Consider the following 57671-nt stretch of genomic DNA (forward strand, 5'->3'; position numbering starts at 1 on the left):
AGAGCCCGTTGGCGGTGCCGGGGCTGGACAGATAGAAGCCGAAGACCGAGGTGAAATCGGTCAAACCGTTGAACCCGCCGGTCACGTCCTGGCGGCTGATGATCAGCGTCGAGAACGCCAGCGCCAGGGCCTGCGTGATGAGCGCGAAATACGTGCCGCCGACCCGGCGATGGAACACCGCCCAGGAAAACAGCCCGGCCACCAGCGCCGGCACGATCAGGATCGCGGCCAGCGTGAAGGGGGCGCTGGCGAAGGGCGCCCACCAGCCGGGCAGGGTCTCGCGGCCGCTCCAGACCATGAAGTCCGGCAGTTCGCCCGCAGGCAGGTCCGCCATCTTCATGTGCATGGCGATGGCATAGCCGCCGAGGCCGAAGAACACGCCCTGCCCCAGACTGAGGATGCCGCCGTGGCCCCAGATCAGCACCAGCCCGCAGGCGAGGATCGCCATCGCCATGAACCGCGCGAGCAGGTTCAGGTCATAGGCCGAGAGATAGAACGGGGCGGCAGCGCCAAGGACCAGCAGCACCCAGGGGAGTGCACGCCTCAGCGGCTCGGGAATGGCGATTTCAGGCATCGAGCTGGCGCGACTTTACTGCGACCACGCCTTGCGGGCGGATCTGGATGAACAGGATGACGAAGACCAGCAGCAGCATCTGCGAGACGCTGACGTCCACGTAGATCTGCGCCAGCGCCGAGAACACGCCGAGGATCAGCGCGGCCGCGGTGGTGCCGACGATACTGCCGAGCCCGCCCATGACGACCACGAGGAAAGCCGGGATGATGTAGCTCTGCCCCACGTTCGGCGTCACCGGGCCGAGCAGTGCCAGCATGACGCCCGCCAGACCCGCGATGCCGGAACCGAGGCAGAACACCATGAAATCCACCCGCTTCACGTCGATGCCGGTGGCAGACGCCATCATGCGGTCCTGGTTCACCGCGCGCGTCAAGAGGCCGATCTTCGACTTGAGCAGCAGCAGCGCCAGCCCCGCCAGCACCAGAACGGCCATGACGATGATGAAGAGCCGGGCCGAAGGGATGGTGACGCCCAGCAGCACGAAGCTGCCGTTCAGCCAGTCCGGCGCGCGCACTTCCACGCCGATGGCGCCGAACAGGTCGCGCGCGGCCTGCTGCAGGATCAGGCTGACGCCCCAGGTGGCGAGCAGGGTATCGAGCGGCCGCGCGGAAAGGCGGCGGATCACCGTGGACTGGATCACCCCGCCCATCGCCGCCGCGCCCACGAAGGCCACCGGCAGCGCCAGCAGGATGCCCGCGCCGCCCGGCACGACCATCAGGGTCAGCCAGGCAAGATAGCCGCCCAGCATCAGCATCTCGCCGTGAGCCATGTTGATGACCCGCATGATCCCGAAGGACAGCGCGAGCCCCAGCGAGGCCAGCAGGTAGAGCGAGGCCAGCGAGACGCCGTTGAACAGCTGGTTGGAAAAGAGTGCGAGGTCCATGGCGGGGCCGTCACCGGCGGCGATGGGGATCGCCGCCGGCGCCTTTCGTCAGTGCTTGCAGGACTTGCCGGGGAAGGCGAGCGCGTCGTACGGTTCGGGCTGGATATCGGCGCCGGAATCCGAGACGATCTCGAACTGGCCGTCCGCCTTCAGCTTGCCGATATAGGCCTTCTGCACCAGCGACTGGTTGCCCGCGAAGCTGACCTTGCCCATCGGCGTATCGAAAGCGCCCAGCGAAACCGCGGCCTTGCGTACAGCCTCGGGGTCGGTGCTTCCGGCCTTTTCCGCAGCCGCCTTCCAGGCGTAGACGTCGAGATAGGCGTGGACCATCGGATCGGTGATGGCGGCGTCAGCGCCGAACTTCTTCTGGTAGGCCTTGATGAACTTGCCGTTGGCATCGCCCGGCAGGCTCTGGAAGTAGTTCCAGGCCGCAAAGCTGCCCTCGACCAGCGCGGTGCCCATGGCTTTGGCTTCCTGCTCGCCGATGGAGAAGGACATGACCGGCATGGTCCTGGGGCTGAGGCCCGCCGCCTGCATCTGCTTGAAGAAGGCGACGTTGGAATCGCCGTTCAGCGTGTTGATGATGATCGCCGGCTTCGCTTTCTGGATCTTGCCGATCACGCCCGAGAAGTCCGTCCCGCCCAGCGGCACATAGCTTTCGCCGAGCACTTTCATCCCGGCTTTGTCGATGTGCTTCTTGAGGATCAGGTTCGCGGTGCGCGGGTAGACATAGTCGGAACCGACGAGGAAGTAGGACTTGTAGCCCTGCTTCGCGGCCCATTCGAGCGCGGGCAGTGCCTGCTGGTTGGGCTGCGCGCCGGAATACATGATATTGGCCGAGCATTCGTTGCCTTCGAACTGCACCGGATACCAGAGCAGGTTCTTCGTGCGCTCGAACACCGGCAGCATCGCCTTGCGGCTTGCAGACGTCCAGCCGCCGAACACGGTGACGACGTGGTCGCTCTCGATCAGCTTGGAGGCCTTCTGCGCGAAAGTGGAAGGATCGGAAGCGCCGTCCTCCACCATGGGCACGATCTTCTTGCCCAGCACGCCGCCGCCTGCGTTGATCTCCTCGATCGCCAGCATTTCGGCGTTCTTCACGGTGATTTCGCTGATCGCCATGGTGCCGGTCAGCGAATGCAGCACGCCCACGGCGATACCGTCGCCCACGGCGCTTTCGCCGCCCGTCCCGGAGCCCGAGCAGGACGCCAGCGCAAGGGCGAATGTCGAAACCACCAGCGTGCCCAGCCGGGATCGGATCATGAAAATCTCCAAGTGGAAGGCCCCTTTCGCGGCGGGGCTGTGAAGAAACCGGATGCTGCCAAGGCTATGGAAACCGGCCGTCCGGTCGAATGCGTCATTTGACGTAGGCTGCTTCCCCCGCCGCCGACCTAGGATCGGCTTCGCGGGTGCAGGCAGGCACCGCGCGTGAGGGACAAGGCAGACAGATGCAGGCGGCGCGTTCGTTGATTTCGAGAGCTTTGCCGAGCGGCACTGCCCTTCCGATACCGGGAAAGAGCGCCGCACTGACGCGGCAGGCTGTTCGCAAAGCCTGCCGCAAGGCCTTGCGCGATCCGCTGGTGCCGTTCCTCATGGCGGGAGCGGCCCTGTTCGCCGGTTATCTGGCCCTCGAATCCACCCGCCGCGAACCGATCCGCTACACGCCCGAAGCCGAAGCCGCCATGGTGGAGGACTTCCGCACGCTCACCGGCCGCCAGCCCACCGCCGAGGACCGCGCGCGGATGAAGAAGGACTTCATCACCCGCGAACTGCTGTTCCGCGACGCGCTGGACCGTAACCTGCACATGACCTCTCCCGAGGCGCGCGAGGTGCTGATCGACAAGGAGCGTTTCCTGATCGCAGGCGCCCCCGCCGAGCCGCGCGAGGCCGATCTGGTGGATTTCTACGCAGAGAACCTGGCCCGTTACCAGGGCGAACCGCGCACCACGTTCTCGCAGGTGTTCCTCTCGGAAAAACCGCAGGATCCCGCCGCGCTGCTGAAAACGCTCAACCTTGGCGGCACGATCCGTTCGGACGAGTTCTGGCTGGGCCGCAGCTTCCCCGGGTATGGTGACAGCATGGTGCGCGGCATCTTCGGGCAGGACTTCGTCACGGCACTGAAGGCCGCGCCGCAGGACCGCTGGATCGGCCCGCTGCAAAGCGCCCGAGGCTGGCATTTCGTGCGCGTGGAAAGCCGCGAGGCCGCCCGGCGCCGCTCTTACGCCATGGTCCGCGACCAGGTGCGGCAGGACTTCATGAACGCCCAGACGTCAACCGCGATCGACGGGGCGGTGGCGCGGCTCAAGGAGAAATACGATGTCGTGGAGGAATAGGTCCGCAGCGCTGCTGCTGGGCTGCGCGGCGCTGGCGCCGCAAACGGCCATGGCCGACATCTTCCTGTCCGGCGACTATGCCCTGACCCGCGGCGAGGAACCGGGCGAGTACGAATTCACCGCCGCCGTTCCCGAAACCGTGGCCTCTTCCAGCCCTCTCGTCTGGCCGGACGGATGCCGCCAGACCGGGATGACCCGCCACAGCGCGGGCGGTCGGGCGCAGTTCGGCTTCACCTTGCGCTGCAACCGCCAATTCCGGCCCTCCGACACCATCCGCACCCCGTGGAAAGTGGACGGCGGCCGCTTCGTCAGCAACGTGCTGGGCGTGCAGGTGGACCGCGCCCTCAGCCCGGAAAGCGGCGCCATCGTCGTGCCGGTCGGCGAAACCGCGGCCGGCCCGCGTTCGCTGGGCGCGCTGGCGGCGGAATTCCTCGATCAGGGCCTGTGGCACATCCTCATGGGGTGGGACCACCTTGCCTTCGTGCTCTGCCTCGCGCTGCTGGCGCGCGGGCGGCAGCTCGTCACGTTGGTAAGCTGCTTCACGCTGGGCCACTCGATCTCGCTGGGCCTGGCCTTCTTCGACGTGATCCGCGCCCCGGTGCCGCCGGTGGAGGCGGCAATCGCGCTCTCCATCGTGTTCATGGCCCGCGAAGCCCTGGTCCTGGCGCGCGGCGGACAGGTGTTTTCGTTTCCCCGGCAATTGACCGTGATCTCGCTGTTCGGCCTGCTCCACGGCCTCGGCTTCGCGACGGCGCTGGGCGAACTCGGTGTGCGCGAGGGGGAAAAGCTGGCCAGCCTCGCGTTCTTCAACCTGGGCGTGGAGATCGGGCAATTGCTGTTCGTCAGCGCGATCCTGGCCAGCCTGGCGCTGCTGCGCACGGTTTCGCTGGCAGCCCCGGCGCGAACCGCAGCGCTTTACGGCGTGGGCGCGGTGGGCAGTTTCTGGATGTTCGAACGGGTGGCCGGCTTCGTGACGGCCTAGGCGGCGCGGACGCACGAAAGGCCCCGTCCCGGATATCGTCCGGGACGGGGCCTTTCGTGTCTCTTTCTTACCCCTTGCCCTGCTTGCGCAGCGCGATGCCGGAAAGGCAGGCGTGGAGGATGTAGTTCGCGCTCAACCGGCTGACATATGTGGTATCGAGGATCGGCGCGGTATCCAGCAGGTCGAAGCCGACGACATTGCTCTTCGTGCAGATCTCCCGGACCATGGGAATCGCCTCGCGCATGGAGATCCCGCCCGGCACCGGGCGGCCCGCCGCCGAGACTTCACCCGGATCGAGCACGCTCATGTCGAACGAGACGAAGACGTTCTTCGGCCCCGTGGCAAGACCCGAGACGATCTCCTGCGTCACCGCCTGCCATCCGCGCGCGGCGATCTCGGCAGTGGGATTGATGCGCACGCCCGCCGCCTTGAGGCGCGCCTGCGTTTCCACGTCCGCATCGCGGCCGCGCATGCCGACGTGGATCACGTCGGTGCCCTTGATGACCTTGTCCTGCATCAGGCGCGAAAGCGTCTGCGTGTCGGAGATGAAGTGCGGATCGTCGAGCATGGCGTCGGGATGGGCATCGAACTGGACGACCGCGACATTGCCCGCGCCGTAGCTGTCGACCATTGCCGCCACATCCGGGTACATGAGCGTGTGGTCGCCGCCGACGATGAAGGGCTTCACGCCCGCAGCCGCCATTTCCGCGATCATCGAACGCACATGGTCCATGCTGCGATCGGGGGCCATGTAGTCGATCGCAAGGTCGCCATAGTCGGCCAGCGTCAGCACCAGTCCGGGATCGACCCCGCCATCGGCATCGGCGCCGACCAGACCGTCCATCCCGCGCAGCGCGACCGGCGCATGCTTGGCATCGCGCCAGCCGGACGAAAAGTCGAGCGGCACGCCGACGAAGGCGACCTCGACCTTGCCGGCCACCAGGTCTTCCTTGCGGATCGCCACCGGCGCATCCGCGAAAGTGGGCACGCCGGGCTTCTGGAACTGATAGCGCTTGAGGCTGAACGGGCCGGGCTCGCGCTGGACCTTGTCGAGGAAGGCGGGGCGAACGGTGGTGGTGGCATTCCAGCCGCGCGCCATGGGGTTGAGCGCGATTTCCGCCGGATCGACGCCGGGCTGGAACTTCGCCGCCTGCACCATGTCCATCAGCGCCTTCACATAGGCGGCGCGGTCTTCGGCCGAGCGCGGCGCCAGCGCGGTACGGAGCTTTTCAGGCGTGAGGCCGAGATGGGCGAGCGTCCTGCCGTCGGCCACGAAGGCGCGCTGGTCGGCAGGCAGCGTGGCGATCGGGTCGGCCGCCGGTGCGGCCATCTGTGCCTGTGCCTGTGCCTGCACCGGGGCAGCGGCGGAAAGCGCCAGAAGGCAGGTCCCCGCGAGCGCGGCGAAAAGGGTCTTGCGTGCCATGGTCAGATCTTCCTTACGAACGACCGCGCGCGTCCTGCACGGACACGGGGCTGAAATAGCCGGGCTTGAGGCCCTTGCGGCGCATGGCGATGCCGGAAAGACAGGCGTTCAGCAGGTAATTGCTGTTGAGCGCGGTCTTGTAGCTGGTGTCGAGATAGGGGGCGACTTCGACGATATCGATGCCGGCGATGTCGTTCTCGGCACAGAGGCGGCGCATGATCGGCTGCGCCTCGCGCACGGTGAGGCCGCCGGGAACGGGGGTGCCAGTGCCGGGCATGAAGGCCGGGTCCAGCACGTCGACGTCGAACGAGATCCACAGCTTCTTGGTGTTCTGGCGCGCTTCGGCGAGCGCGGCCTTCATCACCTTGTCCCAGCCGTCCCGCTCCACTTCGACCATCGTGTGATAGCGCATGCCCTTGTTGCGCATCCAGCCGAAGGTTTCGAGGTCCGGCCCGCGCGCGCGCAGGCCGACCTGGATATAGTCCTTCGCATTGACATGGCCTTCGCTCAGCACCCGGTAGACCGGCTGGCCGTGGTCCAGCAGGTGCACGCGCCCGCGCCCGATATCGTAGTGCGAATCGAAGTGGACGACGCCGACCTTGCCCTTGCCGTAGACATCGGCGGCGGCGGCGACATTGGGATATTCAAGGCTGTGATCGCCGCCGATCACGATCGGGATGGCGCCGGTCTTCGCGATTTCCGCCACGACCTCGCGGACGTGATCGACGCTGCGCTCGGTGGAGTTCTGGTCCACGGCGATGTCGCCGTAATCGACGATGTTCAGCTCCGCATTGGGGCTGATCATCGAATACATGTCATTGCCGCCGGCGCCGCCGGTCATGCGCAGGGCGCGCGGACCGTCGATGGCATTGCGCCAGCCCGAACCCATGTCGAGCGGGGCGCCGACGATGGCTACGTCCACCTTGCCGGCCTTGAGGTCCTCCGGCGTCCAGGCGACCGGGGCATTGGCGAATGTGGCGAATCCGCCCCCATAGCCGCCGATATAGCGCCCGAGGTCCACCGGCCCGGCTTCGCGCCTGGGATCGAGCGAGGTGGGGCGGCGCAGTTTCCAGGCGTTGAACCAGGGCGAACTGGTGTCCAGCGGGATCGCCAGCTTGTCCCGCCCGGCCTTGTATTCCACTTCGGCGGAAAGTGCGTAGATCGCATCGATATAGGCGACCAGTTCCTGCGCCGGCATCGCCCGCACGCGTTCGAACAGCTTGTCCTTCTCGACATAGCGGCCGGTCATGCCGCTTTTCACGAAGTCCAGCTTTTCGGGCGCGAGGACGGAAAGCTTCTGCGCCACGTCCTCCGGCAGTTCGAGCGGCTTGGGTTTCCCCATGTCGTCCTCGGCCGGCATGACCGGCGCGGGCGTGGCCGCGTTACGCGTGGGAATGTCTGCGGTCAGCGCTCCGGCTACCGCTGCCGCGGCTGCCAGGCTCCAACCTGTGACGGCGCTGATTGACGTCATGGCCCCAATGTCTCCGGGATCACTCCCGCCCCTTCGCGACCCGCGCCGGGCTGGTGAATGAATCTGAAAAGGAATGTCGGATCGACGCCGCGAAGAAGGCAGCAAATCGGCCGCCCGCCCAATGGGGCATTTGACGTAGATGGCGGAATTCCGCGCCTCTCGGGCCGGGTACGTCAAATGACCCATTACCGCTCCGCGAACGCACCCATAGGTTTCGGGCACATCGAAAAACAAGTCGCGTCCTCCGCAAGGACGCAGGGAACCGCGCAAGCGCCGGGTCCTCGGGTTGCAACACTTGCCAGGCTGCAAAGGCCGGCACGCTCACCGCCATCCATGTCCCGGAGAGGATGCCCGAAGCGGGAGGAAACAAAACCAACATAGGGGGTTCTGCATGTCGAACAGCGCCAAACTGAAGATCGGGCTGCTCTGCGCTACAATGATGTCCACGTCGCTGGCCGCCGCGCCGGCCCATGCCCAGTCCACCGCACCCGCCGCCGCGGAAGACACGGCGGATGACGGCGCCATCATCGTTTCGGCCACGCGCCGCAACACCACGCTTCTGGAAACGCCGATCAACATCGCGGCGATCGGCTCGGCCGAACTCGCCAGCGAGCACATCGACGACATGCGCGACCTCGGCGCCTTCACGCCGGGCATCACCATCACCGACACCGGCCCGCGCGGCGCCGGCACGGTGGTCATGCGCGGTCTTTCCGCCAGCGATTCCAGCGCGGGCGGCAACAACACGGACAACTCGATCGGCATGTACCTGGGCGACGTGCCGCTCTACACCGACTTCAAGCTGATCGACCTCAACCGCGTCGAGGTCCTGCTTGGCCCGCAAGGCACGCTTTACGGCCTCGGCACGCTGGCGGGCGCGATGCGCTACATGCCCAACCGCCCCGACCCGACGGCGTTCTCCGGCGAAGTCTACGGCCGCGCCTACGACGTCGCCCATTCGAGCGGCCTGGGCTATTCGGGCTACGGCGTGCTGAACATCCCGATCGTCCGGGATTCGATCGCCTTCCGCACCGTCACCGGCTACTACAACGACCCCGGCTTCATCGACTATCCGTTCCTGCTGAAGCAGCCGGGCGTCTCGATCCCGCAGCCGGGCAGCGCTTCCAACCCGATGGGCACCGAAGCCCAGCAGGACGCCAACTTCGCGGGCAAGAAGGACCTCAACTACGAGAAGACCTTCACCACCCGCAACCAGCTCGGCTTCGTCTCGCCGGACTTCCAGGCCTATCTCACTTACGCCTTCCAACAGACCAAGACGGGCGGCCGCCAGGCCACCGGCGCCGGCGTGGTGGGCGAAGGCAAGTACGAGGCCCCGTGGCGCTACGAGGAACCGTCCAAGCGCCAGTCGCACCTGCTGTCGCTGGAAATGAGCGGCAACGTGGCCGATATCGCGCAGGCCGTGTTCACCTCGTCCTACACCAAGACCAAGCAGCGCCAGTCGAACGACAACACCGACCTGCTGCTCGATCTCGACTATGGCTACGAGCTGTTCCCCGCATTCTCGAGCTATTCGCCCTCGGTGGCGACCCAGTCGCAGTACACGCAGGAAGTCCGCCTCGTCTCCACGCACGGCGGCCCCTTCAGCTGGGTGCTCGGCGGGTTCTGGAACCGGCTGAAGACGACCTCGGATCGCCAGGAAATCGTCCCCGGCTACCCCGCCTGGGCCGGTATCGACCGTCCCGATGAAGTGGAATACGCCTCCTACGTCGATACCAAGACCGACGAGAAGGCGATCTACGGCGAAGGCACCTTCCACATCACCAAGGAATGGCAGGTCACGGGCGGGCTGCGCTACTTCAAGTATGCGGCCGACGTGACCGGCGGCACCGCCCTGCCGCTGGGCCAGCCCTATCCGCAGATCAACTTCCGCTCGCGCTCCGGCTCGACCGGGGACGACGGCTTCGTCTGGAAATTCAACACCTCGTACAACATCACGCCCGACATGATGGTCTATGCCACCTATTCGAAGGGCTACCGCATCGGCGGCGTCAACCGCGTGGCGCCCTGCGTGGTGCCGCTTCCGGCCGGCCAGAACCTCTGCGCCCTGCCCGACGAGCTGTTCTTCGGCCCCGACAAGGTCAAGAACGCCGAAATCGGGTTCCGCGCCCAAGTGCTCGACAACCGCCTGACCTTCAATCTCTCCGGCTTCTACATCAAGTGGCAGGGCATCCAGCTTGACGGCCAGACCGTCAACGGCGCCATCGGCATCACCACCAACGGCGGCGCGGCGGTATCGAAGGGCGTGGACTTCTCGTTCACGGCGCGTCCCATCGCCGGCCTTAACATCCGCGGCAACTACTCCTACCTCGACGCCCACCTGACCGAGGACGTGCCCGACCTGCTTTCCGTGGCGGGCGGAGACCTCGTGAGCGTCTACGACGGGGACCGCCTGCCGGGCTCCGCCAAGAACTCGGGCGCGCTGGGCGTGACTTACGACTTCCCGATCGGCGCCAATTCGATGGTGCTGGGCTGGACGGCGACTTACACCGGCGGCATCTACACCCGTCCGGGCCTGCGCGGCGGCGGCGAGCGTCTGCCGTCCTACGTGATGCACCGCGCCAATGTGACCTACAAGACCGACGCCTACGAGATCGGCCTGTTCGCGAACAACATCTTCGACAAGTACGCGGTCACCGGCGTCAGCAACGACCTGACCCGCTACGGCCTCGTCAACGACGGGATCGTGTCGCGCTACTATGCCCGCTCGGTCGCGCAGCCGCGCGTGATCGGCATCGAGGGCCGCGTGAAGTTCTGACGATCATCCCCGATCGCCAACGCAGGAGGGCGGGGCCGCGACATGCGGTCCCGCTTTCTTCGTTTCCGGCCCTGAAGCGATGAAACCATGACGCGGTGAATGGGAAAACCGGTCCGCCAGGACGGTTCAGCCTGCCTCGATCCCCAGCCCTTCGAAGAACGCCCGCACCTCGACCATCCCGGCCTCATGCGTCTTCCACCGCCCGATCCCGTCGGCATTGAGCCGGCGGCGGACCTGCGCCGCGCTTGGCGTCGCCACGGCAGCGCGGTTCTCGTGGAAGGACAGGCACGCCGCGTCCCACGGCAGGCCGCAGTGCTCCAGCAGGCGCCGCGTCTCCCGTTCCTGCCCGGCCACCAGCGCCTCATATCCCAGCGAGAGCACGCGCCCCGGATAGTGCCGCTCCCACAGCGCCATCAGCCGGTCGAACCGCGCATAATAGCGTGCCGTGTCCATGAGGTCGTAGGAATAGGCGTAATAAGGCGAGGATGCCGCGAAGAGATTGCGGACATTGCTCCACACCGTGTCCATCGGCGCCCGGCGCAGGCAGACGATCCGCGCATTCGGCAGCGCCCGCAGGATATGGCCGATATTGAGGAAATTGGCGGGCAGCTTGTCCACGAAGCGCGGCTTGCCGGCGGGGCGGTGATGGGCCGCGCGGGCGGAATAGAGCCGGCCGATTTCCGCCGGATCGGCGCGCATGGCGGCCGCGATCGTCTCGGCATCGAGAACCTTGCGCGAAGGTGTGGCGGCGGCTTGCTTGATCGCCAGCGGCATGGCCTGCAATTCCCCCGCCGAGCCGACTTCCGGGTGGGAGGAGAGGATGCGGTCCACCAGCGTCGTCCCGGTGCGCGGCATGCCGACCACGAAGATCGGCGCCGGATCGGAATGGCCGGATGCTGCCGCAGGCACATCGGCGAACGCCGCCTCAAGGGCATCGAAGATCGCCTCGTCCTGCGCAAACCGATAGCCCGTGGCGCGCTTGTGCCCGGCATTGGCGGCCGAAAGCGCGGCGAAGGCCCGTTCGGGCTCGCCGATATCCTCCAGCTCCTTGGCCAGCGCATAACGCAGGCGCAGCAGGTCTTCCGGGGCACTGGCGCGCGCCGTGGCCGCCTCCAGCCGCTCGACATGGTTGTCCCCGCGGGTCTGGCGCGAAAGGATCGAGAGCGCATAATGCGTGCGCGCATCGCCGGGATCGGCCTGCAGGATCGTCTCGTAGTGTCCGCGCGCTTCCTCGACCCTGCCGGTAAAGCCGCAGGCGGCCGCCAGATTGTAGCGATAATCGAGGTTGCCCGGCTCCTGCGCCGCCGCCGCCGCAAAAGGCGCCAGAGTGGCCTCGTGGTCGCCCAGCCGCGCCAGTACGCAGCCCAGCGTATCGAGCGTGCGCGCATCGCTTCCGGACGCGGCGAGCCCGGCCCGCGCCGCTGCCGCCGCCTCGCCGTCGCGGCGCAGCAGGATCAGCAGCCGCGCATATTGCGCAAGGTATTCGGGATTGGCGGGCTCGCGGCCGAGCGCCTGCTCGATCAGCGGCACGGCCCTGGCCACCTGCCCCGTCTCCGCAGCGATCAGCCCGACAAGGAAATAGCCTTCCGCCTCGGCCGGTCGCGACTGGACCTGTGCCTGCGCCGCCGCCATCGCGCCCGGCAGGTCGCCGCGAGCAAGGGCGGCCCGCGCTGCGTTCACGCGATCCCCAGGCCGAAGCCGGCCACGCGTTCGATCGCCCAGAAACAGCCCACGATCCCGGCAAAGTAGAGCGCGGCCCGGCGCACCGGCTCGCTCCGGTCGAAGATCCCCGCCACCGCCATCACGCCGAGCACGGCGGAAACGAACAGCAACTGGCCCAGCTCGACGCCGGCATTGAAGAACAGCAGGCCGCTCGCCCGCTCACCCGGCGCAACGCCGAGTTCGCGCAGCACCGTTGCGAAACCGAGGCCGTGAAGCAGGCCGAACCCCGCCACCACGGCAAGCTGGCGGCGGCGCTGGGCCGGATCGATCTCGCCGCCGTTCTGCCGGGTCATGATCGCCTCGCGCGCCATGAAGGCGATGGACAGCGCGATCACAGCCTCCACCGGCGGCACCGGCACATGGATCACATCGAAGAACGCCAGCGCCAGGCTGAGCGAATGGCCGAGCGTGAAAGTCGTTACCAGCGCCAGCAGGAAACGTCCCCGTGCCAGCAGGCACAGGCAGAGCACGAAACAGAGGTGGTCCCATCCGCCCAGGATGTGGACCACGCCCTCGACCGTATAGTAGCGCGCCACTTCGGGCAGCGGCCGCGCCTGCGGAGCGGTGTCGGCCAGCGGCAAAAGCAGCCTGTCACCGTCCGACTGGAGCGGCATCTTCACCATCGCCCCGCCCAGCACCGACGTGAACGTACCGCCGTCCACCCCCCACGGCGTGACGATCTGCGCTTCGGGCGCGAAGCCGCCCTGGCAGGTGAAACGGATGGCATAGCGCACCACCACCGCCTCCACGAACCGCTCGCGGTCCGTTTCCGCGCAGCCGGTCGGCAGGCCCAGCGCATCGTTGCTGGCCAGCACGTTAGGCACGCTGGCGGTCAGTTCGTAAGTGCCGGGATCGCTGCCGCGCTGGAGCGTGAACTCGCCGACGCGAAAAACGTCCGCCATGGCCGGTGCGGGCGACAGGCCGAGGGCAACCAGGAGAACGGCAAGGAAGCGCAGCACGTCAGGACTCCACATGGACCGCGTAATCCTGCCGCAGCCGCGCGATTTCCCTGCTCACTGCCGTGCCGGTCTGGTCGGCCTGATAGTCCTGCTTCACTTGTTCGCGGGCGTCGGTGTAAGGCAGCAGCTGGTCCTTGCCCCGTGCCGTCACTTCCACGAAGTGCCACCCGCGAGAGGAACGCAGCGGCCCCGCCCACTTGCCCTCGGGCTGCTTTTCCACACGGTCCAGGAAGCTTTCCCCGAACATGCCGCGCAGCATCGAAATCCCGTATTTCGACAGGTCGTGGCCCATCCAGAATTCATCGCCGGCAACGCTGCCGCCCCCGTTCAGCTTCGCCAGCACGGCGGCGGCATCGGCGGGCTTGCGTTCGAAGAAGACGTGCTTCAGCGAAACCCATGGCTCGGCGCGGTAGAGGTCCTGGTGGCCGGCGTACCAGGTCATGAGCTGGTCCTCGCTCGGTTCCGGCGGCGCACCGCTGATCATGAAGCGCACGCGGTCGATCAGGCGCTGCTTGGTGGTCTTGTCGGTCATGTGCATGCCGCGCTGCACCGCCTCGCGGAACAGCAGTTCGTTGCCGACGTAATCGTCCACCAGCTTCTGCCGCGCCCGGGCATCGGGCTGGTGCCCGGTCATCAGGCTGTAGTCGTCATCGAGGCTGCGCTGCACCGAAAGCGGCACCTCGATCGTCTCCTTGCGCCCGGCAACCGCCCAGTAGAGCGCGAAGATCGCAGCCGCCGAGATCAGGAAGACGACGAAGGGATCGCGCGGCGCCCGCTGGCGAATGGCGGCGATCATGTGACCCATTGGCTGCGAAACCCTTTACCCCCGCCCCGGAACGGAGCCGATCCTTGGGCAGGAAGCTACGCCAGCGGGGGGCCAGTGCCCCCTACGTCAAATGACGCATAGGCAGTGCGCGGGCGCGGGAATCAGGCCGGTGCCGACAGATCGACCGGCAGGCTGCGCACCCGCCGTCCGGTTGCCGCGAAGATTGCGTTGACCATGGCCGGGATTACCGGCGGCAGCGCCGGTTCGCCAAGGCCGGTGGGAGGATTGTCGGTCGTGACGAACTCCACGTTGATCTTCGGCGTCGCGTCGATGCGCTGGAAGGGATGGGCATCGAAGTTCTGCTGCTCCACCACGCCCGCGACCTGCGTGACGTTCTGCCCCGCCAGCGCCTGCCCCAGCCCCTCGATCACCGAGCCCTGCACCTGGTGCAGCGCGTTGAGGGGATTGACGATCTGGCTGCCGACATCGCCCGCCGCCCACACTTCGTGAACCGCGACCTGGCCTTCCGAAACGGAAACCTCCACCACTTCGGCGAAGTATCCGGCATGGCTGAAATAGAAGGCAAATCCCTTGCCGCGCCCTTTCGGCAGCTTCGCGCGGCCCTGCCAGTCGGCCATCGCCATCACTTTCTCGATCACGCCGCGCGCCCGCCCCGTCTGGAACACCGGCCCGCGCCCTTCGCCCGGAAGGCTGCGCGGCGCGCCGAGCAGTTCCAGCATCAGCGACGGCAGGTCCTTCCCTGCCGCTTGCGCCACTTCATCGAGAAAGGCCTGCGAAACGAAGCCGAGCGCATTCGATCCCGGCGCCCGCAACCAGCCGGTGGGCAGGTTGGTGTCCAGCAGGGTCTGTTCGAGCAGCACCGCATCCACGAGGTTTGCCGGCACCAGCGCAGCGGGCAGTTCCCCCGCGCGGGTCGGTGTGCCGTCCTTGCCGAAGCTGACCGCATGATCGCGCAATCCCACCAGCCGTCCCTGCCCGTCAAGCGCGGCGGCAAAGGCGTGCCATCCTGCCGGACGGTAGAAATCGCGCCGGAAATCGTTCTGCCGGGTATAGAGCAGCTTCACCGGCGTGCCCGGCACCCTGGCGGCGATCGCGGCGGCCTGCACCATGTAGTCGTTCATCAAGCGCCGCCCGAAGCCGCCGCCGATCCGCGTGAGGTTGATGCGCACCTTGTCCGGCGCGATCCCCAGCGCCTTGGCTACCAGCCCGCGTCCGCTTTCGGGGTTCTGGGTGGGCGCCCATATCTCGACGGCGCCGTCGCGGAACAGGGCCGTGCAGTTTTGCGGCTCCAGCGTGCCGTGCGCCAGGAATGGATATTCATAGCGCGCCGTCACGGTTTTCGCCGCTCCGGCGAACACCGCATCGATATCCCCCTTGCGCAGCACTTCGCCCGCGCCCGCACCCTTGAGCGCTTCCGCGGCCTGAACGGCATAGCCCTGGGTGGAGAACCCCTGCTGCGCGCTGTCGTCCCACTCGGCCCTCAGGCTCTCGCGCGCCTTGTTCGCGGACCAGAAGCTCTCGGACAGGATCGCCACCCCGTCGAACAGCGATTCCGCCTGACCGTCTCCGGCGATGGTCACGACGTGGCGTACGCCGGGCAAGGCGCGCACTTCGTCGAGATTGGCGCTCTTCAGCTTGCCGCCGACCGCCGGACTGGTTTCCAGCACCGCGTGGAGCATGCCCGGTTGCCGGTGGTCGATCCCGAACAGGGGCTGTCCCGCGACGATGGCCGGTGTATCGACACCGGGAATCGGCTTGCCGATCACGCGAAAGTCCGCCGGGTCCTTGAGCTTCAGCGAGGCGGGATCGGGAACGGCCAGAGCCGCGGCGATCGGGGCGAGATCGACATAGGCCACCGAACGGCCCGAGCGCCGGTCGGTGACGATGCCGCTGCCGGTCGTCAGGCCGTCTTCCGGGACATTCCATTGGCGGGCCGCCGCCGCCACCATCATGGCCCGCGCCGCCGCGCCCGCCTGCCGCATCGGCAGCCATTCGCGCGGCGTGGTGCGGCTTCCGCCCGCGCTCTGCGCGCCGAACAACGACTGGTCCGCGTGTGTCTGCTCGACCGTGACCTGATCCCAGTCCACGTCGAATTCCTCGGCGATCATCATCGGCAGCGAGGTCTTGGCGCCCTGCCCGATCTCGGCGTTCTTCCCGCCGATCACGAAGCGATTGCCGGTCAGGATGCGAATGAAGGCGGTGAGAACCCGGGGTTCTCCGGCCGATGCCTGCGCGGCATGGGCCGGCAGCGGGATCGCAATATCCAGGAGGAGACCGCCGCCGGCCAGCAGCGAGGCGCCGACGAAGCGGCGGCGTGAGATATCTGCTGCCATCATGCCGCTGCCCCCCGGGCTTTCGCGGCGGCCTTGATACCGGCGCGGATGCGGACATAAGTCGAGCAGCGGCAGAGGTTTCCGGCCATGGCCGCGTCGATGGCGGCATCGTCCGGATCGGGCGTCTCGGTAAGCAGCGCCACGGCGCTCATGATCTGGCCCGCCTGGCAGTATCCGCACTGGGGCACGTCGAGCTCGCGCCAGGCCGCTCCCACGCGGCGTCCTGCGTCAAGCGCGGCCACGCCTTCGATAGTGGTGACCGACTGCCCCTCGATCGCGCCTACCGGCGTCAGGCAGGACCGGATGGCGGCGCCTTCGAGATGGACGGTGCAGGCCCCGCAGAGCCCCGCGCCGCAGCCGAACTTGGTGCCCGGCAGGCCCATGTCCTCACGCAGGGCCCAGAGCAGCGGTTTCTCCGGATCGGTGTCGAGTTCCCTCGCTGCGCCGTTCAGCGTGAAGCGGATTGCCATGTGCCCGTTGCCCCCTCAGTCGTTCCGTATCGATATGCCCGCGCGCGACGCTACCTTACCTGTCCCGCGCCTTCGAGCTTCTTTCGCATCTCCGCATTCTTCGCCGCGCTGCCGCCGCCCGCCGCGCGAACGGCGGCCACTTCGGCCGGGGTAAAGGGCTTGCCTCCCTTGCCCACCCAGTTGAGCGCGGCGGCGACATCGGCGTCGGGCAGGCGGCCGAAAGGCATCATCGCCCCGCGGATCGGCTTGCCATCCACCGTGATCGCGCCGGACTGGCCGTAAAGCACGGTGGAGATCAGCCACTGGCGCGCATCCTTGCTGCCGGCCATCGGCCCCACCCGCCCGGAAAGGCGCGGGAACATGCCCGGCATGCCGCTGCCGTCGGCCTTGTGGCAGGACTGGCAATTGGCCGCCCAGGCCTTCGGCGCGGCCTGCGCTCGCAGCGGGGCGGGATGCGCCGCAAGCCCCGCCAGGAGCGCCGCGCCCGTTATCCCTGCGCCTGTCATCAGCGCACCTGCGGCCACCGCCATCGACCGCATCTTGCTGGCAATCACGTCACGATACTCCCTGAAACCTGTACTTGCCGAATGTCCTCGTCCGCCGGTGCCGCGCCTTGTCCTACTGCCGCCAACAAGGCTTCCAGCTGTTCCCTGCGCTGCACGGTGCCGCGGGCAAGCAGGTGCCCGTTCGGATCGATCAGGGCTGCGGAAGGGACCGGGCCGATGTGGAAGTCCTCTCCCACGGCGGCGTCCAGAATGATGTCATCCGCGCCGAGGCCGCTGCGTGCGATCAGCGCGGCGTAGTCCTCCCGCTGACCGTCGCCAAGCAGCAGCAGGCGCACTTCGGCGTCCGCGCACAGTTCCACCGCATCGCGCACCACCGTCTCGCAGAGCGCGGAATCCGCCTCTATGAACAGCAGCAGCAGCAGGCGCGGATCGCGGCTGAGGCCGCCGATCGTCAGCGTCTCGCCCGAAACGGCCGGGGCGCTGACGATCGGCGCCGTTTCACGCTCGCGCGCATCACCGGCAAGGGAGATCCGGTCTACCGGGGTGAGCGACTGGCGGGTGAGCCGCAATTGCCGCCGCATCGCCAGGACGGCGACCGCGAGCAGGATGACGCCAAGCCCGAACAGGAACAGCAAAGCGACTAGCATGACCGGCCCATCCTAGGAGGGCGGAGCAAATCGCAGCATACGCCGTTTGACGTAGGGCGCTCCGCAAACCGGGCGCTACAAACGATGTCAGTGGTTTTCGCAAAGGAACGTCCTCCCGCGCTTCGCCCTCACGACGCGGGGCACCGGGCGTTCGCCATCTTTGCCGGATTTTCACTCTGACGAAACTACAAGGGAGGTTCGGACCCCGCGTCCGGACCTCCTTTTTTTGTCCGCGCCCGGCCCCTTCCCTGCCCCCTACGTCAATCGCCCCATTGCCGCACAGCGCCCCCTCCCCGCACTTCCCAGCCCATACGAGGCCAGAAGACGGGGGTACTTAGTGAACGCGAAACGCAAGCTGCTGGCAGGGGCATGCGCTCTTGCGGCCATCCTTTCCGGCGCGGTCATCGCGCAGACCGACCGGCCGGAGATTCCCGCCGCACTGGAAGCCAAGATCGGCGGACTGACCAAGGAAAAGCGCGAATTCCTCGTCTCGGACAAGGCCGAAGGTTTCGCCGGTTCGTTCGACAAGCTGTTCCAGCGGCTTTCCACCAAGACCCCGCAGGAAATCGACGCCTATATCGAGGCGATGATGGATTCGGTGGAAGCGGCCAAGTTCCATCCCGGCAAGGACATGGGCGAAATCGCCCTCGATACCGAGAACGAGGATTTCAACGGCTGGAAGGCCATGCGCCCCAAGGGGCTCGATCCCCGGCGCGAACCGGGGCCCTTCGAACTGAGCTACTACGCCAATGGGCGCGGTGCGGGCATGTATGCAGGCGGCATCGCCACTTTCGCGGGCGCCCCGGTGGCGATCTATCCGGACGATCTGGTCGCCGGGAAAGTGGACGTAGCCATCGTCGGCGCGCCGCTCGACATGGGCTCGGGCTATCGCGGGGCCAAGGGCGGCCCCTCTGCCATGCGCAGCCAGTACGGCGCGGGCGGGGTGGACATGTACACCATGGTCGATCCCAGCAAGGAGCTGAACATCGTCGACTACGGCGATATCGCCATCGACAACATGAGCACCGAACGCAGCGTCCAGCATGTGCGCGAACGCGTGGCGGAAATCGCCCGGACCGGCGCCATTCCCTTCATCGTGGGCGGCGACCACAGCCTGGAATATGCCGACGTAGCCGGCCTGGCCGACGTTCACGGCAAGGGCAGTTTCGGCGTGGTCCACTTCGATTCGCACTATGATGCGGGCAAGGGCGGCGTCCACTTCATCACGCATGGCGCCCCGGTCTACCGCGCGGTCAAGGAAGGCCACGTGCTGGGCCGGAACTACATCCAGGTCGGCCTGCGCGGGTCATGGCCGGGTGCGGAAGGCTTCGAATGGATGCGCGACAACGGCGTGCGCTATCACGCGATGCCGGAAGTGGAGAAAAGCGGCTGGCAGGTCGTCATGGAACGCGCGCTCAAGGAAGCGCGGGAAAGCGGCAAGAAGCTCTACGTCTCGTTCGACGTGGACGTGCTGGATCCGGCCTTCATTCCCGGCACCGGCACCCCGGTTGCGGGAGGCCTGACCATGCGGGAGGCGATCCCCATCGTGCGCCGCCTCTGCGCCGAGAACGAACTGGTGGGCTTCGAGATCGTCGAACTGGCCCCCGTGCTCGACCCGACATACCGCAGCGCGCTGAACGCCAACACCATCATGCACGCCTGCCTGACCGGCGTGGCCATGCGCAGGAAAGGCATCAGGCAGCTAGGCTACCTGTCCGACCTGACCACCGAGCATGGCCAGCCCGGTAACGGAGAACGCGCGGCAAAGGCCGGCAAGGCGGAGAAGGTCGATCCGAACTTCGGCCGCCGCTAACCGATCTGAACCGATCGCAGGAAGCCTCGTCCCGGATCGGAGACGGGACGAGGCCCGCTCCTGCAGAGATCCGCGCGATTCACGTGGGCCTCCCGCCCATACGTCAAATGCCCCATGCCCCGTTTTCCCGCCGCAAGCGTAGCTAGGCCATGGTCGCAAACCTCCTTAACCGCCCCGCAGAAGCCGCGCCGCCCGCGCGGTCGCGGTTGCAGCGGGTGGACGGCGCCGCGATGGTCCACTTCGGCCCTCGCGGCCTGCGCGACCTCAGCCAGATCGCCCCGGCGCGCCTGCTGTTTCCCGATGGCGACGCGGGCGAATTCCCGCTTGCCGTCACCGTCACCACCAGCGGCGGGCTGACGGGGGGAGACCGGCTCGCGCTGGACATCAAGGTGGACGACGATGCTGCCGCCACGGTGATCCCCCAGGCAGCGGAAAAGATCTACCGCGCCCTGCCAGACGACCCGCCGACCCGCATCGAGACACGCATCGCCCTTGGAGCGGCCAGCCGCTGCGAATGGCTGGCGCAGGAAGCCATCCTGTTCGACCGCAGCCACATGCGCCGCTCGCTGGAAGTGGACATGGCGGCAGATGCGCGCCTGCTCGCCAGCGAGATGATCGTGCTGGGCCGGGGCGCCATGGGCGAAACCTTCGAGAGCGGCCTCATCCACGATTCATGGCGCATTCGCCGGGGCGGACGCCTGATCTGGGCGGACACGCTTCACATCGGCGGTGACGTGGCCGGAACCGCCGCCCGCCCCTTCGGCTTCGGCGGTGCAAGTGCGGTTCTCACCCTGGTCTACGTCGGCCCGGACGCCGCCGATCATCTGGAGCGCGCCCGCACGCTGATCCCCGCCCCGCACGGCGGCGCAACCTGTTTCGACGGCATGCTGATCCTGCGCATGACCGCGCCGGATCCGCGCCGGGTCCGCGATATCGCGCTTCGCTGCGCGGAAATCCTGAGGTCCGCCGTGTTCGGCCTCTCGCCACGCCTTCCCTCCATCTGTTACTGCTAGGGCCAATGAACCTCACCGGTCGCGAAAAAGACAAGCTCATCATCGCCATGGCTGCCATGGTCGCCCGCAGGCGGCTTGAGCGGGGCGTGAAGCTCAACCATCCCGAGGCCATCGCCCTCATTTCCGACCATGTGGTGGAAGGCGCGCGGGACGGGCGGCCGGTGGCGGAACTCATGGCCAGCGGCGCCCATGTCCTCACCCGCGACCAGGTGATGGACGGCATTGCCGAGATGATCCACGACATCCAGGTCGAGGCGACCTTCCCTGACGGCACCAAGCTCGTCACCGTGCACAGGCCGATCCGATGATCCCGGGCGAAATCATCCCGGCCGAGGGCGAAATCGTGCTGAACGAGGGGCGCGAGGTGATCGCCCTGTCCGTGGCCAATACCGGCGACCGGCCGATCCAGGTCGGCAGCCATTATCACTTCGCCGAGACCAATCCCGCGCTATCCTTCGATCGCGAGGCGGCGCGCGGATATCGGCTCGACATCGCCTCGGGCACGGCGGTCCGCTTCGAACCGGGCCAGACGCGCGAGGTCCAGCTTGTTCCCTATGCCGGCGCGCGCCGCGTGTTCGGCTTCCGCGCCGCCGTGATGGGAGACCTCTGATGCCGGTGACGATGAACCGCCGCGCCTATGCCGGGATGTTCGGCCCCACCGTGGGAGACCGCGTGCGGCTGGGCGATTCCTCGCTGCTGATCCGCATCGAGGAAGACCGCACCGTCTACGGCGAGGAAGTGAAGTTCGGCGGCGGCAAGGTGATCCGCGACGGCATGGGCCAGTCGCAGATGACCCGGGCCGAAGGTGCGCCCGATACCGTCATCACCAATGCGGTGATCCTGGATCACTGGGGGATCATCAAGGCCGACGTCGCCCTGCGCGACGGGCGGATCAGCGCCATCGGCAAGGCGGGCAACCCCGACGTGCAGCCGGGCGTGGACATTCCCATCGGCCCCGGCACCGAGATCATCGCCGGCGAAGGGCGCATCCTCACCGCCGGGGGGATCGACGCGCATATCCACTTCATCTGCCCGCAGCAGGTGGAAGAGGCGCTGAATTCCGGGATCACCACGATGCTGGGCGGCGGCACCGGCCCGGCGCACGGCACGCTCGCCACCACCTGCACGCCGGGTGCGTGGCACATCGGCCGCATGATGCAGGCGCTGGAATCGCTGCCGATGAACTTCGGCCTGTTCGGCAAGGGCAATGCCTCCACCCCCGCCGCGCTGGAGGAGATGGTCCGCGCGGGCGTATGCGGGCTCAAGCTGCACGAGGACTGGGGCACCACGCCCGCCACGATCGACTGCTGCCTCAAGGTGGCGGACGAGTACGACGTGCAGGTCACGCTCCATTCCGATACCCTGAACGAAGGCGGCTTCGTGGAAAGCACGATCGCCGCCTTCGCGGGCCGCACCATCCACGCCTTCCACACCGAAGGCGCGGGCGGCGGCCATGCGCCGGACATCATCCGCGTGGCAGGCCTGCCCAACGTGCTGCCCTCCTCCACCAACCCGACCCGGCCCTACACCGTCAACACCATCGAGGAGCACCTCGACATGCTGATGGTGTGCCACCACCTCGATCCCCGCATCGCCGAGGACGTGGCCTTCGCCGACAGCCGCATCCGCAAGGAAACCATCGCGGCGGAAGATATCCTTCACGATCTGGGCGCCTTCTCGATGATGTCGTCCGACAGCCAGGCGATGGGCCGCGTGGGCGAAACGGTGATCCGCTGCTGGCAGACCGCCGACAAGATGAAGCAGCAGCGCGGCAGCCTTGGCCCGGACGATGCCGATTCCGACAATTTCCGCGCGAAACGCTACATCGCCAAGTACACCATCAACCCGGCCATCGCCCACGGGATCAGCCATGTCGTCGGCTCGATCGCGCCCGGCAAGCTGGCCGATCTGGTGCTGTGGTCGCCAGCCTTCTTCGCGGTGAAACCGGACATGGTCATCAAGGGCGGCGCCATCGCCGCCGCGCCGATGGGCGATGCCAATGCCAGCATTCCCACGCCCCAGCCGGTCCATTACCGGCCGATGTTCGGCGCGCTGGGCGCGGCGGGGGTGGCCTCCTCGCTCCACTTCGTCTCGGCGGCGGGGATAGAGGGCGGCGTGGCGGAGCGCCTGCAGCTCCAGCGCCCGCTGGAAGCCGTGCGCAACACGCGCGGGGGCATTTCCAAGGCATCCATGGTGCTCAACGACGCGATGCCGCATATCGAGGTCGACCCCGAAACTTACGAGGTCCGTGCCGACGGCGAACTGCTCACCTGCGAACCGGCGAAAGTGCTGCCGTTTGCCCAGCGCTATTTCCTGTTCTGATGGGCCTCCCCTCTCGTCATCGCGGGGAAAAGCTGATTATGCCGTCGGCCCGGAGCAAGATTCGGAACAACACAGGGCCCTTCCCATGCTGACCGTCCACGAAGTCATCCCCCACGGTCACTGGACCGGCGAGGCCGCCGACCGCATCACGCTGGACCATGACGCGCGCCACCGCCGCCGCTGGTACTATACCGCAGACAACGGCACCGCCTTCCTGCTCGACCTGCCGCGCGCGCAAGTGCTGGGCCACGGCGATGCGCTGCAGCTCTCGGACGGGCGGCTGGTGGAAGTGCTCGCCGCGCCCGAGGCACTGGTGGAAGTGACGGCGGACAGCGCGGCAACGATGATCCGGCTCGCCTGGCATATCGGCAACCGCCACTTGCCCGCCGAACTCCACCCCCATGCCATCCGCCTGCGCGACGATCACGTCATCAACGCCATGCTCGAAGGGCTGGGCGCCACGGTGACCAGGCTGGAAGCCGCCTTCACGCCCGAGGGCGGCGCCTATTCCGGCCACGGCCATGCCCACGGACATGACCATTCGCACGGGCACGACCATTCGCAAGGCCATGGGCATCACGACCACGGCCACCATCATGACCATGACCACGATCATGACGGCCCCTGCTCCCATGCTCACTGACGGGGCGCTGCACCGGCTGCTCGCATGGACTTCCCCGTCCTATCCGGTCGGCAGCTTCACTTACAGCCACGGCCTCGAAACCGCCGTGGAGGATGGCCGGGTGCGCAGCGCCATGGACGTGGTCGCCTATGTCGAAGCGGTGCTGGCGCGCGGCGGCGGCTGGGTGGATGCCGTCCTTTTCGTGCACGCCTGGAAAGCCGCCGGCGATGACGCCGCCTTCGACGACATCTCCGAACTCGCCGCCGCCTTCCGGGGCAGCAGCGAAACCGCGCTGGAGGCCCGCCAGCAGGGCGCCTCGTTCCTTGCCGTCACCCGCAAGGCCTGGCCACACCCCGCGCTGGACGCTTTCTCGGCGCGCAACGGCGACTGGCCCGTCGCCCACTGTACGGTCATGGCGCTGGCCTGCGCGGCGCACGGCGTGCCGCTGGAAAGCGCGCTCCACGCCCTGCTCCATTCCACCGCCGCCAACCTCGTTTCGGCAGGCGTGCGGCTGGTTCCGCTCGGCCAGACCGACGGGCAACATGCCATCGCCGCGCTTGCCCCGCTGATCGAACGGATCGCCGCCCGCGCCCTCGTCACGCCGCTGGAAGACCTCGGCACCGCCGCGCCGGACCTCGAACTGGCGTCGATCGCCCACGAAACCCTCTACACAAGGCTTTTCCGCTCATGAGCACTGCCCCAACCGCTTCAGGTCACGGTCCCCTGCGCGTCGGCATCGGCGGCCCGGTCGGCTCCGGCAAGACCGCGCTGACGGAACGCCTCTGCAAGGCCATGCGCGAGGGTTACAACATCGCGGCCATCACCAACGACATCTACACCCGCGAGGATGCCGAATTCCTCACCCGCTCCGGCGCGCTCGCCCCGGAGCGGATCATGGGCGTGGAAACCGGCGGTTGCCCGCACACCGCCATCCGCGAGGATGCCAGCATCAACCTCGTCGCCGTAGACGAGATGGCCAGGAAATTCCCCGGCCTCGAGGTGATCTTCATCGAAAGCGGCGGAGACAACCTGGCCGCCACCTTCAGCCCGGAACTGGCCGACATCACCATCTACGTGATCGACGTTTCCGCGGGCGACAAGATCCCGCGCAAGGGCGGCCCCGGCATCACCCGTTCGGACCTGCTGGTCATCAACAAGATCGACCTTGCCCCGCTGGTCGGCGCCGACCTGGGCGTGATGGACCGCGACGCCAGGAAGATGCGGGGCACGCGGCCCTTCCTGTTCTCCAACCTCAAGGACATGGTCGGGCTGGACGAAGTGGTCGACTTCATCGTCGCCAGCGGCGGCCTGCGCCCGCGCGAGCCCGCTCCCGTCACCGAAATCGGGTGATGAAGCAGCCCGACTACGTCCTGAAAGACAAGCGGCTCTACAACAAGTGGGTCGCGACGCAGACGCTTGAAGACTATGCCCTGCGCTTCACCGCCGATGCGGCGCGGCGCTGGGCGCCGCGCACGGTGGCGGGCACCGCCATCGGCGCCACCGCCTTCCTCGCCTGCGAGGCGATCGGCGCCTCGATCACGCTAACTTACGGTTTCGCCAACAGCGTGGCCGCCATCGCGGCGGGCATGGCGCTGATGTTCGTGCTGGGCCTGCCCATCGCCTACCAGTCCGCCCGGCGCGGGCTGGACATCGACCTGCTGACGCGCGGCGCGGGCTTCGGCTATCTCGGCTCGACGATCACCTCGCTGGTCTATGCCTCCTTCACCTTCCTGCTGTTCTCGGTGGAGGCGACGATCATGGCGGTCGCCCTGCGCGCGATGACCGGGATGCCGATGAGCGTGGCCTACCTGATCTGCGCGCTCGTGGTGATCCCCATCGCCTTCTACGGGATGAGCGCGATCACCCGGTTCCAGGCCTGGACGCAATACGTCTGGATCGTCCTGCAAGTCGCGCCGATCGTCTACATCGTGTGGTCTGGTCCTGCGGCGCTGGCCGAATGGTCTCACTATTCCGGCAGGTTCGGGCTGGCGGACGGCAGCGTAACCCTGCTTCACTTCGGGCTCGCACTTTCCACCCTGCTTTCGCTGCTGCCGCAGATCGGCGAACAGGCGGACTACCTGCGCTTCCTTCCGCCGGAAGCGAAGATCGGCCGCACCCGCTGGTGGACCGCGATGCTGATCGGCGGGCCCGGCTGGACCCTGTTCGGCGGCACCAAGCTATTGCTGGGCTCCTACCTCGCCTGGTTCGTCACCAGCCGCCACCTCATGGCGGACGATCCGTCCAGCCCCACTGCGATGTTCCATGCGATCTTCACGCAGATGACCGGCTGGCCCGCGCTCTCGCTGGTGCTGACGGGCCTGTTCGTGGTGGTGTGCCAGCTCAAGATCAACGTGACCAATGCCTATGCCGGCTCGATCGCGTGGTCCAACTTCTTCTCGCGCCTCACGCACAGCCACCCCGGCCGCATCGTCTGGATGGTGTTCAACGTGCTGCTGGCGCTGCTGCTGATGGAAATCGGCATCTTCACCGTGATCGAGCAGATCCTGATCCTTTACGCCACGGTAGCCGCCGCGTGGATCGGCGCGCTGGCGGCGGATCTCATGATCTCCAAGCCGCTGCGCCTCTCGCCGCGCGGGATCGAGTTCAAGCGCGCCCACCTGAACGACCTGAACCCGGTGGGCCTCGGCGCCATGGCCCTGTCGATCGCGGTGGCGACATGCGCGCATTTCGACCTGCTCGGCCCGCTGGCACAGGCGTTCGCGCCGGTGATCGGGCTGGCCGTGGCTTTCACCGCCGCACCGGTGATCGCGCTTGCCACGCAAGGCCGCTACTACATCGCCCGCCGCACCCGCTGGTCGCCCGACCAGACCGACGCCACTTGCGTGATCTGCGAGAACCGCTTCGAGCTCAACGACATGGCGCACTGCCCCATGTATGCGGCGCCGATCTGTTCGCTGTGCTGCACCCTCGAAGCGCGCTGCCACGACCGCTGCAAGCGCGACAGCCGCGCGACACAGCAGCTCGCCCGCTGGCTGGAGCGGCTGGTCCCGCGCCGCGCGGCCCGCTTCGTGCATACGCCGGTGGGGCACTTCGTATTCGTGATGGCGGCGATCGTCTCGGTGATCGGGGTGATCGTCGGCACGCTTTCCTGGCAGATCGAGCTGACCTCGCCCAATGCCGCCGCCCGTTTCTCCTCGGTGCTGATCGGCCTGTTCCTGCTGCTTTCGCTGTGCGGCGGGGTGATCGCGTGGATCATCGTGCTGGTCCACCACTCGCGCCGCTCGGCGATGCAGGAAAGCGAACACCACGTGACCCTGCTGATGAACGAGATCGAGGCGCACAACCGCACCGAGAAGGAACTCCAGGCCGCCAAGGAAGCGGCCGAGGCCGCGAATTCGGCAAAAAGCCGCTACCTCGTCAGCGTCAGCCACGAAATCCGCTCGCCGCTCAACTCCATCTACGGCTACTCGCAGCTCCTGGAGCGCGGGCATGACGTGACCCCGGTGGAAGCGGCCAAGGTGATCCGCCGCAGCTCCGAACACCTCACCAACCTCGTAGAGGGCCTGCTGGACATATCGCAGGTCGAAAGCGGTGTGCTGCGCATTTCCAGCGAGACGGTGCGCTTCCCCTCCTTCGTGGACCAGATCGCCAACATGTTCCGCCCGCAGGCGCAGGCCAAGGGGATCGCCTTCCATTTCGAGCGCCCCGAACGCCTGCCCGGCTTCGTGCGGACCGACCAGAAACGCCTGCGCCAGATCCTCATCAACCTGCTGTCCAACGCGATCAAGTTCACGCCGGCAGGCTCGGTTACGTTCCGCGTCCAGTACCGCAGCGAAATGGCGACGTTCGAGGTGGTCGACACCGGCATCGGCATCTCGCCCGAAGACCTCGCCAAGGTCTTCGAACCGTTCGAGCGCGGCGGCAATCCCGATGCCCAGCGCCAGAAGGGAGTGGGCCTTGGCCTTGCGATCACGCAGGCGCTGGTTCGCATCCTCGGCGGCGACCTTGCGGTGGTGAGCGAGCCGGGGCAGGGAACGCGCTTCACCGTCCGGCTGATGCTGGGTCAGGTCGCCGGGCCAAAGCAGGATGTCGAGGAAGTGGACCGGGTCGCCGGCTACGAGGGCGAACGCCGCAAGGTGCTGGTGATCGACGACGATCCCGCCCAGATCGGCATGGTCCGCAGCCTGCTGGAACCGCTGGACTTCACCGTGCTCGATGCATCGAACGGCACAGGGGGCCATGCCCTCGCGCTGGCCGAGCGGCCCGACATCGTCCTGCTCGACATCTCGATGCCCGGCGAATCCGGCTGGGATATCTGCGCACGCCTGCGCGAAACGCTCGGCAAGGACGTGAAGATCGTGATGGTCTCGGCCAATGCCCACGAATTCAGCCGCGGCGGCGATGGACTGGCCAGCCACGACATGTTCCTCAAGAAGCCGGTCGAACTCGACGCCATGCTGGATGTCGTGGCGGAACAGCTCTCGATCCGCTGGATCGGCGAGAAGCCCGAAGCCATGCGCCCGCCCGCCATCGATCCGGGCATTGCGCCGCTGCCCGCCGCCGCCGCGCCGCTCCTGGCCGAGATCGAACAGAAGGCGCTGATCGGCCACGTTCGCGGGATCGAAGCCGCCATCCGCACGCTGGAACGCGAAGTTCCTGAAGCCGCCCCGCTCGTCGCGCAACTGGTGGATCACCTCGACCGCTTCGACATACAGATGCTCCTCAAGACCGCCAGAGCCCACACATGATGACCCGCAAGCCATGACCGTCCATACCGACACCGTGCTCGTCGTCGACGACACGCAGGAATCGCTCCGTTTCCTGACCGACACGCTGGAATCCTCCGGGATATCGGTGCTGGTGGCGACGAGCGGCGAGGCGGCGCTGCAATTGCTCGGCCATGTCGTGCCCGACCTCGTGCTGATGGACGCGGTGATGCCCGGACTGGACGGCTTCGAGACCACCCGCGCGATCAAGGCGCTGCCGGCACGCGCGCATGTGCCGGTGATCTTCATGACCGGGCTCACCGAAAGCGAGCACGTCGTCCACGCGCTCGATTCAGGCGGGGTCGATTACTTGCGCAAGCCCATCGTCGTGGACGAGCTGCTGGCGCGGGTGCGCGTCCACATGGCCAATGCCCGCATCGCGCACGGCAGCCATTTCGCGCTCGACGCCACCGGGCGCAGCCTCATCGCGGTGCAGGCCGAAGGCCGGATGGGCTGGTGCACCCCCACGGCCGAAAAGCTGCTCCAGACGTTCGCGCCCGACTGGTCGCGCCATGGCGGGGAACTGCCGCCGCTGCTGCTGCCCCCATTCATGCGCCTGTTCCAGGACAGTGCGGCGCCGGGCACCACCACCAAGCTCGACCTCGAAGGCGGACGCTCGCTCGAAGCCGTAGTGGTCGGCCGCTCGCGCCCCGGCGAACTGCTGGTGCGCGTCAACCTGATCGACCCGCAGGCCGATATCACCTGTTTGCAGGAACACTTCCGCCTCACCCAGCGCGAGGCCGAAGTGCTGCTGTGGATCAGCTACGGCAAGCCCAACCGCGTCATCAGCGAAATCCTGGCGATCAGCCCGCGCACGGTGAACAAGCACCTCGAACAGGTCTTCGAGAAACTGGGCGTGGAAACCCGCGCCGCCGCCGCGGCTTTCGCGGTGCGGGTGATTTCGCAGTAACGGCGGCCCGCGCAGGTTAGGCCAACCTGCGCGGACCGGTTTTCCTCAGGCCAGCCGTTCCCGCCACTCGTCAGGCGCATCGGGATAAGCCGCCAGGACCGGCCCCAGCGCGGAAACGAGATCGCCCAGCCACGGTTCGAAGCGCTTCCAGTGCTCCACCGCATCGGTGAAGATCGGCTGGCGCACCTGTTCCGAACTCGCGGTGCGGACCGCTCGCTCGGTCTGCCAGAAGGCAAGGCAGGCGTCCTCGAACGGCAGGCCGAGATGGCCGAGCAGCCGCGCCACCTCGCCCGGCGTATCGGCCACCATGCGCTCATAGATCACGCGGTGCACCGCCCCCGGCGCCGCCTGTTCGAATGCCGCCATCTGCGCCGTGTAGTCTCGGTAATAAGCGCCAATCCCGGCGAGATCGTACGTGAAGTCCTGCCCGCGCGCGAAATGCTGCTTCCAGCCGGAGAAGCAGCAGCCCAGCGGATGGCGCCGCGCATCCACGATCCGGGCATTCGGCAGGATCAGGCGGATCAGGCCAAGGTGCTGCCAGTTGTTGGGCATCTTGTCGATGAAATGCGGCTTGCCGCTCTGCCGGTGCGCGCGGGTGCGCTCGATATACTCCTCGCCCAGCCGCGTTCGGTCGGCCGGGGAGAGCGAGGCCATCAGCGCGCCGTAGTCGGCGAATTCGCCTTCCTCGATCCGCGATTCGAGGCGCGCGGCGATCATCATCAGATCGGGCAGTTCCATCGTCCCCTCGACCATCGAATGACTGGCGAGAATCTGCTCCACCAGCGTCGATCCGGCGCGCGGCAGGCCCACCACGAAGATCGGATCGGCAGCAAGGCAGCCGCCTTCGCCGCGCCCCGCCAGAAACGGCGCGGTGAAGGTCGCCGCATGATCGCGGGCATGGCGATGCGCCTCCGCAGCGCCGAACGGCTCGCGCGCGGCGCGCAGGCGGTTGCCCGTCTCGTAGTGGCCGAAAGCCTCGGCATCGGCGCCCGCATCCTCCAGCGCCTTGCCGAGCGCGAAGTGCAGGTGCACCGCATCCTCGCCCTGCGCCTGTTCGCCTTCGAGACCGGCCAGCGCCGCGCGCATCGCCGCCAGGTCCTCGGCGCCGAGGCGCACGGTCTTGAGGTTGGCCAGGCTCCACCACGCCTCGCCCAGCGACGGCGCCAGTCGGCCCGCGCGGCGATAAGCGGCAATGGCATCGTCGCGCCGGCCGATCGTCTTGCAGACATGGCCGAGGTTCATCCAGATCCGCGGCTGGTCTTCGCGCCGTTCGAGCAGCGCTTCGTAGATCGCCTTGGCCCCATGCTGCTCCCCCGTCCGCACGAGGAACGAGGCCTTGAGCATGGCATGGGCAGGGCTGAGGGGATTGCGCGCGATCAGTTCGTCAGCCTGGGCAAGCGCTTCGGGAAGGCGGTTCGCCTGGCCTAACACGCGGGCCAGAAGGTCGCGCGCGGCCTCGAAACCCGGGGCCAGCGATATCGCCCGCTCCAGCAAGGCTACCGCATCATCCAGCCGCCCGATCCGCCATGCCAGTTCGCCCATCATGCGAATCGCGGCAGCATTTTCGGGATCGCGGCGCAGGAAATCGTGCAGCAGCTTCTGCGCCGCTTCGAAATGCCCTTCGCCCAGCGCCAGCGCGGCCTTGACCAGATCGGGGTCGCGCGTTGCCGCCCTGACCGCAGCAAGGTCCGCCTGGCCGGCCTCCGCCTCGCGCGTCCGCCCGGTTCCCTGATCGCGAAGCGCCGCCGCCAGTCCGCTCCATGCCGGGCAGAGATCGGGACGCAGGTCACCGGCACGGCGGAACGCGGCTTCGGCCTGAACCGGTTCGCCAAGTTCGCGGCATACCTGCCCCAGTTCCAGGAACACCAGCGCCGCGCGCGGCTGGGTCGCCGCGAGATCGCCGAGAATCGCCCTTGCCGCGCGCCCCTTCCCCATCCGCCGCAAGGCCCGCGCCTCCACCAGCCGCGCCTGCGGATGACCGGGCAGCGCGCGCAGGATTTCCAGCGCCTGGGCATGCGCGATGTCGGGCCTTTCGGCCAGCAATCCGGCCGCATGGGACAAGGCCGTTTCAAGCGTTCCTGTGGCCGGTACTTGGGCGGGAGCGACGGGGGAGTGAGCCATGAAACTCCTATGTGCAACTGCGAAACAGATCTAGGACATATGTTCAGGCTCGTCGAGTCCCGCAACTCGCAAACTGGAAAGTTCGCGTAGGAACCTGAAAGATAAGATCACATTTTAGCGCCTTGACAGCAGAAAAATGACTGTCACTATCCAATTTAGGACGGGTGTTCGGAATGCTGCGATTGCGAAGCATTCCCTTTTATCTCTGGTAATTCGGCGTCGGCGAAGTCTTGTCGGCGAACCCGGAAGGCGTTGCTTCCGGGACAGGAGGAGGTTGCCTTCGCCAGACCCAAAGGGCGCGAAGGCGGTGCACGGCGACCCGCCGGCAAGGCGGGAGCTTTCGGGCCGGGAGAGGGCACGAAACGACAATTTGGGGGTCCATGACATGCACTTGACTACGCGGCATCGTCGCGCCGGTGAACTATGCCTGCTGGCGACGACGATACTCACACCCTTCGCGCTTCCGGCCACGGCCATGGCGCAAGAGGCCGGCGCGCCTCAAGCCTCGGAACAAACCACGGCGCCGTCGTCGGGCCTCACCGATATCGTCGTCACCGCCACGCGCACCTCGGAAAGCGTCCAGCGCGTACCGATCAGCATACAGGCGCTCGCGCCCGAAAAGCTCGACCAGCGGCAGGTCGCCAACTTCGCCGACTATGCCAATATCCTGCCTTCCGTCAGCTTCGCGACATTGGGCCCCGGCCGCAGCGAACCGTTCTTCCGCGGCATTTCGGTCTCGGGTGGGGCACTGCCGACAGTCGGCGTCTATCTCGATGAAATCCCGCTGACCACCGCAGGCCGCATGCCGGACCTGCACATCTACGATATCGAGCGCATCGAGGCGCTTTCCGGTCCGCAAGGCACGCTGTTCGGCGCCAGTTCGCTGGCCGGCACCCTGCGCATCATCACCCAGAAACCCAAGCTCGGCGAGTTCGAGGCCGGTTACGATGCGCAGATCAACAAGTACGGCGCAGGCGATCCGGGCGCGCAACTCGAAGGTTTCATGAACCTGCCGGTGACCGAAAACGTCGCGATCCGCCTGATGGGCTACTACCGCCACGATGGCGGCTACATCGACAACACGCCCGGCTCCTACAATTTCAAGCTGGGCGACGACGATCCCGACACCAATTACCTCCTGACCAACGACGATCTGGTCAAGAAGAACTACAACCCCGTAACCGACTGGGGCGGCCGCGCCACCGTTTCGGTGGATCTGGGTGACGACTGGCTGATCATGCCGTCGATCACGTACCAGAACCTCAACGCCAAGGGCTCGTTCAACTACGATCCCGACGTCGGCGACCTCAAGGTCCACGATTATTCGGAAACCTACAACAAGGACAAGTGGTACCAGGCCGCGCTGACCATCCAGGGCCATCTGGGCGACTTCGACCTCGTATCGTCGACCGGCTACTTCAAGCGCCGGATCAAGAACGCCAACGACTACACCTACTACTCGGTCACTTACGACAACTTCGGGCCGGGCTACGAATCCTACCTTCAGTTCAAGGATGCCGACGGAAACTTCCAGAACCCGGCGCAGGCCTATTTCGGCAATCAGCGCCAGAGCAAGTTCACGCAGGAACTGCGGCTTTCCGTGCCGAAGTCCTGGCCCTTCACCCTGACTGCCGGCGCCTTCTACCAGTACCAGAAGCAGAAGACGGACAGCGATTACTACATCAGGGATCTGGGCTATCTCTCGACCTTGCCGATCAACGCCGGGTCCAGCCACGCGGTGAAGCGCGATGCCTTCTACCTCGTGGAAACCAACACGGTGTACAAGGACTTCGCCCTCTTCGCCGAAGGCACTTACGAGATCGTGCCCAATCTCAAGGTGACGGGCGGCATCCGCTACTTCGACACCAAGAACAGCAACTACGGCTTCGGCGGCGTCGAAGCCAGCGCCCGGTCCAGCCGCGCCTACAATACGCTTACCGGCGAACAGGGCTGCGACGTGCCGCTGCCCGACGAACGGCTGACCTGCATCAACACCGACATCAAGTATTCGGAAAAAGGCGAGACTCACAAGCTCAGCCTCGCCTGGCAGGCAACGCCGGACAAGATGCTCTACGCGACCTACTCCACCGGGTTCCGCCCCGGCGGCGGCAACCGTATCGCCCCGACCCAGCCCTACAAGGCCGATACCCTGACCAACTGGGAAATGGGCTTCAAGACCACCTGGGGCAACAACTTCCGCCTCAACGGCGCGGTCTACTACGAACAGTGGAAGGGCGTGCAGTACCTGGTCGTGCCGTTCGGCTTCCAGGGCGCGGGCCTTCGCCTCAATGCCGGCGATGCCCGGGTCTACGGCGTGGAAATGGACGCCGAATGGAAGATCGGCGATCTCATGCTGAGCGCCGCCGGCGCCTACAACGATGCGGCGCTGGCGGAGAATTTCTGCAAGATCACCCGCGATTCTCCCACCTCGGACTATTACCAGCTCGCCTCCTGCCCCGATGTCGGCCAGCAGGCCGCCGCCAAGGGCACCCGCCTGCCGCGCCAGCCCAAGTTCAAGACCAACGCCACCGCGCGCTACAGCTTCATGGTCTCGGATTTCGACGCGTTCGTGCAGGCCGCAGCCTTCTACCAGACCTCCAGCACCTCGGACCTCGACACGTACAACAACAGCCTGCTCGGCAACACCAAGGGGTTCGAGAGCTTCGATTTCTCGGCAGGCTTCAAGAAGGACAACTGGTCGGTGGAAGCCTTCATCCAGAACGCCTTCGACAAGCGCGGGGCACTGAGCAAGAACACCTTCTGCTCGATCGCCTACTGCTCGGACTCGTCGCGAACCTACCCGATCAAGCCAAGGTTCTTCGGGCTGAAGTTCGGCCAGCGGTTCTGACGGTCTCTCACCAACCCACCTTGTCGCCCGCCACGGTTCATCCGTGGCGGGCCTTTTTTTTTGGGGAAGAACGCGGGTCAGGGGAAAATGCGGCGATGCGCCAGACCGCTCTATGTGGCCTGCGCCAGTTCGAACAGCATTTCGGCCCCGCCTTCCTCACAGGCCAGCGCGGCAAAGCCGGTGACCTGGGCAACGGCGAAGCTGATGCCGTAGAGGTTGCGCCGATGTGGCACTCCGGGGATCGCCCGGGGGTAGCCCGAGGCGAGCAGCACCGGGCCATCCCCGCGCCGCGCCAGACCAAGCCGTGCGCGCGGGCAGTCCCAGTCCAGTTCCACGCCGATCACGCCCTGAAGCATTCCCGGCAGGCACGGCACGCCGCCGGCTTCGCGCGCGGCGATCACCGATGCGCCCGCAGCGCGGGCCTCGGCCACGGCGGCGGCGAACACCGGCTCATGCGCGGGATTGGTCGAGCCGAGGCTGAGGTTGATGAGATCGACCCGCTGTGCAGCCGACCAGCGGATCGCGGCGACGAGCGCTGCGGCGCTGGTTTTCAACCCCTCGCGAAAGACGCGTACCGGCAGGCACATGGCCTCGGGCGCCTTTTCGAGGATCGCGGCCGTGACGGCGGTGCCGTGGCCGAGACGGTCAAGCACGGCGTCCGGGCCGGTGTCGAGGCTGCCGTCGGCAAGCACGGCCACGCCCGGCGCGATACGGGCGGCGTCGATATGGTCGTGCCCCGGATGGACCCCGCTGTCGATCACCGCGATGCGCACGCCCCTGCCGGTGCGGCCCGGAAACAGCGGCGGCATCGCCCGGTCGGGATCGGGTGCGGTCATGCCGCCTCGCGCTGGTGCGTGCTCACCCGGCCCTCCGCGATCGTCACCACCACGTCCGCCATTTCGGCGAGCAGCGGCTTGTGCGTGATGGCGATGATCGTCGCTTCGGGCAAAGCCTCCCGCAGCAGCGCCGCGACCTGCCGCTCGGTCTCGCTGTCCAGCGCCGAAGTCGGCTCGTCGAGGATCAGCACATCGGGCTTGCGCAGCAAGGCGCGGGCGATGGCCACGCGCTGGCGCTCGCCCGCCGAAAGGGCAAGGCCGCGCTCCCCGGTGCGGGTTTCGAGGCCCAGCGGCAGCCGCGCGACAAGCGCGTCGAGACCGGCCAGTCGCACCGCTTCCGCAATCTCGCCCGCGCTCGCCTGCGGCCGCGCGAAAGCGACATTGGCGGCGATGGTGTCGTTGAACATGGTGGGAGACTGGTCGACCAGGATCACCTCCCGCCGCAAGTCGGCCAGCGCCAGATTGCGCATGTCGTGCCCGTCCACGGTGACGCGGCCGGAATCGGGATCGAGATAGCGCACCATGAGGTCCGCCATGGTCGACTTGCCGACACCGCTCGGCCCGAGGATCGCGCAGAAGGCGCCGCGCGGGAAAGTCACGTCCACGCCCGCCAGCACCGGGCGCCCGGCATGGGCGAAGGAGACGTTCTCGAAGCGGATGCCCTCCCGCACGCGTGCCAGCGGCAGCGGGTCGGCGCGCTCGGCCACTTCGGGCGGCGTGTCGAACAGCTCGAAGATGCGCGCCAGCGAGACGCGCGCCGAACTGAGGCCGGAAACCAGCCCCATCATCACCTGGATCGGCGCGAAAAGGCGCATCTGGTACGTCATGAAGGCCACCAGCGTGCCGATCGTCATCGTGCCGTCGATGATCCGCGCGCCGCCGTAGATGATGACGGCCGATGTCGTCACCGTCAGCAGCGTGCCGGGCACCGCGCCGGTCATGAACGAGGCGACCTGCATCCGCAGCATGGCGCGCACGAAGGCATTGTTGCGCGTGGCGAAGCGGCCGACCTCATGCTCCCCGGCGCCGAGCGAGGCGATCACGCGCATCCCCATCACCGTGTCCACCAGCAGGCTGCCCAGATCAGCTCCGCGCTCGCGCATGTCGCGGGTGAGATCGTTGAGGCGGCGCTGATAGTGGCGGAAGGTCAGGACACAGGCCGGGATCAGTACCACGCTGACCAGGAACAGCTTCCAGTCCAGCCACAGCATGATCGCCACGCTGCCCGCCAGCATCAGCGCATTGCTCAGCACCGAAAGCATGGTGTCGGCGGTGACGCGCTGGATATCGCTGACATCGCTGTTGAGGCGCGACATCAGGTCGCCCAGCCGGAACGATCCGTAGAAGCGCGGCGACAGCGTCTGCAGATGGCGCAGCAGCGCGGCGCGGATATCGAACAGCATCGCCGCCGAAGTGCCGACATAGCGGTAGCTGGCAAGGATATTGAGCGCGAAACCCGCCATCGAAACCGCCACCATGACCGCCGCGATGGTCAGCAGCGCCCGCATGTCGCTCTTGAGCAGGGCCTGGTCGATCATCAGCTTGGAAAGATAGGGCTGCGCAAGGTTCATCGCCGTCGCCACGAGACTGATGACCAGCACGGTGAGCAAGGGCCGCCAGTATGGCGCCAGGAAGGGGCGCAAGCGCCGGTAGGTGCTCCAGTCCGCGATCTTGGGCGGCTCTGTTGGAATGGGGGCGTTCAGGTCACGGTCTCCCGGGGGACGAGGCGGAGGCCCCGCAATTCGTAGCGCGGCTCCGGCAGGCGGGAGAGCGCGGCGGTGCACCATTCGAAGCCTTCCGCCAGCGCGGCGAGCTGGGCCTGCCACCAGGCCCCCTTCCCGCCCGTGGCGTAAAACTGCGCGCAGAGCTTGAGGTGGCGCCGCATCGCGGCCAGCAGCATGGAGTGATAATGCGTGGCAAGCGCCTGTGCATTCTCGCCCTCGGCCAGGGCCTGCACCACGGCGGCGGCAAGAACGGCCTCGCGCACGGCCTGCGCGGTGCCGTCTCCGCAGATCGGGTCGAAGGCGATGGCCGCCGTACCGCAAGCGAGCCAGCCCGGCGCGGCAAGGCATTCCAGCATGCCGGGCGCGGTTTCGAAGCTGGCGCCGGACAGCCGCGACAGTTCGACCCGCGCACCCAGATGGCGGCTTTGCGGCAGCAGTTCGTCGGGCGATCCGCCGATGGAAAGCAGCCAGCCGGTCGTGTCGCTGACCGGGATCAGGAACAGCCACCCGGTATCGAGCGATTCCACCCGGCAGGCATCGCCATCTTCCTCGCGCAGCAACCGCACTTGCGCCGCGCCGGATGGCCGCGAACCGAACCGGCGCATGTTTCCCGAGGGAAACGGCATCGCCGCGTGAATGAAAAAATCACTGTATATATTTGATTTATTTATATTATCTATCTCAAGACACTGATCCAGATCACCTTCGCCCAGCACGATCGCGCCGTGATCGAGCGTGGCGAGCTCCTGCCCGCCCCATGCCACTACGCGGCGCTGCACGCGGCGCTTGCCGGCCAGCAGTTCAGGATCGCCAAGACAGTCGCGCATCAGGGACAGCGCCGGATCGCTCAGCATCACCGCCGGGCCGGAAGGACGCGGCGCATCGTCCAGCGTCCAGTCCAGCCCTTGCGCGCCCAGCAGGCGCGCCGTGCAGCGCGCCGCGATCCCGCGCCCCCGGATCGCGGCCGTCATGCTGCGGGCCGGCTCCTCACGGTGTGGTGAGGATGCCCGCCATGGTGATGTCGTTGCCAAGCGCCCAGTCCTGTTCATGCTTGAGCGTCGCCGCGTCGAAGACCGAAATCTCGAAGCCCGCGCCATAGATGTAGAGCTTCTTCCCATCGCGCGACATGCCGAAGTAATAGCGCGAACGGCAGGGAAACTCCGACTTTTCCAGTGCGGTGTTGGTGGTGAGGTCGAAGTGCCAGAACTCGCAGCGCTTGGCCCCCAGCTTGCCGGTTTCGGCCACGGTATAGCCCTGCTTGCCGTCCGGCGTGACCTGCAGGCCCGACATCGAATCCGGCGCCGGACCGATCGGCGTGAACTTGAACTCGCGCGAGGTCAGGTCGAAGCGGGCGATGCCGAAGACCTTGTTGTGGATGTAGGGATCGGCGGCGTTGAACACCGAGACATAGGCATTGGGATCGTGCAGCGTTTCCAGCGTGCCGCCCATGCTGACATCGCGCATGCCGGGATCTTCCGGCTTGGCGAGGTCGATGCGGTCCGCCACCTTGAGCGTGGCGGTGTCGATCACCCGGATCTTCTTGTCGAAGACGTAGAGCGTCTTGCCGTCAGGCGCGATGGCAAGGCGCGTGCGATAGCCCGGCCCTTCGTCTTCCTTGTCGATATCGACGGCGCGGGCGATCTTCTGGGTCTTGAGGTCGATCACCACGTATTGCGGCTTGCTGACGCGGTAGAGATCGATCTCCTTGTCGTAGTGCTGGGCCACCGTGTAGAACCAGCGCCCCGTGGGATCGGCCACGCCGCCGGTGAAACGATAGCGCGTGGTCGGCGTGTTGAGGCTGAACTTGTTCACCACCTTGCGCGAGGCGGCATCCAGAACCTCGATCCCCGATGTCGTCAGCGTGGTGACGTAGATCTTCGAACGATCCGCCGAAAGCTGGATGTTGTCCGGCAGCCCGGTTTCCAGCGTGACCTTCTGGACGACCTTGCCGCTGGCATCGTCAACGAACTGGATCTGGTCGGGATAGCCGCCCAGCACGATGGTGCCGGCCTGCGAAGGTATTGCGGCGAATGCGAGAGCCGAGGCAAGCCCGGCAAGGCCGAGGCGAAGGGTCTTCATGCGGGCGTTCCCAGAATGCGAGCGACGGGCCGGGTGAGGGGGAGGCGCGCAGTTCATGGGAACACCAGGTCGAGATTGCGCCAGTCCTTGGTCGCCACGGCGCAGTTGCTGGCCCAGTCCGGCGAATAGTTGACGTGATCGGGCACCTGCACCGGCCAGAAGCAGGTGACGTAGCAATCGTAGATGTCGCGCTCCACAGGCTGGCACAGGCCCGCCGTGCCGCCTCCGGCATCGACTTCCCAGCCGGGCGAGAACGACAGCGTGCAGCCCATCGGCACGTGCGGGCGCGGCGCCTGCTGAAGAGCCACCACGTCTTCCTCGGTGGAGGCTTCGAGTGCCGGGGCCACCATGTCGTCGATCCGCTGCGCCTTGCGGTTGATCGGCTTCAAGTGCTTCATGACAGGGCCTTTCGTGCCGCGAAAAGTTCCAGGAATTCAGGGTTTCGCGCGGCGACCGCGCCGTAGATCTTCAGGCAGCGATCGGTCCATTCGCGGATCCAGTCGCAATAGTGCAGGTTGGCGTGGCCGGTATCGCCGTAGCGCACGAAAGCCTCGTGATGGCAGCCACCCGCACAGAGCGGACGCGCCCAGCAACTCTGGCATTCGTACTTCGCGCCGACATGTCCGCGCGACAGGAAGTCCTCGCGCTTCTCGCTGTCGATGCCGCTGGAGATGTGGCCCAGCGTGTGGGTATCGGCATCGGTGAAGCGGTGGCAGGGAGACAGGTCGCCCGAAGGGCTGACGCCCAGCAGGCCGATCCCGGCACCGCAGGGGTGCGACTTGTTGACGCCCTGGATCAGTTCGCCGATCGTTTCCGAGACATTCGAAAAGCCGTGCATCTGCCCGCGCAGGGCATGTTCCAGCCATTCGTCCGCCAGGGCGTGGAAGCCCGCCAGCACCGTGCCCATGCCGCCGTCGTCAAGACCGTAGGCCTGATCGCCGGAATTGGTGACCGGCGCGAAGCCGACCTCGTGGAAGCCGATATCGTCCTTCAGGTGGCGGAAGATGCGGATCACGTCGGTGACACCTTCGGTCAGCGTCACGCGCGCGGTGATCGCGCGGGTCTTGTGCGTGGCGATCAGCTTGCGCAGGCGCGGCTCCATCACCGCGTAGCTGCCCTTGCCGTTCTTGTAGACGCGGTGGCGATCCTGCAATTCGGGCGGACCGTCCATTGAAACGGTGACGCCGACCTGCTGGTCCGACAGGAACTGGATGATCTCATCCGTCAGCAGGGTGGCATTGGTGGTCAGGCTATAGGTGATCGCCCTGCCCTGCGCCGCGGCGCGCTCGTTGGCGTAGAGCACCACGTCGCGCAGCAGCTTGAAGTTCATCAGCGTCTCGCCGCCGAAGAAGGTGATGTGCACGGCCTTGCGACTGCCGGATTCCGCCAGCAGGAAATCGACCGACGACCTGGCCGTATCCAGCGTCATGAACTTCGGCTTGCCCGCAGGCGTGGCGATCTTGTCCGCGCCGAATTCGTAGCAGTAGGTGCAGGCGAGGTTGCACTGGTTGGTAACGTTGAGCACCAGCGCCTGAAGCGGAAAATCGGCCGGCGGGCTGGTGGGCACCGGCGCTTCAGCGGGAGCGATCCGGTCGGAGACGATCCCGCGCACATAGAGCAGTTCGCGGATCAGATCCTCCGCATCGGCCGCCGAATGGCCATGCGCGGTCAGCGCGGAAACCAGCTCTGCGTGCGACAGTTCCTCGCGGCGCAACCGGGCGATCACCGCCCGCGCGCCTTCGTCCAGCGCGAAGATCGCGCCCGCGCCGACGAGATAGGCGAAGCCCTGCCCTTCGGCCTCGAACTCGTGCAGTTCGCCGATGCTGTAGCGTCCGGCCTTCAGCGATGTCATCGTGTTCATTGCGAGACCTCCGGCTGGTCCCAGCGCTTGTACGCGGGGACGGTGGTGACGAGATAGGCGCGCGCGGCGAGCGGCTTGCCGAACTTGTCCTTTTCGGACCGGGCGGTGGCGACCACCCAGACTTCGCCGTAATTGTTGCGCATGAAGCGGCGGGCCGGATTGGGCCCTTCCTCGCCGGGGGTGAAGAACCCGGCATTGTCGATCTTGCCGACGTAGCTGACATCGTCGTCGTAAGTGACGGTGCGGAACTCATCGAGCTTCCAGTCGGCATCGACGGTGCGGACCACGAAGTCGTCCGCCGTGCCCGGCTTGCCGTCGGCACCGGAAGACCAGCCTTGCGCCGCGAACTGCTCGTAGCCCTTGCCGTACTTGATGCCGCCAAGATGGGAGAGCGAGGTTTCCGGCGTGACCTTCAGGTAATCGATCGTCCTGTAGACCGGCAGCGCCTTCTGGAGCACCGCGCCGCGCAGCGAAACGTCGCGCAGCCCCGGCATCGCATCGGCATCGGCATCCACTGTCACCACCAGTTCGTTCGGGCTTGCCGAGGCGACCTTGCGCACCGTCACGCCGGCACCGAAATCGACTTCACCCGGGGTGAGGCCCGAAGGCAGGTCGGCACCGTACAGGTGCACTTCTGCCCCCTTTGTACCCGTCTTGAGTGCCTCTGGAGCCGCAGCGGCAAGCACCGGTGCGCCCAGGGCGCGGGTCAGTTTCACGTCGAGCCCGAACTCGTGATATTCGCCCCAGTACCAGCGCCCTTCGGCGAAAGTCTGGTCGGGAGAGAACCACATCGTCTCGCGCAGGGTGCCGGTCATGTCGTCCGGCCGCGCCAGAGCGGCGGAACCGCCGGTGGAGGTACCGCGCCACGAAAAGCCGGTATAGGCCAGCGCCGAACCCTTGCGGGTGAAGGTCTTCCCGGTATCGAGCGAGCGCAGGGTCGTGACGGTGGTGAACTCGTTCGAGCCGGGCTTGGGCTGGATCGTCATTTCGCCCACGAAGCGGCCCTGCCCGCGCAGAGAGGCGCTGACCGCCCATTTGCCGCCCAGCATCGGGGTGCGGATACGCGGCTGCCAGGCCGCCCATTCCGGCGTATGCAGCGGCGCCGCCTTGGCGAGATATTCCAGCGCGATCTTCGCGACTTTTTCGGGCTTCTTGCCGTCTTCGCCATCATCGTCCCCGGCATGGGCCGGGTCGGGCCGCTCGTAAGCCATCTGCGCGGTTGGATAGAGCGACATGTGCATGTTCTGCAGCAGCGCCCATTCGCGCTTGCTGCGGCGGGAGGACATCGGCTGCGCAAAGGCATGGCAGCTTGCACAGGCCTGCCGCACCGCCTCGTTGGGGATGTTCGTCTCGTCAAGGATGCGGCGTTCGGCGAGGTACATGACCGAGCGGGCTTCCTCGGGCGCGAGGCCGTGCTGGGTGGAGAGATACTTCACCACCTGCCGCGCCTCTTCAGGCTCGATCGACAGGCCGTTGAGCTTGACCATGCGCTTGATGGCCTGAGACCAGCCCTCTGGCGTCGCGCGGATCCAGGAAATGCGCGAGAGATTGCCCTTGGCGTCCGGCGTGTGGCAGGTGCCGCACTTCTCCATGGTGAGCTGGTCGGTGACGGGAATGCCCGCCTCGCGTTCCACCCAGTCCGCCGGATCCTTGTCCGCCTCAACCTCGCCGCCGACCTGGGCGCCGACCATCATCGGCACGGTGCAGGCCCCCGCCAGCAACATCACCGCAAACGGAATGCGCCGCGCGCCGAGACCGCGCCACGCCGCCGATGCGCGGCGGGATAAGCTTTCCTGCGTGACATGCGGCGTCATGGGCCGCACGGAATCTCTATCGCTGGGACCAGCCCGGCCGCCATGGATACGCGACGCGCTCATCTCTCGTCAGCCCCCTGTTGTTTGGGGAAATGCCCGATTCCCCTTATCTGTCGGAAGAAAACTGGACGACCTTCAAATTTTGGTCAAGCGTCAATTTTGTGCAGTTGCAAAATCTTCCGGCACCCCTGTTAGGATCGGCGCCGGGGCTGCGGGAATACGTCATTTACCCCGCCCGTCAGCCGAACGAGACAGCGAGTGCGAGGTCATTCTGCGGCTCGTCATGCTGTACCGCATCATCGCGCGAAGGCCTCGCCCGGAACCCCGCGATCCCCAGCGCGAGGCAACCGGCGACAATGGCGAGGGCCGCCATGACCGGCAATCCGAGCGCGCCCATAAGCCATGTGGCGATGCCTCCCAGGACCGGACCCGCGATCATGCCGAGGCTGTGCGTGCAGGTAACGAAGCGGCGAAACAGCCGGTCCTCGCTCGCCCCCGAAGCGAGGCCGGACGTACGCACGATGATTGCGGTGGAGCCGAGATTGAACAGCACGATCGCCAGCACGAAGGCCATGTCTCCGCCGCGAGCGCCGGCGATCGGCGCCAGCAGCATCGCCCCCGCCACAAGGCCGCTGACGACGGGCGGAACTACCGGCTTCTCGCGCATGACGGCGAGTGCCGTCGCCGCGCCCGCGATGGAGCCCATTGCCACGGCCCGCCCCACCACGTCCTCACTGATCCGCCACTCGATCGCCAATGCGCCGGTAAAGGACCAGACCATCATCGTCGCGCAAATGAATGCGAGCGCCGACGCCGCGTAGAGCCAGCCCTGCATTCCAACGGGTTGACGCTCCTCACCCGCCGGTGCGGCAGGGCATCTGGCCGGGGAAGAGCCGGGTACCGCCGCCCCGCCCAGTGCCGCCGGGAACAGCAGAAACGCCGCAAGCACCGCGAGCGGCGCGAGGCAAAGTGTCATCAGCGCCATCCTCGGCCCGAGCATGTCAGACACTATTGGGAGAAGCACCGCCACGACGGTGGAAATGACAAGCTGCACCAGGAACACCGCGCCATAGGCGCCTGAGGGACGGTTCTGCGCGGCACTTGCCATGGCATGCGTGTAAAGGAGGCCCATTGCCATGCCGTAGCCCGCGCGGATCGCCATGAGCGGCATGGCCGCGCCGACGTTTACGGTAGCCAGCCCCGCAACGAAGGCCCCAAGCGCAGCGAGCACGAAGAGGCGGCCCGGCATATCGCGCCCGAACACCCATGCCGTTACCGAGCCGAGCGCCATGCCGCCCTGCGTCGCGCCGACGATCCAGCCATGCGATTCCGGCGGCACATGATGGGCCGCGGTCAACAGGGTGAGAAAGACCGGGTCGATACCCGGCTGAAGCAGAGCCAGCGACGCAACGGCGACGGCAGGCAGGACGAGACGATCACGAAAGCTGTGCGAACCCACGATAACCCCCTGTACCATGGCACGATTGTCCGTGCCTTGGCCCCTCAGGTTACCTTTCCGCCCCGCGCCTCCCGATCGCGTCCGAGTCGATCACGTCAGGGCGCTTGTCAGGCTGGCAATGTCACCGGGTTTCACATTTTTGACAAGGTGCACGAACCATTCGAGCGAGATCGCGGTGATTGCGGGCATCCGGGCCTTCCACGGCTTGTCGAAGCCGAGGAACGGCGTGGTGCCTTCCATCGAAGCGCTTATGAACAGCGCCAGGGTGCGAACCTCATCCTCGCTCAGGTTCGGATTGAGCGGACGGATATGCTCGCTCAGAACGTCGTGGACCTTGCCGTAGAATGCGTGGATCCGCTCGGCGATGAAGTCATTATGATTGGCCAGGGCCCAGAGCTCGGTGAACAGGCGCGTGGTGCGCTTGGTCGAAATGTCGTCGAGACACATGGTGATGACCAGTCGCAGACGGTCTTCGTCCGGGATTTCGGCCTGACGGACGTTCACTTCCAGCTTGGCATCGTAATGCGCCATGATGTCGTCCAGCAGGACCTGAACCAGCATTTCCTTGCGCGGGAAATGATAGCTGACGTTGCCCACCCGCAATCCGCAGGCGGCGGCGACGCGGCGGATCGTGAAAGCCGTTGCCCCCTCTTCGATCAGGACGCTGAGCGCCGCCTTGAGAATCGCGTCTACCGTCTCGGTGCCGCGTGCATAGACGCCGGGACGGGAGACGGAATCACTGTCGATCTGGGCCACGGACTACCTCTTGAATCACAATCGAGGCCGCAGCCAGGGCACTGGCGGCAGCACGAACGACGCAGTTGCAAGGACACCGCATCGGCCGGCCCCACGCTGATGAGACGGGGCGTTGCCGAGGCCTTGCGCCATGAACGCCCGCATGGGGTAAATGACGCATACACGAAGGCAGCGACGACCGATAGGCACTCAGGTTTTTTCCATATCGGCCATCGATTTGGCCGCTTGACGAATACTGGATGATCGTCAAGTATTGAAATGTCTCCCACCATGACGGGAATGATCCGCTCCATGAAAAGAATGCTCGCCGCGTCGCTCATTCCGGCGCTTTTCCTCGCCGCGCCCGCACTGTCGGCAGGGCCGCAGGTCTACGGCGCACGCTGCGCGATGTGCCACAAGGCCGATGGGGCCGGCGCTCCAGGCCAGTTTCCACGCCTGAACGGCCGCGCCGCGCAGATCGCCGGATCGCCGGCGGGCCGTGCCTATCTCGTCAAGGCCGTGCTGTTCGGCGTGACCGGCCCGATCACCGTGGACGGCCGGAAGATCGGCGGAATGATGCCCGCGATGGGCATGATGAAGGACCAGGACGTGGCAGACGTGCTCAACCACCTCGTGTCGCTGGGCAAGGGCGGCAAGCCGGTGAAACCGTTCACGCCCGCCGAGGTCAAGGCTGTGCGCGATGGGGGCAAGGTGCCGCCTGCGGCTGTCGGCAAGGAACATGTGGACCTCGCCGCCAAGGGCGTGATTCCCTGAACCCGAAAAGCGGCGTCCGGCTCGCAGCGCTGGCACAGCGGCACTGTCGAAATCTGTGCCGCCCGGCTGGTCTGTCCCGCGCGGAGCGATTAGGCACAGTGGCGATGTCCAGAATCGCCATGCTGATCGCCGCCCTGTGTGCCACAGTCCCCATCGCTTCCATCTCCGCCGAGGCCGCTTCCGTGACCCAAAAATCTTCAGGGCAGCCCCCGGCTCCGGCCGCTCCGCACCTCGATTTCGAGCGCGTCTTCGCCAGCCCCTCGCTCGACGGCCCGCAGCCGCGCGAGGTGAAGATCTCGCCCGACGGACGTTATCTCACCCTGCTGCGCAACCGCACCGAGGACCGCCAGCGCTACGACCTTTGGGGCTACGACCGCGAAAGCGGCGAATGGCGGATGCTGGTGGATTCGCTCAAGCTCGGCTCCAACCGCGCGCTGTCAGAAGCGGAGAAGATGCAGCGCGAACGCAAGCGCGTGGGAGACCTCAAGGGCATCGTCGCCTATGGCTGGAGCGACGATGGCCGCTCGATCATCGTCCCGCTGGACGGCGATCTCTATCTTGCCGGGCTGGACGGTTCGGTGCGGCGCCTCACCGATTCCCCCGAAGACGAATTGAATTCCGCGCTCAGCCCCGGCGGCAAGTACCTTTCCTTCGTGCGGGACCAGCGGCTCTGGGTCGGTTCGCTCGAACAGGGCGCGCAGAAGCCCGTCACGCCGGAAGAAGGCGCAAAGACCGTCCACTGGGGCGAGGCGGAATTCGTCGCCCAGGAAGAGATGGACCGCATGGCGGGCTACTGGTGGTCGCCCGACGACAGCCGTATCGCCGTGGAGCGATACGACGAAGCGCCGGTCAAGATCGTAACCCGCGCCGCGATCGGCGCCGAGGGCACCCGCACGTACGAGCAGCGCTATCCTGCCGCCGGAACACCCAACGTGCTCGTCTCGCTCTTCGTGATGAAGCCCGACGGCAGCGGCAAGGTGCAGGTCGATCTCGGCAAGGAGACCGACATCTACGTTGCCCGCGTCAACTGGGCGCGTGACGGCAAGACGCTTTATGTCCAGCGGCAGGACCGCGCGCAGAGCCGGATCGACATGCTCGCGGTCGATCCCGATACCGGCAAGAGCCGCGTGCTCTTCACTGAGACGGCGGCACCGGAAAGCTGGATCAACCTGTCGAGCAATTACCGCTTCCTCAAGGACGGCAGCCTCGTCTGGTGGTCGGAGCGGGACGGTTACGGCCACCTCTACCACTTCGCCGGCGGCAAATGGCGCCAGCTGACCTCCGGACACTGGGCCGTGACCCGGCTCGTATCGGTCGATGAAGACCGGGGACGCGTCCTCTTCACCGGCACGAAGGACGACGTGCTGGCCCCGCAGCTCTACGCCATCGACCTTGCCAAGCCGGGCGCGCCGATGCGGCTGACGGAGAAAGGCTGGTTCAACGCCGCCGTTGCCAACAAGGACGGACGCACGCTGGTCGTCACCCGCTCCTCGCCCACCCAGCCTTCGCAAAGCTATGTGGCCGACGCCGATGGCAAGCGGCTCGCCTGGGTGGAGGAAAACCGGCTGGACGGCGCGCATCCCTATGCGCCCTATCTTGCCGCGCACCGCACGCCCACCTTCGGCACAATCAAGGCCGAGGACGGCAGCGACCTGCACTGGCTGATGATCACGCCCAAGATGGAGCCCGGCAAGCGCTACCCGGTGTTCTTCGAACACTACGGCGGCCCGCATAGCCAGCAGGTTGCGCGCCAGTGGCTGGGCGCCCTTCCGCAGGCCATCGTCGACAAGGGCTACATCTATTTCCGCATCGACAATCGCGGCAGCCCCAATCGCGGCGTGGCGTTCGAAAGCCAGATTCGCCACAAGATGGGCACCGTGGAAGTGGCCGACCAGCGTTCGGGAGCGGCGTATCTCAAGTCCCTGGACTTCGTCGACCCGAAGAAGATCGCGACCTATGGCTGGTCCTACGGCGGCTACATGACGTTGAAGATGCTTCAGGCCGATCACGGCCTTTACGCGGCAGGCATCTCCGGCGCCCCGGTCACGAAGTGGGAGCTTTACGACACCCATTACACCGAACGGTACATGGGCGACCCGCGTCTTGTGCCGGAAGCCTACAAGGCCTCCGACGCGATCGAGAACGCGGCGAAGATCAGCGATCCGCTGCTGCTGATCCACGGCATGTCGGACGACAACGTGGTGTTCGAAAACAGCACCGTGCTCATCTCCCGGCTGCAGGCCGAAGCGGTGCCCTTCGAGATGATGCTCTATCCCGGCTATACCCATGCGGTGAAGGGGCCGAAGATCAGCAAGCACGTCTGGGAAACGATCTTCGCGTTTCTCGGCCGCCACGGCGTGACTGCGCCGCAGTAATCGCCGGAACCGTCAAAGTCGGCGGGGCCGGAAACGTGCCCCGCCTTGCCGTCAGGAACCCTGCAGCAGGCGATAGGCCCCGCCCATGAGCTGCGTCACCTCGTCGCGGCTCAGCACATATTGCGGCTCGTAGCTCAGGCCGACCTGCCGCGAACGGCGCCAGTGATCCACGTAGAGCCCCTTGTCCTGTCCGAACACCGAATGGACATGGCGGGCGAGTTCGGGCGGGCAATCGCTGGAGTTGGCTGCACGGAAGATCGCGATATCGGCGATGAAGGGGCCGACCATCACCCACAAGTGTCCGTTCCACTGTGGCTCGTCGTCGCCGAAAACGGCGGGTCCGTCAAACGGCCGGCGATCCCCGTAGACGGGCTTGCCATCCACCGCGAGGGTTCCCGCAACGACATGGACCGGCGCGGCCAGATGGCGATCGAGCTGCACCGCGAAGGCAGCGGTAAGATAAGCGGCATTGCCGCCAGGCGTCTTGGGGAAGACCTTCAGGAGTTCGACCGCCGTGCCCGCAAGCTTCATCCGATCGGCATCGCCCAGTTCGTAGGCCTTGAACGCCTTCGCTTCCGGCCAGCCATGGCGCGCCGCCACGAGAGTGCCGAGTTGCATGAGGTCTTTTGCTGCTGCCATTACGATTCCCAGGTGGTACGCTCACCGCGAACGCCGGGGCGGGCCCATAGACCAGCAGGCGCGGCGCGCCAAGCCGCACGGCCATCCGGGTTTACCCGGCCTTCATCGCCCTGCCGATCCCGCTACCCCGCCGGCGATGCCGCCGGCACGCCAATCGACGGCCACGGCGCTTTGCGTCATGTTCGGGAAACGGCCGGGCAAAGAACAGAAAGCCGGCTGCAAAACGGGGGAGAACAGGGATGCTCGACGCGGCGACGATCATCGGCGAGGCAGAGGCGAAGGTCGGCATTGCCGATACCGATCCCGGCGCCCGCCAGAATCTCGAACACCTGCTGGCTTCTCTGCGGGAAAGCTTTTCGATGTCGGCCGAAGGCGAAGCGGGAACGCGCGCCATGTTGACGATGGATGCGGTGAACCGCCTCGAAAGCCTCAAATGGCTGCGCGACCAGCCGGAAATCGGCGAGGAGCGGATCGAGGCTCCGGTCTTCCTGATGGGCCTGCCGCGCTCCGGCACAACCTATTTCCAGTACCTGTTCGACCGGGACCCCCGCTTCCGCCTGATCCGCACCTGGGAATCGACCCTGCCCTCGCCGCCGCCGGGCTTCGACCCCGCCTCGATCGCACCACGCCGCGCGGCCTGGACGGAAATGCAGAAGCGCCGCGGCCATTTCGAAGGCTTCGAGGCGCTGCACCTCTATGACGAGGATGGGTCCGACGAATGCCACGCCTTCCTCGAACAGAGCTGGGGCGCGGCGGGATTGCACAACCTCTACCGCGTACCCGCCTATTTCGAATGGCTGACGCAGGGGCTCGACCTGGAAGCCAGTTACCGCATCCACAAGCGGCAGCTCCAGTGCCTGCAGTGGCAGGGCCCGCGAAAGCCCTGGGCGCTCAAGTACCCCAACCACGTCCTTGCCATGGATGCGATCCTCGCCGTCCATCCCGACGCGCGCATGGTCATGACCCATCGCGATCCGGCCCAGGTCGTGGCCTCGATCGCCAAGATGACGTGGAACCTGCGCTCGTCCCGCGCCGCCGGTCCGGTAGACAGGCACGAAGTGGGCAGGGATATGCGCGCCTTCATCCGCCGGCATGTCGACCGCATCCTGGAATTCGACAGGGGGCCACAGGGCGGCCGGGTTGTCCACGTGGACTATTACGCGCTCGTCGCAAGTCCCGTGGGAGAACTGCGACGCATCCATGCGGGTATCGGCATCGACACGCCGGAAAGCGTATCGCGCGCCGTGGCGGACTGGCATGAGGCCAACCCGAGGCATGCGCGCGGCCGCAACGACTATTCGCTGGAGCAATACGGGCTCGACGCGGATGACCTGCGCGCAGAGTTCGCCGACTACATCGGCCGCTTCGCCATCCCCTCCGAAGCCGAAGGCACTGCCCGCGCCGGAGCGACCGCATGAGCGCTGGCTGGGAAACGCTGAACGCCGCCATCGGCGATGCCCGGGGCCTCGTTGCCGCCACCGCACCCGACCCGGACACCGCCGCCGAAGGGCAGGCCTACGTCAACCGGATGGTGGCCGCCGCACTGGGCGGCGGGCTGCTGGGCCATCACTTCCGCGCAGGCGGCCTGACACGCGCCCTTCCCGTCCACGGCGGCCCCAACCCCGATTACCTGCTGTATCATGCGGCGATCGATCCTGCAGGGCGCTACCGCCTTTCCGGCATATTGAACGGGTCGGAACGCGTCTCCGTGAGCCTGTTTGCACTGGGCCGCAACGGTGCGCCGCTTCTGGTCGGTCATGCCGCGTTCGACCCTGCGACCTGCCCGGACGGCACGTTTGCGATCGACCTTGCACCCGATGCCGCGGGTCCGCACGGGCTGGCGATACCGCCAGAGGCGCGCATCGTGATGTGCCGTATCCTCCACCGCGACACGTCCCTGCCCGCCGCCCTCGAGCTCGCCAGCGACAATCCCGCCCCGGCGCCCGCCCTTGCTCCCGGGAATGGTGACGAGGCCCTCGTCCGCGCGGCGGGGATGCTGCGCGCGAACCTTGCCGAATACCTGCAATGGACAGCCGCTGCGCTGGAACTGCAAAACCGGCTGGACACCGCGCCGCGCGAACTGGCCGAGACGGTCCAGGGGGACGGCGATACCCGCTATTTCCTGGGCGGCTTCGACCTTGCGGAACATGAATGGCTGGAAGTGACGATGCCGCCGGGCCTCAGGGGCTACTGGTCGCTTCACGTCTACAGCTATTGGTACGAGCACCTCCAGCGACCCGGCGTTCATGACCGCAATGCCGTGGTCGATCCTGACGGCCGGGTCCGCATTGCCGTGGGTCCGGGATGGCCCGCCGATGCCCGCAACCGGATTGACACCGCCGGGCGGCGGAAGGGCGCCTTCATCTGCCGGATCGTCGGCAAGGATCAGCCTCAGGCTTGCCCGCAGACCGGGCTGCATCGCAAGCCGAAGATCAGAAACCGGTCGGCGCCCTAAGTCGCCGCCGGGCTACTGCTCCGAAGCCGCTTCGGCGATCAGGTAGGAGCCGACAAGTCCGGGGGCCTCCGGCGAACGAGGCGGGAGGAGCGCCTCGTTCGCCTTCGCCGCGTCCCACTGGACGCAGTACCCGTTCAAACGCCGCAAGGTGGCGGCGCGAACGCGTTCGAGCAGGAAAGGCCGGTTCATCACTCCGCCGCCGAGCACGATCCGCTGCGGAGCAACAGTGAGAATCAGCGTGACGCAAAGCTGGCCGAGATAATCGGCCTGCGCATCCCAGGCGGGGTGGTCTTCCGGCAGATGGCTGGCGGAAGCACCCCAGGCCGCCTGCAATGCCGGGCCGCTGGCCATGCCTTCCAGACAGTCGCCATGATAGGGGCAGATTCCGGCGAAATCGGCATGAGCGGGATGTCGCGCTACCGCGATATGGCCGCACTCCGGATGCCCCAGGCCGCGCATCGTGCGCCCCTGCACCACGATCCCAGCGCCGATTCCGGTTCCCACCGTGACATAGGCCAGGTTGTCCACCCCGTGCAGGCGCATTTCGGCGAAGGCAGCCGCATTGACATCGGTATCGATGCCGACCGGCACTCCGAAACGGGCGCGCAGGCGGGCCGGCATGTCCGTGCCTTCCCAGCCCGGCTTGGGCGTGGCGAGTATGCGGCCGTGTCCCGGCGAAGCCGGATCGAGATCGAGCGGGCCGAACGAACCGATGCCGATCGCCGCGATCGGCCCGAATTCGGCAATCGCGGCGTCAAGGAAGGCTTCCACGCGAGACAGCGTTTCAGCGGGATCGGTGGTCGGGATCACTTCGGTGCGCAGCGATCCCTTGCTGCTGCCGATACCGCAGACGAATTTGGTTCCTCCGGCCTCGATGGCGGCGAAAAGCATTCTCGGGTCTCCAGTCACTGAACAATGGTCGCTTGCGCGGGCCTGGCGCTTTCGCTCTCGCCGGCGCCATCCGCAAGTGGCTGGAGACGGAACGAGAAGCGGCGCGGCTCCACGAGTACGCGATATTGCGGCAGTGGGCGACCCACCGCGTTCCAGGTCGTATCTCCGCCCACGCCGGACTGGATCGCATCGACCATCAACGAACCGTTTTCCTGCGGAACGATGTCAGTGCTCCTGCGCGTGCCCGGTTCCCGGCGCGCCAGGTCAGCATAGGGGAAGGCCAGCGCGTTCATCGTCAGCGGCCGATCCCCGGCGATGCGCAGGGACGGTCCGTGCTCGGGGGAGAGCAGCATCCAGCGCACATCGGTTTTCGTGCCGGTTTCCTGCGGGCGCTGGTAATCATGGTTCTGATCGGCAATCGCCCCGCGCCAGAGCGCGATCATGGCGCTGGTCTTGCGATCGGCATAGCTTTCGTGCGGCCCCCGGCCATACCATTCCACCGTCTTGAACGTGCCGACGGTGGTAAAGGCGAAGCCGATGCGCAGTGGATCGGGCAGGTCTTTCGCCAGCGGCGTGAATGCGCCTTCCACCTCGACGCTGCCGTCCCCTGCCATGCGGTAATGCGTCTCGAAACGGACGGCATCGGCCTTGCTCCCGCCATCCGCGAAGGCATAGCGCACGGTCACTTCCGCGCCAGAGGCGGTCTTTACGGCGCTGATCGCGGCGACCTTGCGCGCCGCCTCGATCGCTTCCCAGCGCGCGTCGGCGCCCTTGGGCCGCGTGCCGATGTCGTTGTCCGTCAGCGCCCGGGTGAAGCTGGGTGCTCCGCCCGTCAGCAGGGCCCTGCCCTTCACGGCATAGCCGGAAACGAGACCGGTTTTGCGGTCCACCGTCAGCGTCGCACCGCCGGCGGAGAGGCGGAAGCTGCCCGCATCCTGCACCAGTGCAACCTTGACCGGTCGCGCCACGTCCGCCGGCGGACTCGAACCGAGCGAGAACTGCTCCCAGCCGACCACTTGACCGGCCTTGACCAGCGGCACCGCCCCATCCTTCGCGGTGGCGCGCAAGGTCAGCATGTATTCCGAACCCGGCTTGCGCGCGAAAGCAGGGAGCGGCACCGAGAAGGCTTCCTTGCTGCGTGCCGGCGTGGCCAGCGCAGCAAGCGCGCCGCGGGCAATGGCCACGCCGTCCTCGTCGAGTTCCCAGTCGAAGTCGAAGCCCGAAAGATCGCGGAAATCGTGGCGGTTGAGCACCTCGATCCGCCCCGCCTTGGCATCCAGCGCAGCGAACTGGATCGGCGAATAGACCTTCTGCACTTCGAAAAGCTGCGGGTTCGGGGTGCGGTCCGACTGGTTGAGCCCATCGCCGAACTCGATCTCGCCGCGCGGATTGGGGCCGAACGAACTGCCGTCTCCCCAGTAGCGGCGGCCATCGGCAGCGTAGCGGTAGATCGACTGGTCCACCCAGTCCCAGATGAAGCCCCCCTGCAAGCGGTCCTCATGGGCATGGATCGTGTCCCAGATCTCCTTGAAATTGCCGCCGGAATTGCCCTGCATATGGGCATATTCGCACTGGATCATCGGCTGCGGGAACTGCTCGCGGTGCGCGGCATAGTCCACCATCTTGTCGATGCCATCGTACATCGGTGCGTAGATGTCGGCATAGGCGTTCGGGCGGTGGTCGCTGATCTGCGAATGGCCGAGGAACGAAATCAGGCGCGTGGGATCGAGCGCGCGGGCGGCGGCCGCCGCCTTCTCGAACGTGGGGCCCACGCCCGTCTCGTTGCCGAGCGACCAGAAGATCACGGAGGCATGGTTCTTGTCGCGCTCCACCATGTTGGTGACGCGGCTGACATGCGCGGCTTCCCAGGCCGGGTCGTAACCGAGCAGATAGGTCTTGTCGTCCTTGGCGCGGTTCGCGGCCGAGAGGTATTCGTGGCTCTCGATATTCGCCTCGTCCATGACGTAGAGGCCATATTCGTCGGCCAGATCGTAGAGCCGCTCATCGTTGGGATAGTGCGAGGTGCGCAGCGCATTGACGTTGTTGCGCTTCATCAGTTCGATGTCGCGGCGCATGGATTCCTCCGAGATCACATGGAAGTGCTCCGGGTCATGCTCATGCCGGTTGACGCCGCGAATGGTGATCGGGCGTCCGTTGACGGTGACGAGGCCGTTCTTCATGGCCACGTTACGGAAGCCGATCCGCCGGGCGGTGGCCTGCAGGGTGCGTCCCTTGCGGTCCACCAGTTCCACAAGCAGGGTGTAAAGGTCGGGCGTTTCCGCCGTCCAGGGACGCACGCCGGGGATCACGCCGTCCAGCGTGACGTTTTCACCTGAGACTTTCACGCTGCGGGCAAGCAGCGCCTTGTCGCCGTCCAGCACCGTGGCCCGCACGGTAAGCCCGCGCGCGGCGGATGAAGTCTTGAGCGCAAGATCGAGCGTCCCGTCGCGGTAATCATTGGCAAGCCCGGCCCGGGCGAAGACATCGTCCACCCGCGCGCGCGGCGCGGCGATGAGATAGACCGAACGCTCGATCCCGGAAACGCGCCAGAAGTCCTGGTCTTCCAGATAGCTGCCGTCCGACCAGCGCCAGACCCGGATCGATACCGAATTGCGCCCCGGTTTCACCAGGCGCGTCAGATCGAATTCGGAAGGGAGCTTGGAATCCTCGCTGTAGCCCACTTCCTGCCCGTTCACCCAGACGCGGTAGGCCGAACCCGCCGCACCGATATGCAGGATCACGTCGCTACCCTTCCAATCGGCCGGAACGTCGAAATCGCGGCGATAGGAGCCGACCGGATTGGCATCGTGCGGAATCAGCGGGCGGTTGGGCGGGAACGGATACTGGACGTTGTTGTAGAGAGGGCGGTCGAAACCCTGCGTCTGCCAGTCGGCCGGAACCTGGATCGGCTTCCAGCCCGAGACATCGTAGTCCGGACGGAAGAAGTGTTCCGGCGCGGCATCGGCGCCGGGCGTGAAATCGAACTTCCACGTTCCGTCGAGCGATAGGAAACGCCGGGAGTGTGTACGGTCGCCGGCAATGGCGCGCTCGCGGTCCTCGAAAGGGAAACCGGTGGCGCGGGCGGGCAGCTTGTTCCGGGCAAAGACGGCCGGATTCTCCCAGTCTGGCCGCTCATCGGAGATCTGGGGCTGGATCGGCCTGGGCACCGGGGAGGCCGCCGATGCCGACGTGGCGATGCCGATCGCGAGGCCGGCGGTTGCCAGCAGGAAGTGTCTCGGCGGCATCATCGGGGGAAACTCCATTCAAGGATGGCGGCGGGACCGTCGAAGACGATCCGCAAGTATCGGGCAGAACCCGGGGAGGGCAGGACCACGGGCGAACCGGACCGGTCGTGCCCCTCGTGAACGGTCCGCCATTGCCTGCCGTCGTCCGAGGCGAGGAGGCGGAAGGAGAACGGCGTGACCGGATCGGCAGGGCGCAGTTCGCTTGCGCCGATCCGGCGCCTGCGTCCGGCGTCGGCCTGCAGCCATGCGCCGTCTTCCGCCGGAGAGACCCAGCCGGTGGCGTAGTTGTCGTCTCTCGCGAGGGCCGCGGCATGGGCCGCGTCCAGCATGCCGGAAGCACTGATCTGCATGAATCTCCCGGTGCGCCGATGCGCGGCAGTGCCCGGAATGTCAGGCCCGCTGTGCGTGGGACGGACCGCGCGCAGCCGGTCCCCCTCGACCAGCAGCCGGTCCACCGCGACCTGCCTGCGCACTTTGCCGTCCGCTGCGGGGAACGGCAGCGCCTGCCGGTGATAGAGAATGTAATCCCGCCCGGCCGCCGAGAACACCGCATGATGCCCGGGGCTGATAACGTCCCGCGCCGCGTCCGTGGCGAGGATCGGGGCGTCCTCGGGCTCGGTGAACGGCCCCAGCGGCGAAGAGCCCACGGCGTAGCGCACCTGATAGGTGTCCTTCGTGGTGTTGCCCCAGCTGTAGGTCAGGAAATAACGCCCGCCACGCTTGAACAGGAACGGACCTTCGAAATAGTGCGCCGGGGTCACGTCCTGCGGCTCGCCGTCGAAAGTCACCATGTCGGGCTTGAGGCGCACCACGAAGCAGCGACCGTTCACCCAGTTGAGGCCGGAGCCCCAGTAGAGATAGGCGGTGCCGTCATCGTCGATGAAGGCCTCGGCATCGATCATGTGATAGCCGGGGCGGTAGTTGCCGGGGATAAGCGGGCGGCCGCCATTGGCGTCGCGCCATGGCCCGGCCGGATGATCGGCCACGCCCACCCAGACCTCGCTGCCGACCGAGACATACATCCAGAACCGCCCGTCGCGCCCGCGCACCACCGAGGGAGCCCAGACCTTGCTCTTGTTGGAGGTGGGGCTGGTGGCGGCCTGTTTCGTAGGCCAGTTCGGCTCGGAGAAGGTCCAGTCGCGGAAATTGCGGGAGCGCCAGAGGCCCAGCCTGTCCCCGCCCCAGGGGTCTTCGGTGGCGAAGACGAACCACTCGCCCTCGTGCTCCACGATCGACGGGTCGGCGAAGTAGCCGGGCAGGAGCGGATTGCGCGCCCCAGGATCGAGCGCCGCCGTTTCCTTCCGGTCCGCCATGACAGGCGCGGCATTCGCAAGGAACGCCGCGCCTGTCAGGAGAATGGCCGCTGCAAGCCGGATCATCCCTTACATGGCCTCGCCGATGGCTTCGAGCGAGCGGCGCTTGGTCTCCGGGAAGAAGGCCAGCACGACCACGAACTGAAGCGCCATCATCACCGCGAACAGCCAGAACGGCAGGGCGCGGGCATGGGCGGCGGCGAGCGGGAAGCCGAAAGCGATGATCGCGTCCATGAACCAGTGGACCGAGGAACCGAGGCTCTGCCCGCGTGCGCGCACGTCGGTGGGGAATATCTCGCTGATATAGACCCAGATCACCGCGCCTTGCGAGAAGGCGAAGAAGGCGATGAAGCCGATGAGGAGGTAAAGCAGCCAGCCCTGATGCGTGCCGCTGCCGAAGATCAGGGCAACACCCGCCAGCGCTGCCGTCAGGCCGACGGAACCGATCAGCAGCAACGTCTTGCGGCCGATCCGGTCGATCACGGTCAGGGCAAGTGCGGTGAACACCAGGTTGCAGGCACCGATGACGATGGCCTGGCGGTCTGCCGAAACCCCCGTAAACCCGGCGGCGGCGAAGATGTCGTTGAGGTAGTAGAGGATCGCGTTGATACCGGAGAGCTGGTTGAACGCGGCGATCGCAATGGCCAGGAGGATCGGCCGGTGGTGACGCACCCAGCTGAGGCGCGGGGCGTGCGTCTGGCTTTCGGCACGGCGCCAGGAGGCCATCTCGCCAGAAACGTCGGCATTGCCCAGCTTGCTTAGCACGGCGGCGGCTTCTGCCTCCCGCCCCTTGGCGAAGAGCCAGCGCGGGCTGTCGGGAATGGTGCGCATCATCACCAGCAGCACCACCGCCGGAACCGCGGTGACGCCGAACTTGACGTGCCAGTCCAGAGCGCCAAGCTGGAGGCTGGATACGAAGTAGTTGCTCAGATAAGCGACGAGAATGCCCAGCACGACATTGAGCTGGAACGCCCCCACCATCATGCCGCGCCGTTCCGCGGGTGCGATCTCGGCAATGTAAACCGGCGCCAGCACCGAAGATGCCCCCACCGCGAAGCCTGCCAGCACGCGCATGACAAGGAGCATAGGCCAGTTCATCGCCAGGAGGCAGCCGATGCCCGACACAAGATAGAGCAGCGCGATCACCGTCAGCGAGGAACGCGCGCCGTAACGGTCTCCCGGGATGCCCGCCAGCAGAGCGCCCGCCAGCGTGCCCCAGAGCGCGCTGG

At 66.6% G+C, this 57671-nt stretch carries 45 protein-coding genes (2 of these 45 running past the window's edge); 18 read left to right on the forward strand and 27 right to left on the reverse strand.

The genetic code is table 11. The annotated features are described in order from the left end of the window. The 3 genes in view from urtC to urtA are tightly spaced (at most 48 nt apart) and all read right to left on the reverse strand, a layout consistent with a single transcriptional unit that may run on beyond the window. Positions 1 to 574, reverse strand: partial view of an urea ABC transporter permease subunit UrtC gene (gene urtC, locus ACXJ16_RS23175; RefSeq protein ID WP_185999059.1) — the 5' portion only. The gene continues 470 nt to the left of window position 1, outside the view; 574 of the gene's 1044 nt are visible here — the first part of the coding sequence; the start codon lies at positions 572 to 574; the stop codon falls past the left edge of the window. Continuing rightward, positions 567 to 1457 carry an urea ABC transporter permease subunit UrtB gene (gene urtB / locus ACXJ16_RS23180; protein WP_054434487.1) on the reverse strand — a complete coding sequence of 297 codons (891 nt, stop codon included), beginning with the start codon at positions 1455 to 1457 and terminating at the stop codon, positions 567 to 569. The genes urtC and urtB overlap by 8 nt, the downstream gene beginning before the upstream one ends. Before the next feature lie 48 nt (positions 1458 to 1505). Beyond that, entirely contained in the window at positions 1506 to 2720 is a 1215-nt protein-coding gene (gene urtA, locus ACXJ16_RS23185) for an urea ABC transporter substrate-binding protein (protein ID WP_463922274.1), read from the reverse strand. A 203-nt stretch (positions 2721 to 2923) separates the two neighbouring features. On the opposite strand from urtA, the gene ACXJ16_RS23190 reads away from it, so the two are divergent. After that, positions 2924 to 3790 (forward strand): peptidyl-prolyl cis-trans isomerase, encoded by an 867-nt coding sequence (locus ACXJ16_RS23190; RefSeq protein ID WP_463922276.1) that lies wholly within the window; start codon positions 2924 to 2926, stop codon positions 3788 to 3790. Next, the gene (locus ACXJ16_RS23195; RefSeq protein ID WP_463922277.1) at positions 3774 to 4772 is read left to right on the forward strand and encodes a HupE/UreJ family protein; all 999 of its coding nucleotides are present in this window, start codon (positions 3774 to 3776) and stop codon (positions 4770 to 4772) included. Before ACXJ16_RS23190 ends, ACXJ16_RS23195 begins: the two co-directional genes overlap by 17 nt. A gap of 67 nt (positions 4773 to 4839) precedes the next feature. Here the strand turns inward: ACXJ16_RS23195 and ACXJ16_RS23200 are convergent, their stop codons facing one another. Both ACXJ16_RS23200 and ACXJ16_RS23205 read right to left on the reverse strand, forming a co-directional pair. Next, positions 4840 to 6195, reverse strand: a complete 1356-nt coding sequence (locus tag ACXJ16_RS23200) for an agmatinase family protein (protein WP_463922278.1) — start codon at positions 6193 to 6195, stop codon at positions 4840 to 4842. Between the two features lie 13 nt (positions 6196 to 6208). Continuing rightward, positions 6209 to 7666 (reverse strand): agmatinase family protein, encoded by a 1458-nt coding sequence (locus ACXJ16_RS23205; RefSeq protein ID WP_185999063.1) that lies wholly within the window; start codon positions 7664 to 7666, stop codon positions 6209 to 6211. 391 nt (positions 7667 to 8057) lie between these two features. Here ACXJ16_RS23205 and ACXJ16_RS23210 point away from each other — a divergent pair, with 391 nt between their 5' ends. Beyond that, positions 8058 to 10442: a TonB-dependent receptor gene (locus ACXJ16_RS23210; protein WP_463922279.1), complete on the forward strand. Its 2385-nt coding sequence runs from the start codon at positions 8058 to 8060 to the stop codon at positions 10440 to 10442. Between the two features lie 126 nt (positions 10443 to 10568). Here ACXJ16_RS23210 and ACXJ16_RS23215 read toward each other — a convergent pair whose 3' ends face one another. From ACXJ16_RS23215 to ACXJ16_RS23245, 7 genes are all read right to left on the reverse strand, one after another. Beyond that, positions 10569 to 12074 (reverse strand): sulfotransferase family protein, encoded by a 1506-nt coding sequence (locus tag ACXJ16_RS23215; protein ID WP_463923312.1) that lies wholly within the window; start codon positions 12072 to 12074, stop codon positions 10569 to 10571. A 44-nt stretch (positions 12075 to 12118) separates the two neighbouring features. After that, positions 12119 to 13138, reverse strand: a complete 1020-nt coding sequence (locus ACXJ16_RS23220; RefSeq protein WP_463922281.1) for a HupE/UreJ family protein — start codon at positions 13136 to 13138, stop codon at positions 12119 to 12121. Continuing rightward, positions 13125 to 13919: a peptidyl-prolyl cis-trans isomerase gene (locus ACXJ16_RS23225; protein ID WP_443486889.1), complete on the reverse strand. Its 795-nt coding sequence runs from the start codon at positions 13917 to 13919 to the stop codon at positions 13125 to 13127. Before ACXJ16_RS23225 ends, ACXJ16_RS23220 begins: the two co-directional genes overlap by 14 nt. 131 nt (positions 13920 to 14050) lie before the next feature. After that, positions 14051 to 16246 (reverse strand): xanthine dehydrogenase family protein molybdopterin-binding subunit, encoded by a 2196-nt coding sequence (locus tag ACXJ16_RS23230; protein WP_463922283.1) that lies wholly within the window; start codon positions 16244 to 16246, stop codon positions 14051 to 14053. Beyond that, positions 16243 to 16713: a (2Fe-2S)-binding protein gene (locus tag ACXJ16_RS23235; protein ID WP_132469651.1), complete on the reverse strand. Its 471-nt coding sequence runs from the start codon at positions 16711 to 16713 to the stop codon at positions 16243 to 16245. The genes ACXJ16_RS23230 and ACXJ16_RS23235 overlap by 4 nt, the downstream gene beginning before the upstream one ends. Before the next feature lie 50 nt (positions 16714 to 16763). Then, positions 16764 to 17267, reverse strand: coding sequence for a c-type cytochrome (locus ACXJ16_RS23240; RefSeq protein WP_132469652.1), 504 nt, complete (start codon positions 17265 to 17267; stop codon positions 16764 to 16766). Beyond that, entirely contained in the window at positions 17264 to 17866 is a 603-nt protein-coding gene (locus ACXJ16_RS23245) for a thioredoxin domain-containing protein (protein WP_443478654.1), read from the reverse strand. Before ACXJ16_RS23245 ends, ACXJ16_RS23240 begins: the two co-directional genes overlap by 4 nt. 337 nt (positions 17867 to 18203) lie before the next feature. Here ACXJ16_RS23245 and ACXJ16_RS23250 point away from each other — a divergent pair, with 337 nt between their 5' ends. The 10 genes from ACXJ16_RS23250 to ACXJ16_RS23295 all read left to right on the forward strand — a co-directional run bounded on the left by ACXJ16_RS23250 (position 18204) and on the right by ACXJ16_RS23295 (position 29273). Then, positions 18204 to 19679 (forward strand): agmatinase family protein, encoded by a 1476-nt coding sequence (locus tag ACXJ16_RS23250; protein ID WP_463922285.1) that lies wholly within the window; start codon positions 18204 to 18206, stop codon positions 19677 to 19679. Positions 19680 to 19828: 149 nt separating this feature from the next. Next, a complete protein-coding gene (locus tag ACXJ16_RS23255; protein WP_443478652.1) occupies positions 19829 to 20692 on the forward strand; it encodes an urease accessory protein UreD in 864 nt (287 codons plus the stop codon). A 5-nt stretch (positions 20693 to 20697) separates the two neighbouring features. Then, on the forward strand, positions 20698 to 21000 hold the full coding sequence (locus tag ACXJ16_RS23260) for an urease subunit gamma (RefSeq protein WP_054438565.1): 303 nt from the start codon (positions 20698 to 20700) through the stop codon (positions 20998 to 21000). Then, positions 20997 to 21302, forward strand: coding sequence for an urease subunit beta (locus ACXJ16_RS23265; RefSeq protein WP_463922287.1), 306 nt, complete (start codon positions 20997 to 20999; stop codon positions 21300 to 21302). The genes ACXJ16_RS23260 and ACXJ16_RS23265 overlap by 4 nt, the downstream gene beginning before the upstream one ends. Beyond that, positions 21302 to 23014 carry an urease subunit alpha gene (gene ureC, locus ACXJ16_RS23270; protein ID WP_132469654.1) on the forward strand — a complete coding sequence of 571 codons (1713 nt, stop codon included), beginning with the start codon at positions 21302 to 21304 and terminating at the stop codon, positions 23012 to 23014. Before ACXJ16_RS23265 ends, ureC begins: the two co-directional genes overlap by 1 nt. Before the next feature lie 85 nt (positions 23015 to 23099). Further along, entirely contained in the window at positions 23100 to 23657 is a 558-nt protein-coding gene (ureE, locus tag ACXJ16_RS23275) for an urease accessory protein UreE (protein ID WP_054438570.1), read from the forward strand. Further along, positions 23647 to 24327 carry an urease accessory protein UreF gene (locus ACXJ16_RS23280; protein ID WP_054438572.1) on the forward strand — a complete coding sequence of 227 codons (681 nt, stop codon included), beginning with the start codon at positions 23647 to 23649 and terminating at the stop codon, positions 24325 to 24327. Before ureE ends, ACXJ16_RS23280 begins: the two co-directional genes overlap by 11 nt. After that, positions 24324 to 24986, forward strand: coding sequence for an urease accessory protein UreG (gene ureG, locus ACXJ16_RS23285; protein WP_054438575.1), 663 nt, complete (start codon positions 24324 to 24326; stop codon positions 24984 to 24986). Before ACXJ16_RS23280 ends, ureG begins: the two co-directional genes overlap by 4 nt. Then, positions 24986 to 28345 carry an ATP-binding protein gene (locus tag ACXJ16_RS23290; RefSeq protein ID WP_443478650.1) on the forward strand — a complete coding sequence of 1120 codons (3360 nt, stop codon included), beginning with the start codon at positions 24986 to 24988 and terminating at the stop codon, positions 28343 to 28345. The genes ureG and ACXJ16_RS23290 overlap by 1 nt, the downstream gene beginning before the upstream one ends. A gap of 13 nt (positions 28346 to 28358) precedes the next feature. Continuing rightward, positions 28359 to 29273 carry a response regulator gene (locus tag ACXJ16_RS23295; RefSeq protein ID WP_463922290.1) on the forward strand — a complete coding sequence of 305 codons (915 nt, stop codon included), beginning with the start codon at positions 28359 to 28361 and terminating at the stop codon, positions 29271 to 29273. A 45-nt stretch (positions 29274 to 29318) separates the two neighbouring features. On the opposite strand, the gene ACXJ16_RS23300 is transcribed toward ACXJ16_RS23295, so the two are convergent. Continuing rightward, positions 29319 to 31394, reverse strand: coding sequence for a tetratricopeptide repeat-containing sulfotransferase family protein (locus ACXJ16_RS23300; protein ID WP_463922291.1), 2076 nt, complete (start codon positions 31392 to 31394; stop codon positions 29319 to 29321). 385 nt (positions 31395 to 31779) lie between these two features. On the opposite strand from ACXJ16_RS23300, the gene ACXJ16_RS23305 reads away from it, so the two are divergent. Continuing rightward, the gene (locus ACXJ16_RS23305) at positions 31780 to 34242 is read left to right on the forward strand and encodes a TonB-dependent receptor (protein WP_463922292.1); all 2463 of its coding nucleotides are present in this window, start codon (positions 31780 to 31782) and stop codon (positions 34240 to 34242) included. 110 nt (positions 34243 to 34352) lie between these two features. Here ACXJ16_RS23305 and qhpE read toward each other — a convergent pair whose 3' ends face one another. The 9 genes from qhpE to ACXJ16_RS23350 all read right to left on the reverse strand — a co-directional run bounded on the left by qhpE (position 34353) and on the right by ACXJ16_RS23350 (position 44771). Beyond that, positions 34353 to 35078 carry a subtilisin-like serine protease QhpE gene (qhpE, locus tag ACXJ16_RS23310; protein WP_463922294.1) on the reverse strand — a complete coding sequence of 242 codons (726 nt, stop codon included), beginning with the start codon at positions 35076 to 35078 and terminating at the stop codon, positions 34353 to 34355. Beyond that, positions 35075 to 36865, reverse strand: coding sequence for an ABC transporter ATP-binding protein (locus ACXJ16_RS23315; RefSeq protein ID WP_463922295.1), 1791 nt, complete (start codon positions 36863 to 36865; stop codon positions 35075 to 35077). Before ACXJ16_RS23315 ends, qhpE begins: the two co-directional genes overlap by 4 nt. Then, a complete protein-coding gene (locus ACXJ16_RS23320) occupies positions 36778 to 37773 on the reverse strand; it encodes a hypothetical protein (protein WP_463922296.1) in 996 nt (331 codons plus the stop codon). The genes ACXJ16_RS23315 and ACXJ16_RS23320 overlap by 88 nt, the downstream gene beginning before the upstream one ends. 16 nt (positions 37774 to 37789) lie before the next feature. Continuing rightward, positions 37790 to 38881 carry a YncE family protein gene (locus ACXJ16_RS23325; protein WP_132469660.1) on the reverse strand — a complete coding sequence of 364 codons (1092 nt, stop codon included), beginning with the start codon at positions 38879 to 38881 and terminating at the stop codon, positions 37790 to 37792. A 53-nt stretch (positions 38882 to 38934) separates the two neighbouring features. Beyond that, on the reverse strand, positions 38935 to 39279 hold the full coding sequence (gene qhpC, locus ACXJ16_RS23330) for a quinohemoprotein amine dehydrogenase subunit gamma (RefSeq protein ID WP_054438587.1): 345 nt from the start codon (positions 39277 to 39279) through the stop codon (positions 38935 to 38937). Then, positions 39276 to 40742 carry a quinohemoprotein amine dehydrogenase maturation protein gene (gene peaB / locus ACXJ16_RS23335; protein ID WP_231635951.1) on the reverse strand — a complete coding sequence of 489 codons (1467 nt, stop codon included), beginning with the start codon at positions 40740 to 40742 and terminating at the stop codon, positions 39276 to 39278. The genes qhpC and peaB overlap by 4 nt, the downstream gene beginning before the upstream one ends. Further along, complete coding sequence (gene peaA / locus ACXJ16_RS23340) at positions 40739 to 42556, reverse strand: quinohemoprotein amine dehydrogenase subunit alpha (protein WP_324699848.1); 1818 nt, start codon at positions 42554 to 42556, stop codon at positions 40739 to 40741. Before peaA ends, peaB begins: the two co-directional genes overlap by 4 nt. Positions 42557 to 42794: 238 nt before the next feature. Next, on the reverse strand, positions 42795 to 44033 hold the full coding sequence (locus ACXJ16_RS23345) for an MFS transporter (RefSeq protein ID WP_463922297.1): 1239 nt from the start codon (positions 44031 to 44033) through the stop codon (positions 42795 to 42797). 72 nt (positions 44034 to 44105) lie between these two features. Beyond that, positions 44106 to 44771: a TetR/AcrR family transcriptional regulator gene (locus tag ACXJ16_RS23350; protein ID WP_231635952.1), complete on the reverse strand. Its 666-nt coding sequence runs from the start codon at positions 44769 to 44771 to the stop codon at positions 44106 to 44108. 291 nt (positions 44772 to 45062) lie between these two features. Between ACXJ16_RS23350 and ACXJ16_RS23355 the strand changes: the two genes are divergently transcribed. Together ACXJ16_RS23355 and ACXJ16_RS23360 are read left to right on the forward strand one after the other, a co-directional pair. After that, positions 45063 to 45524 carry a c-type cytochrome gene (locus ACXJ16_RS23355; RefSeq protein WP_454797960.1) on the forward strand — a complete coding sequence of 154 codons (462 nt, stop codon included), beginning with the start codon at positions 45063 to 45065 and terminating at the stop codon, positions 45522 to 45524. 104 nt (positions 45525 to 45628) lie between these two features. After that, complete coding sequence (locus tag ACXJ16_RS23360) at positions 45629 to 47899, forward strand: S9 family peptidase (RefSeq protein WP_454797959.1); 2271 nt, start codon at positions 45629 to 45631, stop codon at positions 47897 to 47899. A gap of 51 nt (positions 47900 to 47950) precedes the next feature. On the opposite strand, the gene ACXJ16_RS23365 is transcribed toward ACXJ16_RS23360, so the two are convergent. Beyond that, complete coding sequence (locus tag ACXJ16_RS23365) at positions 47951 to 48538, reverse strand: hypothetical protein (protein WP_463922298.1); 588 nt, start codon at positions 48536 to 48538, stop codon at positions 47951 to 47953. Positions 48539 to 48777: 239 nt separating this feature from the next. On the opposite strand from ACXJ16_RS23365, the gene ACXJ16_RS23370 reads away from it, so the two are divergent. Together ACXJ16_RS23370 and ACXJ16_RS23375 are read left to right on the forward strand one after the other, a co-directional pair. After that, positions 48778 to 49956, forward strand: a complete 1179-nt coding sequence (locus ACXJ16_RS23370; RefSeq protein WP_463922299.1) for a sulfotransferase family protein — start codon at positions 48778 to 48780, stop codon at positions 49954 to 49956. Further along, entirely contained in the window at positions 49953 to 50993 is a 1041-nt protein-coding gene (locus ACXJ16_RS23375) for a DUF1254 domain-containing protein (protein ID WP_324699858.1), read from the forward strand. The genes ACXJ16_RS23370 and ACXJ16_RS23375 overlap by 4 nt, the downstream gene beginning before the upstream one ends. A 12-nt stretch (positions 50994 to 51005) precedes the next feature. Here the strand turns inward: ACXJ16_RS23375 and ACXJ16_RS23380 are convergent, their stop codons facing one another. The 4 genes in view from ACXJ16_RS23380 to ACXJ16_RS23395 are tightly spaced (at most 14 nt apart) and all read right to left on the reverse strand, a layout consistent with a single transcriptional unit that may run on beyond the window. Further along, complete coding sequence (locus tag ACXJ16_RS23380; protein ID WP_054438608.1) at positions 51006 to 51884, reverse strand: ROK family protein; 879 nt, start codon at positions 51882 to 51884, stop codon at positions 51006 to 51008. A gap of 14 nt (positions 51885 to 51898) precedes the next feature. Further along, positions 51899 to 55147, reverse strand: a complete 3249-nt coding sequence (locus ACXJ16_RS23385) for a glycoside hydrolase family 2 TIM barrel-domain containing protein (RefSeq protein WP_463922300.1) — start codon at positions 55145 to 55147, stop codon at positions 51899 to 51901. Next, positions 55129 to 56508 (reverse strand): family 43 glycosylhydrolase, encoded by a 1380-nt coding sequence (locus ACXJ16_RS23390; protein WP_463922302.1) that lies wholly within the window; start codon positions 56506 to 56508, stop codon positions 55129 to 55131. Before ACXJ16_RS23390 ends, ACXJ16_RS23385 begins: the two co-directional genes overlap by 19 nt. A 3-nt stretch (positions 56509 to 56511) precedes the next feature. Beyond that, positions 56512 to 57671, reverse strand: the 3' portion of a protein-coding gene (locus ACXJ16_RS23395; RefSeq protein WP_454797952.1) for a sugar porter family MFS transporter. The gene runs 145 nt beyond the window's last position; 1160 of the gene's 1305 nt are visible here — the last part of the coding sequence; its start codon lies off the right edge, out of view — the gene reads right to left on this strand; the stop codon is at positions 56512 to 56514.

The sequence above is a fragment of the Novosphingobium sp. TK71 genome (genome assembly GCF_055361505.1).

Bases quoted from the DNA above. Each gene is read 5' to 3' on its own strand.
- ACXJ16_RS23380 (WP_054438608.1), bottom strand. From the start codon at position 51,884: ATGCTTTTCGCCGCCATCGAGGCCGGAGGAACCAAATTCGTCTGCGGT.
- ACXJ16_RS23260 (WP_054438565.1), top strand. From the start codon at position 20,698: ATGAACCTCACCGGTCGCGAAAAAGACAAGCTCATCATCGCCATGGCT.
- ureG (WP_054438575.1), top strand. From the start codon at position 24,324: ATGAGCACTGCCCCAACCGCTTCAGGTCACGGTCCCCTGCGCGTCGGC.
- ACXJ16_RS23295 (WP_463922290.1), top strand. From the start codon at position 28,359: ATGACCGTCCATACCGACACCGTGCTCGTCGTCGACGACACGCAGGAA.
- ACXJ16_RS23195 (WP_463922277.1), top strand. From the start codon at position 3,774: ATGTCGTGGAGGAATAGGTCCGCAGCGCTGCTGCTGGGCTGCGCGGCG.
- ACXJ16_RS23200 (WP_463922278.1), bottom strand. From the start codon at position 6,195: ATGGCACGCAAGACCCTTTTCGCCGCGCTCGCGGGGACCTGCCTTCTG.
- ureE (WP_054438570.1), top strand. From the start codon at position 23,100: ATGCTGACCGTCCACGAAGTCATCCCCCACGGTCACTGGACCGGCGAG.
- ureC (WP_132469654.1), top strand. From the start codon at position 21,302: ATGCCGGTGACGATGAACCGCCGCGCCTATGCCGGGATGTTCGGCCCC.
- ACXJ16_RS23360 (WP_454797959.1), top strand. From the start codon at position 45,629: ATGTCCAGAATCGCCATGCTGATCGCCGCCCTGTGTGCCACAGTCCCC.
- ACXJ16_RS23235 (WP_132469651.1), bottom strand. From the start codon at position 16,713: ATGGCAATCCGCTTCACGCTGAACGGCGCAGCGAGGGAACTCGACACC.
- ACXJ16_RS23220 (WP_463922281.1), bottom strand. From the start codon at position 13,138: ATGTGGAGTCCTGACGTGCTGCGCTTCCTTGCCGTTCTCCTGGTTGCC.
- ACXJ16_RS23205 (WP_185999063.1), bottom strand. From the start codon at position 7,666: ATGACGTCAATCAGCGCCGTCACAGGTTGGAGCCTGGCAGCCGCGGCA.
- ACXJ16_RS23290 (WP_443478650.1), top strand. From the start codon at position 24,986: ATGAAGCAGCCCGACTACGTCCTGAAAGACAAGCGGCTCTACAACAAG.
- peaA (WP_324699848.1), bottom strand. From the start codon at position 42,556: ATGACGCCGCATGTCACGCAGGAAAGCTTATCCCGCCGCGCATCGGCG.
- peaB (WP_231635951.1), bottom strand. From the start codon at position 40,742: ATGAACACGATGACATCGCTGAAGGCCGGACGCTACAGCATCGGCGAA.
- qhpC (WP_054438587.1), bottom strand. From the start codon at position 39,279: ATGAAGCACTTGAAGCCGATCAACCGCAAGGCGCAGCGGATCGACGAC.
- urtB (WP_054434487.1), bottom strand. From the start codon at position 1,457: ATGGACCTCGCACTCTTTTCCAACCAGCTGTTCAACGGCGTCTCGCTG.
- ACXJ16_RS23315 (WP_463922295.1), bottom strand. From the start codon at position 36,865: ATGGTGCACCGCCGCGCTCTCCCGCCTGCCGGAGCCGCGCTACGAATT.
- ACXJ16_RS23320 (WP_463922296.1), bottom strand. From the start codon at position 37,773: ATGACGGCCGCGATCCGGGGGCGCGGGATCGCGGCGCGCTGCACGGCG.
- ACXJ16_RS23345 (WP_463922297.1), bottom strand. From the start codon at position 44,033: ATGGTACAGGGGGTTATCGTGGGTTCGCACAGCTTTCGTGATCGTCTC.
- ACXJ16_RS23305 (WP_463922292.1), top strand. From the start codon at position 31,780: ATGCACTTGACTACGCGGCATCGTCGCGCCGGTGAACTATGCCTGCTG.
- ACXJ16_RS23245 (WP_443478654.1), bottom strand. From the start codon at position 17,866: ATGCTAGTCGCTTTGCTGTTCCTGTTCGGGCTTGGCGTCATCCTGCTC.
- ACXJ16_RS23225 (WP_443486889.1), bottom strand. From the start codon at position 13,919: ATGATCGCCGCCATTCGCCAGCGGGCGCCGCGCGATCCCTTCGTCGTC.
- ACXJ16_RS23265 (WP_463922287.1), top strand. From the start codon at position 20,997: ATGATCCCGGGCGAAATCATCCCGGCCGAGGGCGAAATCGTGCTGAAC.
- ACXJ16_RS23230 (WP_463922283.1), bottom strand. From the start codon at position 16,246: ATGATGGCAGCAGATATCTCACGCCGCCGCTTCGTCGGCGCCTCGCTG.
- qhpE (WP_463922294.1), bottom strand. From the start codon at position 35,078: ATGACCGCACCCGATCCCGACCGGGCGATGCCGCCGCTGTTTCCGGGC.
- urtA (WP_463922274.1), bottom strand. From the start codon at position 2,720: ATGATCCGATCCCGGCTGGGCACGCTGGTGGTTTCGACATTCGCCCTT.
- ACXJ16_RS23370 (WP_463922299.1), top strand. From the start codon at position 48,778: ATGCTCGACGCGGCGACGATCATCGGCGAGGCAGAGGCGAAGGTCGGC.
- ACXJ16_RS23280 (WP_054438572.1), top strand. From the start codon at position 23,647: ATGCTCACTGACGGGGCGCTGCACCGGCTGCTCGCATGGACTTCCCCG.
- ACXJ16_RS23300 (WP_463922291.1), bottom strand. From the start codon at position 31,394: ATGGCTCACTCCCCCGTCGCTCCCGCCCAAGTACCGGCCACAGGAACG.
- ACXJ16_RS23325 (WP_132469660.1), bottom strand. From the start codon at position 38,881: ATGAAGACCCTTCGCCTCGGCCTTGCCGGGCTTGCCTCGGCTCTCGCA.
- ACXJ16_RS23390 (WP_463922302.1), bottom strand. From the start codon at position 56,508: ATGATCCGGCTTGCAGCGGCCATTCTCCTGACAGGCGCGGCGTTCCTT.
- ACXJ16_RS23375 (WP_324699858.1), top strand. From the start codon at position 49,953: ATGAGCGCTGGCTGGGAAACGCTGAACGCCGCCATCGGCGATGCCCGG.
- ACXJ16_RS23385 (WP_463922300.1), bottom strand. From the start codon at position 55,147: ATGGAGTTTCCCCCGATGATGCCGCCGAGACACTTCCTGCTGGCAACC.
- ACXJ16_RS23365 (WP_463922298.1), bottom strand. From the start codon at position 48,538: ATGGCAGCAGCAAAAGACCTCATGCAACTCGGCACTCTCGTGGCGGCG.
- ACXJ16_RS23215 (WP_463923312.1), bottom strand. From the start codon at position 12,074: ATGGCGGCGGCGCAGGCACAGGTCCAGTCGCGACCGGCCGAGGCGGAA.
- ACXJ16_RS23255 (WP_443478652.1), top strand. From the start codon at position 19,829: ATGGTCGCAAACCTCCTTAACCGCCCCGCAGAAGCCGCGCCGCCCGCG.
- ACXJ16_RS23210 (WP_463922279.1), top strand. From the start codon at position 8,058: ATGTCGAACAGCGCCAAACTGAAGATCGGGCTGCTCTGCGCTACAATG.
- ACXJ16_RS23355 (WP_454797960.1), top strand. From the start codon at position 45,063: ATGAAAAGAATGCTCGCCGCGTCGCTCATTCCGGCGCTTTTCCTCGCC.